The sequence below is a fragment of the Vasconcelosia minhoensis LEGE 07310 genome, assembly GCF_015207255.1.
In the GTDB taxonomy this organism is placed as follows: Bacteria; Cyanobacteriota; Cyanobacteriia; order Phormidesmidales; family Phormidesmidaceae; genus Vasconcelosia; species Vasconcelosia minhoensis.
Genome location: NZ_JADEXG010000008.1, coordinates 1 through 54,817 on the forward strand (window position 1 = coordinate 1; position 54,817 = coordinate 54,817).

Genomic DNA, 54,817 nt, shown 5'->3' on the forward strand with positions numbered 1-54,817 from the left:
CCCCTTCCCTCTTCACCCACTACCCACTACCCACTACCCATCCACCCCTAATACCTACGGCGACGCTTTGCGAACACCCCTACCCTTCGGGAAGCCGCTACCGCGTCTACACCCCATCACAAGATATATTTGAAAAGCGCTAACCCAGGAGACCAAATCCGTTGACCTTTTCCGCCGAAGATTTTGCCAAAGCTCTAGAGCAGCACGACTACCAGTTTCAGCGCGGCAGCACTGTCACCGGTAAGGTAGACAGCCACGAGGATGCCGGGGCCTATATCGATATTGGCGGCAAGTCAGCGGCGTTTCTGCCCCGCCAGGAAGCCGCCCTCGACCCGGAGCTGCCGCTGGAGGAAGCGGTGCCGCTGGGGACGGAGCGGCAGTTCTTGATCGTGCGCGACCAGGACGCCAACGGTCAGGTCGTGCTGTCGATTCGGCAAATGGAGATCCAGGCACTGTGGGAGCAGCTGGCGGAGCGCCAGGCCAAGGATGACGTGATCGAGGTTGAGGTGACCGGGTCGAATAAGGGTGGCGTCACCGCCGACGTCAGCGGGCTGCGGGCCTTTATTCCGCGATCGCACCTGGCCCAAAAGCCCGAAGACCTGAACGAATTGCTCGGTCAAAGGCTGACTGTGGCTTTCCTAGAAGTGAACCCTGAGACGAATAAGCTGGTGCTTTCCGAGCGGATTGCGGCGCGATCGCTGGTGCTGAGCCGCCTCCAGCGCGGTCAGGTCGTGTCGGGCACGGTGGCGTCGATTAAACCTTTTGGCGCCTTTATCGACTTTGACGGGGCCTCGGGGCTGCTGCACATCAAGCAGGTCAGCAAGAGCTATGTCGAGTCGCTGGGCCAGGTGCTCCAGGTGGGACAGCCGATCAAAGCCGTTGTTACCAACATTGACGACGAGCGGGGGCGGATTTCGCTTTCGACCCAGGCGCTGGAAAAATATCCGGGGGAGATGCTGAAGGAGCCTGAAACGGTGATGGCGGAGGCCGAGCAGCGGGCTGAGCAGGTGTCTAAGGTACTAGCAGAGAGCGACCTGTAAGCGATGGCTACCGTTTGGGAACTGGACTTTTACTCACGACCGATTTTAGACGAACGCCAGAAGAAACGCTGGGAAATTCTGATCTGTGAAGGGGCGCAGTCGGTAGACGAGCCGGATCAGCGATTTCGCTACAGCAAGTTTGTTTCCAGCAGCGAGGTCAACTCAATTACGCTGAGAGACGCGATCGCGGATGCCCTGACCCAGGCTCCAACTCCGCCTAGCCGGATTCGCTTCTTTCGCTACGCCATGCAGAATATGATCGTCCGGGCCTGCGAAGAACTGGGACTACCGGCGAAGATCAGCCGCCGCACGCTGGCCCTACAGCAGTGGCTGGAAGTGCGGCAGCAGCAGGTCTATCCCCAGCAGCCGGGCTACCAGCCAGGCGGCAATCCTTCCGTCAGCCGTCCGATTGAGGTGTCTAAGCCGCTGCCTGATGCCCTGCAAGGCCAGCAGTGGGCGCTGGTGACCCTACCAGCCCAGGACTTTGCCGATATGGACGAATGGCCGATTGACTTTGGCGAAGGCTTCCCGCTAGCGCTGGCTGGGATTGATGAGAAAAGGCCCATTCCAGGATTTATTATTTTCTCTCAGCGAGCCGTGCCTCTGGCGGGTTGGATGTCGGGTCTGGAGCTGGCCTACCTGAAGGCGGAAGGGGGCGCGCCGGTCAGCGCTGCTCAGCTGCTGCTGGAGACCGGCGCGACCGACACCTGGATTCTGGCCAATTTGGGCACCGCAGAACTCCAGGCTGAGGGCCAGCGATTTGAGGCAGCTAAGCAGGCGGCGGGAGGGGTGCATTTTCTGGCCGTGCAGCAGCGTCCCGAGGCTGAGCAGTTCGCCGGGTTTTGGCTGATGCAGGAACGGGGGTTTGGCTGATGCCGCGATCGCGACTGGCCCGAACCATTGCTATGTACGGGGTGATGATGGTAATCGCGATCGCGATGCTGCTACCGCTGTTCTGGCTGGTCAGCACCGCTTTCAAGTCGCCGAGTGAAAATATTTTTGAGTTTCCGCCCCGATTCATCCCCCAGCAGCCAACGCTGAATAACTTTGTCTCGGTCTGGCAGACCAATCCCTTTGGCCGCTACTTTTTCAACAGCACGCTGATCGCCGTGATTACGGTAGGGCTGAACCTGGTCTTTTGCTCGCTTGCCGCCTATCCTCTGGCCAGGCTAGCCTTTCGAGGCCGCGAGGTGATCTTTTCGGTGATCGTCTCCACCATTCTGATTCCCTTTCAGATTGTGATGATTCCGCTGTATATCCTCACCGTGCAGTTGGGGCTGCGGAATACCTACCTGGGGGTAATCTTTCCCGCGATCGCCTCTGCCTTTGGCATTTTCCTGATGCGTCAGGCCTTTCAAACTGTGCCCAAAGAGCTGGAGGAGGCGGCCCGGATGGATGGCTGTTCAGAGCTGGGAATCTGGTGGCATGTGATGCTGCCCGCCGTCCGCCCGGCCCTGGTGACGCTGGCCATTTTTGTTTTCATCGGCTCCTGGAGCGATTTTCTCTGGCCGCTGATTGTGCTGGACCGGCCCGAATACTATACGCTGCCGCTGGGGGTGGCGCGGCTGGCGGGCAGCTTCTCCCTCGACTGGCGGCTGATTGCAGCGGGCTCGGTGATTTCTATCGTGCCGATCATTCTATTTTTTGTGGTGGCCCAGCGGTATATCGTGCCTTCAGAAACCGGCAGCGGCGTGAAGGGATAGCCGTCACGGCCTGAGCCGCTCAATTTCGGCAATGCTCAGCCCGGTGGTTTGGCTGATCGTTTCCGGGTCTAGCACGTCGAGGAGGGAACGCGCGATCGCTTCTGCCTGCAGTCGGCGACCCTGCTGCAACCCTTCCTGCAATCCCTGCTGTAGCCCCTGCTGCAGCCCCTGCTGACGTCCTTCTTCCAGACCTTGCTGTACGCCAATCTGTGTCGCTTTGAGAAAGGCATTGCGGTTATCGTGTAGAAACATCTGCTTGCGTTCAAAAATATCGAGCTCTTCGCGGCTCAGGTTGCTCACCTCGGCGATATGAAACGCTTGCTCCATGGAAGGAATACTGCTGAAGGATTCAGGGACGACTTCTAAGCTTTCCGCCTGCTTGATAAAGTAAATCCACTTATCGGTGATGGTTACTAAAGCGTCGAGCGGCTTATTAAATTTGGGCAGCTCCACAAAAACCAGCTCAATATCATCGTTATAGTCGGTCAGCTCTTCCTTTTCCTTCAGGCCAAAGCGAGAAATCACCTTGGAGCTGTCGGGAAACATCTCAAAGTCGGTAATGGTTAGCGCAATCACAGGATTCAGCCGGGCATAGTCTTCCCCGGCGTCGAGCTGAATCGAGAAGGCTTTAGCGGCATTGTAGAGCACTCGCTTTTCAAAGCCCAGCACGTTGAGTACCTGCATCTCGATAATCACCGTCCGATTCCCCGTAATCTGGGCCTTCACATCGAGAAAGCTATCCTTCATTCCCTTCAGCTGGGGGGCCTGGTAGGGGTCTAGAATATCAATATCCTGGATGACGGGCTGGGCTTCGTAGAGGATGGCGTTGAGAAAGCTAATCAAAATGCCTTTGCTCTGGGCAGAAGCAAAGATCTTTTTGAAGGCAAAATCGGTTTTGGGGTTAATAAAACGCATTGGCCTGTCCTAGCAGCAATGGCCGCCCAACGATCGTCCAATGACCGCCTAGAGCGGCCATCAAGAATTTTTGAGTATGCCTTGATGCAGCGCTTTTGGACTGCTGTGTCTAGGCTACTGGATGAAGCCCGAGATCACTAAATAGGCTCCGCAAACGCCCGCCAAAATGGCCAGTACTTTGCCCGCATTCCAGCTGCCTTTCCAGGAATAGTTTTTGTCTGCCATAGATTTTTCATAGAATTCGTTGCCTTCCAGATTAACAAAAGGCGAGAGACAAAGCTTCTATCGGCAGAAAGGCTTCCATCCGTTTTTGGCAGGCTGGTGATCCCAGTACGTTAGGACACAATCGCCGAACTAGGGCGAGCGAAGATCATGCGCCCAGCTGAGGTCTGGAGGGCACCGGTGACCACGACGCTGAGCTCATTGCCGATGTATTCTCGACCTTCCTCAATCACCACCATGGTGCCATCGGTGAGATAGCCCACGCCCTGGGAAGGTTCTTTACCTTCTTTAAGGACCTTGATCTCTATATCGTCGCCAGGTAAGTAGGCTGGACGAATAGCCTGGGTCAGGTCGTTGATATTCAGCACGGTGACCTGCTGGACGTTGGCCACTTTGTTCAGGTTGTAATCCGTCGTCAGCAGCATGGCGTTAAGCTCCTGGGCCAGCCTAACCAGCTTGGCATCGACGGTGGAAATATCCTCATAGTCCACTGCACTAATCACCACCCGGCTGGGGTAGTCTTCCCGAACTCGATTGAGAATATCTAGGCCGCGACGACCGCGCGATCGCTTTTGGTCACTGGACGAATCGGCGACCTGCTGAAGCTCTTGCAGCACAAACTGGGGGATCAGCAGCTGACCTTCCAAAAAGCCGGTTTGCAGCAGTCCTTCAATCCGCCCGTCGATAATGCAGCTGGTATCGAGAATCTTGCTGGCAGAGGGCTTTAGGGTGCCTTCGGCAATTAGGGCCGACTCGTAGCTGTTGGGATTGATGATCCGCAGCAGGGCTCGCCCGTTGGTATCGGCTAGGTTCATGCCGGTCACCGCAAACAGGAGGCTGCCCATCACCGCCGTCAGTGGCTTAATAAAGCTAAACTCATCCGGGATCGGCAGTAGAAATAGCGGTGCTAGGGAGAGGTTGGCAATCAGCAGACCCACGACCAGACCCACGGCGCGGGTCAAAATCCGATCGGGCGGCATTTCCTTAATCTGTCGCTCTAGCCGCCGGTAGCTGGTCTGAACCACCAGCCCCAGGACGCCGCCGAGCAGGGCCCCAAAGCCTGCGGTGACCGAGCTTAGGCCCTCTAGGTTAGTGACCTGCTGGAGGGCCGTCTCAGGCAGAAAATCAATGCTAAAAAAGCCGACTCCCGCGCCTGCTAAAATAAACGAAATGACTATCAGTGCATCAAGCATATCAATTCGCAACCTTGCGGCTGTTGCATCGCTGGGCTTTGCCAACAGCTACCTCAATCGGCTTTTGGCCGGCCCTTGGCTAAACCCTCGGATTAATCCCCCTAGATTAACCCTTTGTACATCGGAATCCTCTAGTTTGGGTTGGCAATAGCCCCATTAAGCAAAAGTACTTAATAAAGTCACCTCTATTTTATAACCTTGACCTCCAGATCGCTGCTTTAGGGTTTACCGTCGCTTTCGTGCCGTTTACTACTTCAGAACACCGCTTATCCCCATCAGCGCTGTCAGCTACGGCTCAAGCCCCTCGGTCTGCCTACGTTCATATTCCCTTCTGCCGTCGGCGCTGCTTTTACTGCGATTTTCCCATTTCGGTCATTGGCCAGCGGCGGCGGGGAGAAACCTCCGGTACGATCGCCCAATACGTCGATGGGTTGGTGCAGGAGATTCGGGCGACGCCCCGGCTGAACGCGGCTCCGCTGCAGACAGTCTTCTTTGGCGGCGGCACACCGTCTTTACTCTCGACTGACCAGCTAGCGCAAATTCTCCAGGCGCTGGACAATCGATTTGGGATTGCTGCCCCGGCTGAGATTTCCATGGAAATGGACCCGGGCACCTTTGACCTGAGCCACATTCAAGGCTATCGGAGGCTTGGCGTCAGCCGCGTCAGCCTGGGTGTGCAGGCCTTTCAAGATGAGCTGTTGGCAGCCTGCGGGCGCTTTCATCGCACTGCCGACGTTTATCAAGCCGTCGAGCTACTAGAACAGGCCAGCGTTCCCAGCGTTAGCCTGGATTTGATTTCGGGGCTACCCCACCAGAGCTGGGCGGACTGGGTGGACTCGTTGGAAAGGGCGATCGCGCTTTCTCCCCAGCACCTCTCTGTCTACGACCTGACGATCGAGCCCCAGACCCCCTTTGGCCGCTCCCTGCAACCTGGCGCTCGGCCCCTACCCACCGAAGCCGCGACGGTGGCGATGTACCGTCAGGCCCAGCGGCAGCTCACCGCTGCGGGCTATAACCATTATGAAATCTCTAACTACGCCCAGCCGGGCCACCGCTGTCAGCATAACCTCACCTACTGGCATAACCAGCCCTTCTACGGCTTTGGCATGGGAGCCGCCAGCTATACCCAGCACCAGCGGCTGAGCCGCCCCCGAACGCTGCGCCTATATCGCGAATGGGTGGCGGCCTACGTCGCCGGTGGAGGAATCCTGGACTGCCCCCCCACACCGCCCTGGGAACAGGTGCTCGACGGCCTGATGGTGGGGCTGCGGCTGGCCGAGGGAATGGGTCTAAGGTCGGTCGCCGCCGTCTATGGCTGGGCCGGGCTGGAGCTGCTCCAGGACTGTCTCAGGCCCTATATCGAAAAAGGCTGGCTGGTGCTTGATAATGCCGGTCAAAACGCAGGCGAGCTCATACCATCAACTCGCTTGCGGCTGACCGATCCCGAAGGTTTCCTCATGTCTAACCAGGTCATCGCTGATATGTTTAACGCCCTAACCCCAGTCGCGCCTACCGTCTAAACCCAGGATATTGGCCTCAAAACGGCTGCGGCTTTGCAGTAGAATGACAGACTGTGAACCCCGTTGCTGAGCCATGCCTAAGGTACTCGTTTCTGACCCCGTCGATCAAGCTGGAATCGACATACTCTCCCAGGTTGCCCAGGTCGATGTGAGAACCAGCCTGCCGCTCGAAGAGCTCGTCAAGGTCGTCCCCGACTACGATGCGCTGATGATCCGTTCCGGCACTAAGGTCACCGCCGAGGTGATCGAAGCTGGTCGCAATCTCAAAATTATTGGCCGAGCGGGGGTTGGCGTCGATAACGTCGATGTTCCGGCTGCAACCCGGCGCGGCATTGTCGTGGTAAATTCGCCCGAGGGCAATACGATCGCAGCGGCTGAGCACGCCCTGGCAATGATGCTGTCGCTGTCACGCTATATTCCGTCGGCAGACCAATCGGTGAAGTCGGGGGAGTGGAATCGCAAGGCCTTTACCGGTGTAGAGGTCTACAAAAAGACGCTGGGCGTCGTCGGGCTGGGAAAAATTGGCTCCCATGTGGCGACCGTAGCCCGGGCCATGGGAATGCGGCTGCTGGCCTTTGACCCCTACATCTCCAGTGAACGGGCCGAGGAGCTGGGCTGTCGGCTGGTGGACCTCGACCTGCTGCTGCAAGAGGCCGACTATATCACCCTGCACATCCCTAAAACGCCCGATACGACTCATCTGATCAATGCCGAAGCGCTGGCCAAGATGAAGCCGACCGCACGGATTGTCAACTGTGCTCGGGGTGGCATCATCGATGAAGCGGCGCTGGCGACGGCGCTGGAGCAGGGCGTGATTGCGGGGGCGGCCCTGGACGTATACGAGCAGGAACCCTTGGCAGAAACGGGACTGCGATCGCTGGGCAAAGCTGCCGTCCTCACACCTCATCTGGGGGCTTCTACTGCCGAGGCTCAAGTTAACGTGGCGATTGACGTAGCTGAGCAAATTCGAGATGTGCTGCTGGGATTGCCAGCCCGGTCCGCGGTCAATATCCCCGGCCTGCGCCCTGATATCTTGGAGCGGCTGCGGCCCTACCTGCAGCTGGCTGAGACGCTGGGTAATTTTGTCGGCCAGCTGGCGGGTGGACGAATTGAGCAGCTCCATATCCGGCTCCAGGGCGACCTAGCCGAGATTGACACCAAGCCGATTGTAATTGCGGCGCTGAAGGGGCTACTGTCCCATGCGCTGCAGGAGCGGGTCAACTACGTCAATGCGTCCCTGGAGGCCAAAGAGCGAGGCATTCACGTGATTGAGACCCGAGATTCTGAAATCAAGGACTACACCGGGTCGCTCTACCTATCGGCCAAAGGCTCCCTGGGCACTCATTCGGTCACGGGCGTACTGCTCGGCGGCACTGAAATTCGCATTACCGATATGGATAACTTCCCCATTAACGTGCCGCCAACCAAGTACATGCTGTTTACGCTACACCGCGATATGCCCGGCATTATTGGCAAGATCGGGTCGCTACTGGGTAGCTTTAACGTCAACATTGCCAGTATGCAGGTTGGTCGCAAGATTGTCCGAGGCGATGCGGTCATGGTCTTAAGCATCGACGATCCGCTGCCTGAAGGAATTCTGGCGGAAATTACCAAAGTTCCGGGGATTCGCGAAGCCTATACGGTCGCGCTTTAACTTTGGCGAACTTCAACTTTGGCAAACTCAGACTGACCGCAAACAACCGTCACTATCAGGCAGCTCAACGTTGGCACATTGGTGGGAAATTCAGGTTCGCTGTCCGCTGGCGCTGGAAGATAGCGTCTATTGGCGATTTGAAACGGTGGACGGACGCGGCACCGTTAGCCAGCAGCAGGGCGAAAATCGGCTAATTAGATCCTATTTTCCCCAGGCTCAGTTTGTCCCATCTGAGCTGGCTGAGCTGGCTGAGCAAATCCAGGCTGACGCTCGGCGGGCGGATATTCCGACCAAGCCTCAGATTGACTGGCAGCTGATTCCCGAAGAGGACTGGGCTCACAGCTGGAAATCCCACTGGCAGCCGCAGCCAATTGGCCGGTTTATGGTCAACCCCGCCTGGCTGTCACCCCCTGCAACGGAGCAAATTGTGCTTCAGCTCGACCCAGGCAGCGCCTTTGGCACCGGGGCTCATGCGACCACTCAGCTCTGTCTAGAAGGACTGTCTCTACAGCCCGGCGTTAAGGGCGCAACCCTTGCCGATATTGGCTGCGGTTCTGGCATTTTGTCGATTGGGGCGGTGCTCTTAGGCGCTAGCCAAATCCATTCGGTAGATGTCGATCCGCTCGCTATTACCGCAACTCGACGTAATTCCGAATTGAATGGGCTCACAGAAGCACAAATTACGGTCGCCCAGGGCAGCATTGAGCAGCTGATTAAAACACTGGAACAGCCGGTGGACGGTATTCTCTGCAATATTCTGGCTGAGGTGATTATCCAGCTGATTCCCCAGTTCAATCGGATTACTCATCCTGACAGCTGGGGGCTTCTGAGCGGTATCTTAGGGGCTCAGGCAGCTAATGTAACCAGGGTGCTCGTCGCTAACGGCTGGCAGGTGACGGGGTCGCGATCGCAGGCCGAATGGTGCTGCCTGGCCATCAGCCGGACGGTCCTATGATGACTGGAACCGTTGGATTTCTACTCAAGGTGTTGCTGCTCTCCGCCGGGGTGAGCCTGCTGATTAAGTATGGTGGACCCCATCTGGCTATTCCGCCAACGGTTGGGGTCAGCCTGGCGCTGATCCTAACGCCGAGTCTGATCGTAGCGGCTGTTTTGATCGTCCAGGCGCAGCGCCGCTCAGCTTAACCCATGCGAACCATTGCCGAGATCAATGACAAAATTTGCCGGGGTCAGGCCGTTGTCTGGACGGTTGAAGAAGCCAAGGCTCAGGCGGCAGAGCGAGGCGTAACGGCAGCGGCTAAGCTCGTAGACGTGGTCACCACCGGCACGTTTGAGCCGATGGAGGCGTCTGGGGCAATCATCAATTTAGGCCATACCGACCCGCCGATTAAAATTCGCGAATGCCGTCTCGACGGGGTGCTCGCCTATGCCGGATTTGGCGCGGTCGATCTCTATCTGGGGGCCAGCCAGGTGGCTGAGGCTGGGCGGCTGGGCGATAGCCTGGAAGGGGATGAATTGCGCGATCGCGGCGGTGGCCATGTGATTGCCGACCTGATCGCGGGTAAGTCCGTCCAGCTCAGGGCGTCGGGCTACGTCACCGACTGCTACCCCCGGGCCGCATTGGAAACGACGATTAGCCGCGAGCGGATTAACCAGTTCTACCTGTTCAATCCGCGCAACCTGTACCAAAACTTCATCGTCGGCGTCAACGGCGGCGATCGGCCCCTGTTTACCTACCTAGGCCCGCTTCAGCCGCGCCTGGGCAACGCCGTCTACTCCAACCTGGGCGAGCTTTCACCCTTGCTCAACGATCCGGACTTGCAGGTGATTGGCATTGGCAGCCGAATCTTCCTGGGGGGCGGCGTCGGCTATATTGCCTGGGAGGGCACCCAGCACTTTCCACTGCAAAAACGCCTGCCCAACCGGACACCGGTAGGGCCGGCCGCGACCGTCGCCCTGATCGGCGATGCCAAGCAGATGGAACCCCGCTGGGTCAGAGGCTGCTACTTCAAAAGCTATGGCCCTTCCCTGATGCTAGGCGTGGGGGTGCCGCTGCCGATTTTAAATGAGGCCGTGCTGGCCTACTGTGCAGTTCGAGATGCTGACCTGGTTGCCCCGGTGGTGGATTTCTCGATTCCCCGGCGGGTGCGGCCCACCTTTGGCCTGGTTAGCTATGCCCAGCTCAAGTCGGGGCAAATTGCGATTGAGGGCCGCCGAGTGCGGACGGCGCCCCTGGCTAGCCAGTATCTTTCAAGGGAAGTCGCGATCGCGCTCAAGCAGAAAATTCTGGCGGGCGGCTTTGAGCTGACGGTGCCGGTTGCGCCCCTGCCAGCCGACCGCAAGTTTATTCCCCAGGACAGCTGGGGAGCTGAAATCGACGTCAGCTAGTCGGCGGACTCTTCGGGCGGCTCCGACTGGCCCCGAGATTGACCCTGAGCTTGGGCCTGAGACTTGAGGGCAGGCTTGGGCGTCGGTTTGGGCGTCTCCGACCGCCCCGAGCGGGACCGATCGGGCGGCTTGCGATCGCTGCGGCTAAAGCGCTGGCGTCCGCCGCCCTGGCTCTTGGGCTTTTTCTTCGGCGGCACGACGGCGATGGACTTGCCTTCCTGGAGCACCAGCTCGCGCCCCTGTCGCTCAACTTTGAGATCCCAGAAGTAGCCAATGGTTTTTCCTTCCAGCCGACCACTGACGGTCAGCCGGAAAGGCCGCTTGGGCTTGTTATCTTTCTTAGCTTTTTGAACGATGTTGACAGTGATCTCTTCTTTGTCTTCGACGTACTTGGTAATTTCACCGCGAATTGAGAAATAGTTAGCTTGCTCATTCTCTGAAGTTGTCGGAGCCTCAGCGGCCGGAGCAGCGACTTGAGTCTCGGCGGGCAGTTTGGCCTGCTCCTGAGCTGAGCCGTCGGCTGTGGCTGAAACCGTCGCTTCGTCCTGATTCTCATTCGTACTCAAGGTTTCAGGTTCCCAGACGCCGACAATCTGTACATGCAGAGCCGGCGTGTCCTCTTCCCGTTGAAAGGTACGTGGGTAAACAACCCAGAGATGGTCGCTGTCCAAGTCAATGTGTTTTTTAATCAGGCTGGTGACGCGACCCAGCAGGACGGCGTCGATCGTAGACTCGTCCTGAGTGAGAATGTCGCCACGATTAAACTGCTCTTCTGAGGGAATGTACCGGCCTCTTAATAGTCCGATTGCCCGATACTGCATGGGCTCACTAGGCGGCGAAATCGGTGACTGTCTGGGCTGTGACTCTAGCGGTTGATCAGGGAACTGGGGCGAGGTATCGGGTTGGGCTGAAAGCGCCTCGTCAGCAGCAGCGGGTTGAACTTGAGCAGGCTCTGGGGGAGGAGCTGGGCGACTGGGGGGAGACATCAGGGTTGGCCGAACCGGCGGCTGACTGAGATCCGCGGCCTGGCGATTGGAATTTTCGGAAGACGGTTCTGGAGAGTTATGGGGGCGACTGGCTGCAGAACTCATAGATGCTCAAACCTCCTCAAGGGGCAAATCTGCCTATACTGAAAGCAAAAGGGAACCGGGGACAGCGGGATATATCGAAAAAGGCTAATTATTTAGAACCAGATTAGCATCCGTTCCCAACCCGGTGGGGTTTCCGGCAAACTATCGCCGGTTCGCCCTGCGGTTAGGCTGCTGGGTAAACGGCTCTTCCTAGAGTTCACCAGCGACCGCCCAATGAAACATTCGACATCTAACATACCTGAGAATCTAAATAGCTCAAATCTTGCCTCTCTTCTGAATCAGATTTTTCGCTTTCCCATTCGCTCAGCGAGCAGATAATGCAGGATCCGTACTTGAGTCAGTTTTAGGTCAGAATTCACTAAGATGGGCAAGGAAAATTTTAAAGGTAATTCCACAGGAGCCATGATTTTGAAACGGGATAGCTGGATAGTCCGCGGCATTTTAATATTGGCAATCGTCGCATTTGTGGGAGGGTCGCTGGCGTTTGTCTTCAGCGGTCCGCGCAACCGGGCCAGCGGCGGCCCCGCCAGTACGGCCCAGACCGCGACGCCGGAGGAGCAGCGAGCCGAGCTCGAAGGCCGGGCTAACGGCTACGCGCTGGTGCTGGAACGGGAGCCCAACAACCAGGCCGCGCTTCTAGGTTTGGTCGAAGCGCGGCTGGCGCTAGAAGATCTGCCGGGCGTCGTAGAGCCGCTGCAAAAGCTAGCCGAGCTCAACCCAGCCCAGCCCGACTATGCGGTTTTACTGGCTCAAACTAAGCAGCAGCTAGGCGATTTAGAGGGCGCGGCCCAGGTTTATCGCAGCGTGCTCACCACCAACCCCGGCAATATGAACGCGCTGGAAGGCATGGTAGCGCTGCTGATTAACCAGCAGCGCCCGCAGGCGGCGGTCGGGCTGCTGCAAGATACGCTGACGACGGCGGAGCAGGCTAACCAAATCCAGCCGGGCAGCATCGATACGACGTCGGTGAAGCTGCTGCTGGGCCAGGTCTATGTCGAGCAGGAGCGGTTTCAGGACGCGATCGCGATCTATGACGAAGCAATCGCCGCTGCGGCAGCCCAAGGCGAGGTCCAGCCCGATTTTCGACCCACGCTAGCCAAGGCGCTGGTGCTCCAGCGGCTGGGCCGGATGGAGGAAGCGCAGCCGCTATTTGACAATGCCCTGACGATGGCCCCGGCCGAGTTTAAAGACAGCATTGAGCAGCTGATGTCAGGGAATGCGGCAGATGCTGATGCGACTACTATCGAGTCAGCCCCGCTTGACGCTGAAGCGCCGGTGACCCCAGCCGCCGAGTCGGAAGCAGAATCGGTCCCGGCAGAGTAGCAGCCGGTTTTCGGCCTTCCAAAAACTGCACAGAGACTGCCCAAAAGCGAAGAGGCGATGACATCATGTCATCGCCTCTTCGCTTGCCCTAATTTTTCAGCAGTTTGGTCTTGCTATACCCCTGCCGTATACCAATCCTACAGAGGGACCCGCCAGCCTAAGCGGCACCCTGGCTGGAAACCGCTACCGAGGTTTGTCCCGACATATTGGGCCGCTTCGCCCTAGCTTCAGCCTCGACATCAACGGCATTAAATTCGATGTGGTTAATCAGCGTCGTGACAAAGGCAAAGAGCAAAAACGGCAGTGAGAGCACCAAGATTAGGCCAACCGTTGCCAGGGCATAGATGGGGCGACTCGCGCCCATCAGTGCCAGGGCCGTTGCTAGACTGATGAAAAGCACAATCAGCCAGACAATAATCTGACCGTAAACATCTCCAAACGTGAGAGTACAGACCATCCGGTACTTTTTAGCGAGATCTTTTGCCATGACGCTTCTGATATTAAAGAGACTGAGTTACCCTTCAGGATACCGATTGGCATAGCAAGATGCACGTTTTTTCTCTAGACTTCAAGTTTTAATAAGTTTTGATAAGTGTAGCTCTAGGCTCATTCCACTCACAGACAAAATTTTGATGTCATCCCGACGCCAAAATTCGGCTGAATAAGCTAAGTTGCTGCCTTAAAACGGGAACAATCCCTGCATTAGACTCTATTTTCTTAAGCCATGCCTGTCTGCGAGCACTGTCAGTTTGAGAATCCCAGCGGTAACAAGTTTTGCCAGCGGTGCGGCGAACCCTTACAGCAATGGCAGGCCTGGCTCATTCCCCACGCTGCTGACGCCAAGCTGCCAGACCTGTGCCCGGGGGATTGCCTGGACTCAGTAGAGCGCTATCAGCTTGCTACGCCTTTAGTCTTTCACCCAACGGCGGCAAGCGCGATCGCGATCGATAGCCAACCGGAGCAACCGACCCTATCAATTGCACCCGATTCGCGGTCAGACGCCGCTGCCTTTGCCGCGGCTGCACCAGCTGAGATTCCGGCAGCGGCCCATCCCTACCTGTTTCTTGCCGATCGGCCAGCCGTACCGACCCTACATGACGCCTGGCAGCAGGCCGACTACACGGTTTTGCTAGTAGAAGACCGTAGCCATCTGCCGCGGCTGGAAGCCGCCTGGCCCGCAGCGCCGACAGCACTCAAAATTCACTGGTGCTACACCATGGTCGAGCTCTGGCCAGCCCTAGCCGAGTGGAACGCTCAGGCCAGCCTGACCGCCCTTGACAACCTGCGGGTGGATGAAGACCAGCTCTGCTGTCTGCAACAGCTCATGGTGCAGGCCCCGGATGGGGTGCTGCCGCTGTCAGCTCTCGGACAGCTATGGCGGTCGCTGCTAAACGGGGAGGGAGATCAACCGGCAGCCCTGGCACTCTTGGCAGATAAAATCGGAGCTGGCCAGCTCGCAAGCCCCGAACCGATCAGACAGGAGCTAGTCAGCCTTGCAGAACAGCTGGAGTCATCGACTGAGCTCACCGAGACCCTCCTCACCACTCCAATGTTGATGGCATTAGAAACTGAAGACGATCCCTTTGAGCTAGGAGAATTCAGCGAATTTGTTCGCGAAGATGACGGGAATCGGGCCGAACCTGACCTATCGACGATGGTGCTGCCGATGAAGCTGACCCATCTTGAAGATACGGGGCAAACCCACGTCGGTCGGCAGCGCGAGCACAATGAGGATACTTTCTTCATTCAAACCGAGGTCAAGAAGCAGAGTAACCTTCAGGGGCAGCGGCTTCAGGCCCGCTGTCTCTATGTACTCTGCGACGGCATGGGCGGCCATGCCGGGGGTGAGGTCGCGAGCCAGCTGGCAGTAGATACCCTGCGAGATTATTTCACAGCGTATTGGCAGACCGAGCGGGGACAAGCCGGCCTACCCGATCAGGACTGCCTATGCGAGGCTATTAGCCAAGCCAACCAGGCCATCTTTGATATTAACCAGGCCGAGGAACGTACCGGCAGCGATCGCATGGGCACAACGCTAGTCCTGCTGCTGCTCCAGGGCAGCCAGGCCGTGGTTGCCCACGTCGGCGATAGCCGACTATACAGCTACTCTCGCCGCCTGGGCCTACAGCAGCTGACGGTAGACCACGAGGTGGGTCAGCGCGAAATTGAAAAGGGGGTAGAGCCTGAGATTGCCTACGGTCGGCCCGATGCCTATCAGCTGACTCAGGCGCTTGGCCCTAGAGATCAGAAGAGAATTATTCCGACGGTCAAGTTCCTCAGCTTCACCGAAGACATGCTGCTGCTGCTGTGCTCAGACGGTTTGAGCGATCATGAACTGCTGGAAAATCATACCCGCAGCCATCTAGACCCGCTGCTGCGGAGCCCCAAAGACTTGGAAGCCGGAATTTCTGAGCTAATCGCCCTGGCCAATGAAAGCAGCGGTCATGACAACATCACCGCTATTGGCATTCGGCTGAAGCTAAAGCCGGACTTAGATCAGCTGCCGCCGCTTCAGTAGGCCTACAGCAATCTGGGTGCTAGCCTGTGAACCTATTCTTCTTCCCAGGTTTCAACCGCTAGCAGATCGGCAATCGGGTCTTGCATGGTGAAGTCGAACTCGGCCAGCTCGTGCTTCCAGTGAGACCAGCGATCGCCGAAGAGAAACGCTATTTTCCAAAGGCTATCCGTGGGTTTCACAGCTTTGGTATCTATGAGTGACTGCACCTGGCGCTGAAATTTGGCCATCGGATGTGCTGCCGACTGGGTCATCGTTGCTTTAGTCATGAATTCAGTTTTGATAAATACTGGATTGAATCGTCTAGTTAGTCGCCTGGCAAATCTTTCAAAGCTTAGCGGTATCAAACTTTGAAGCTTTTTAACCACCGCTTAAGCAGGCTACAGTGATTAAGCATAGCACAGCAAAACCGGCCAGATCTTTGGACTGGCACCTGAGCAGCCGTTTTAGCCGAGTTTCTGCCTTTGGGCAGAGCTGCCGCAGATTCGGTTTACCGACTCACAAATTGGCAGGTTAGCGCTCGGCTAGGGCGCTAAGATAGGGCTTTAGAACATCTAAGCTGGCTCTGACAGCGTATTGTTTACCGCCCACCGGACAGAATTACCAACTTTCTATGGCTGCTTCTCCATCGGCTCCAGCCCCACCCAACCCGAATGCACCGGCCCCAGATGTGCCGGAACGGGTGCATCTGCCCCGGACGAGTGAGTCGGATGCGCTCAAGCGGATTCGTCATACCTTTTCGCACGTCATGGCCATGGCCGTGCAGGAACTCTTCCCCAAGGCCCAGGTGACAATCGGGCCATGGATTGAGAACGGCTTTTACTACGACTTCGATCATCCCGAATCGTTTACTGAGAAAGACCTGAAGGCAATTAAGAAGCAGATGATCAAGATCATCAATAAGGGTCTGCCGGTGGTGAGAGAGGAGGTCAGCCGGGAAGAGGCTAAGCAGCGAATTGAGGCCCTGGGCGAACCCTACAAGTTAGAAATTCTAGAAGATCTGGAAGACCCAATTACGATTTATCACCTGGGGGAAGACTGGTGGGACCTCTGCGCCGGGCCGCACATGGGCACGACGAAGGAACTCAATCCCAAGGCGTTTGAGCTGGAAAGCGTAGCCGGGGCCTACTGGCGTGGAGATGAAAACCGGGCTCAGCTCCAGCGGATCTACGGCACCGCCTGGGAGACGCCAGAGCAGCTGGCGGAGTATCAGCGACGGCGGGAAGAGGCCAAACGACGCGACCATCGCAAGCTGGGCAAAGAGCTGGGACTGTTTGTCTTTTCGGATGCGGTGGGGCCGGGGTTACCGCTGTGGACGCCTAAGGGTACAATCCTCCGCTCGACTCTGGAAACCTTTCTCCAGCAGGAGCAGATTAAGCGCGGCTATCTGCCGGTGGTGACGCCGCACATTGGCCGGGTAGAGCTGTTTAAGCTATCGGGTCACTGGCAAAAGTATCAGGATGACCTCTTCCCAATGATGGGCGAGTCGGAAGCCGAAGGGTTTGTCCTGAAAGCGATGAACTGCCCCTTTCACGTACAGATTTATAAGAGTCAGCTGCGCTCCTACCGAGAGCTGCCCTATCGCCTAGCCGAATTTGGCACCGTTTATCGCTATGAGCAGTCTGGCGAGCTGGGCGGCCTCACCCGAGTGCGTGGCTTTACCCAGGACGATGCCCACCTGTTTATTACTCCAGAGCAGCTGGATGACGAATTCATCAAGGTGGTTGACCTGATTCAGTCCACGCTGCGAGCCCTCCAGCTCGACCAGTCCTTCCGGGCGAGGCTGAGCTTCCGTGACCCCGAGTCCGATAAATACATCGGCTCCGATGACGCCTGGCAGAAGTCTCAGAACGCCATCCGCCGGGCGGTGGAGACGCTCGGCATGGAACACTTTGAGGGCATCGGTGAGGCGGCCTTTTATGGCCCCAAGCTGGACTTTATCGTCCGGGATGCCCTCGATCGCGAATGGCAGCTGGGGACGGTGCAGGTAGACTACACCCTGCCAGAGCGCTTTGACTTGGAATATGTGGCCGAAGACGGCAGCCGCCAGCGACCGGTGATGATTCATCGCGCCCCCTTTGGCTCGCTGGAGCGGCTGATTGGTATCCTGATTGAGCAGTATGCCGGGGACTTTCCCCTCTGGCTCGCGCCGGAGCAGGTGCGGCTGCTGCCCATTACCGAGGAACAGGTGGGCTTTGCCCAGCAGGTCGCCGAGCTGCTGCTGCAAAAGCAGGTGCGGGTGGTCATCGATACCAGCGGCGAGCGGCTGAAGAAGATGATTCGCAATGCTGAGAAAGCCAAGATTCCCGTGATGGCGGTGATTGGCGCAAAGGAAGCTGAAGCGAATACGCTGAGCATGCGGACACGGCAGTCTGGAGAACTGGGCGCGATCGCGGTCCCCGAAGTCATCTCTCGTCTGGAGCAAGCGATTAGCACTCAAGGCGACTTTTAATTCGGCTTAGCGCAACGCTTAGCAGGCGATCTCAGCTGGTCGCTGCTGGTTAGGAGCGATCGGGCATGGTAACGGTGACTATCAGAGCTATTGAAGTGAATGATTGGGAAGGGCTAGCGGCGCTGCAGCAATTTCCCAAAGTCCGTCGAGGTACGTTACAGATGCCCTACCAGTCGCCAGCGGTCATCCGGCGGCGGCTAGAAAACCAGCCTGAGAATATCTATCAGCTCGCGGCTATAGAACCCGAGTCCGAGCAGCTAGTCGGAACTATCAGCCTTCATCAACAAACCCGCGGTCGTCAGCATGTAGGCTGTATCGGCATGGCCGTCCGAGACGATTTTCACGGTCAGGGAATTGGGTCTGAGCTCCTGAAGGAGGTTGTTGAAATCGCGGACGGCTGGCTGAATCTCAAGCGGCTAGAGCTGACAGTATATGTCGATAACGCACCGGCAATACATCTGTATCAGAAGTTTGGCTTTTTAATCGAAGGAACGCTTAAAAAGTATGCCTTTCGGGAAGGTCGCTTCGTAGACGCCTTTACAATGGCAAGAATCATTTAGCTTGCTTCAACCAGGGGTTTTCTCGTGTCTCCATCCGCTACGGTTACGGTGCCTGCCACAACTGCCAATATCGGTCCCGGGTTTGACTGTCTGGGCGCGGCGCTGACGCTCTACAACCGGTTCGAGTTTGCGCCGATTGAGGCTTCAGGCTTCAAGATTTCAGTCACCGGCCTGGAGGCAAATCGGGTCGCTACCGGGACGAAAAACCTAGCCTATCGAGCCTTTCTAGCCCTGTTTGAAAAAATTGGTCAATCCGCTCCGGCAATCCATTTGAAGATTGAGCTGGGCGTACCGCTGGCGCGGGGGCTGGGCAGTTCGTCAACCGCGATTGTAGGCGGCTTAGTCGGGGCAAATCTGCTCGCCGGTTCGCCACTCGACCTCCAGGCGTTAGGCACCTTGGCCACTGAGCTGGAAGGCCATCCCGATAATGTCGTCCCGGCCCTGCTAGGCGGCTGCCGACTGGCGGTTGCCGATGCCGGACTGCCCTGGCAGACCTGCGAGCTGCCCTGGCACGAGTCGATTGTGCCGATTGTGGCGATTCCTCATTTTGAATTATCCACCGCGGCGGCGCGGCGGGTGCTGCCCCGGACCTATAGCCGGGCCGAGGCGATTTACAACATGGCGCATTTGGGGCTGCTGCTGCGCGGTTTAGCGACGGGGAATGGGGAATGGCTGCAAAGGGGGCTGCGCGATCGCATCCACCAGCCGTACCGAAAATCGCTGATTCCCGACTATGACGCCGTCCACACCGCCGCTCTGAAAGCGGGAGCCTGGGGCTTGGTGATTAGCGGCGCGGGGCCAACGCTGCTTGCCCTCACGGCGGCAGAGTTGGCTGACCAAGTTCAAACGGCGATGCTAGAAGCCTGGAGCCAGCAGTCCTTCAAGGTCACTACCCACCGGCTTAGCTTAGACAGTCGAGGGGCCGTCGGCCAAACGAGATAAAGCCGGTCTAAATTAGCCGCCCGGGTCAGCGGACTGACGCCGCTCGGACAGCTTTAAGGCAATTTCTGCATAGACAGCCCGGGTAATCGGGTAAAAATAGGCCAGCACCAGACCACAGAGCAGCGCAACTAAAGGCACCGGTCCCATAAAAAAGCGGATCGCTAGCAGAGCCGATTCAGGCTGTTGAACGGTCTCTGCGGCAGCCTGCCCGGCAGACTCTTCAATAAAACCTGAGGCTTCTAATCCCACCCCAACCAGATAGATGCCGACGGCCAGACCCAGCTTTTGCAGCAGCGTCATAAACGCATAGAAGACGCCTTCCCGGCGTTTGCCGGTGTTCAGCTCGTCTAGCTCAATCACATCCGGCAGGATAGACCAGGGCACCACGTAGGCCGCTGCCGCTACGCCAAAGCCCGCGATCGCGCAGAGCACATACATCCAGGTCGTCTGTCCCGGCTGGAGGCTAAACAGGGCAATCTGCACCAAAATCCAAACGCCAGAGCCGAGAAAATACAGCCCCTTTTTACCCATCCGCTGGCTCAGCCAGCTGCAGACAAACATCATCGGAATGGCGACACCCTGAACCAGCAGCGCCGCTAAAAACCAGTTGGATTCGCCCATCCAAAACTGAACGTAAAAGGGCAGAACCGCCGCCGTCATCTGCAGGGCCAGCCAGGAGAACAGGTAAATGCCAATGACAAAGAGAAAGGGGCGGTTGCTGAAGACGATTTGCAGCTGCCTGGGAAAAGGCATATCTGGCGTCGCCAATGTATCACCCGTGAGCTTTTGAGCCTGGGCATGCTGCTGGGTATATTTGAAGGTGCCAAAAATGCACCAGTAAATGCAGACAATCGAAATCACTCCGCCAAGGGCACCCAGCACGGCAAATCTCCGGGCCGGGTCGGGGATCCACTGGCTGACAACTAAGCCCAGAGCTAGGATAGAAACCGCACCCGCCAGCGAAAACGCCAGCCGAAAAGAGGTCAGCTCGGTGCGTTCGTCATAGTCCTGGGTCATTTCGGCGGTCATTGTCGTGTAGGGCAGGTTCGTTGTAGTGTAGAAAATTTGAAAGACAATCGAAATGATCACGTAGTACCAAAACTTGGCGGTCGAGCTCTCAAAGCCTGGCACAATCCAGGTGAGGTAAAAGGCAATACCGAAGGGAATGCCGGAGAGAAACATCCAGGGATAGCGACGACCCCAGCGGGTCTGGGTGCGATCGCTCAAAAATCCCACAATCGGATCGTTCACCGCGTCCCAGATTTTGCCAATCAGCAGTACTAGGGACGCCGCCGAAGGCGTCAGCCCAGCCACGCTAATTAGAAAGTATAGAAATGAAAAGGCCAGCAGGTTAGCCGTGAGCCCAGATCCAGCATCGCCAGCCCCGTAGGCCAGCTTGACCGGCAGGGTAAGCCGGGGAGACCGCGTAGCTGCGCCAGTCGAGTCGAATTCAGAGTTTGCCATGGACAGAGGCGGTATAAATAATAGGTATAACTAACGGGAAGTGAACCCATTATTGCCCCATTCGGGCTGTCCTTAGCGCTCTGGTAAAAACGGCTATGTCAGATCTCCATGTTTCCTGGACGGACTACCATCACAAAATTGAGCAGCTGGCGCTGAAAATCTATGATTCTGGCTGGGAGTTTAACCAGATTGTTTGCTTGGCAAAAGGCGGCCTGCGGATTGGCGATATTCTCTGTCGGCTGTCTGACCAACCGCTGGCCATCCTCTCCACCTCGTCCTACGGCGGCGCGGGCAATCGGCTGCGTGGCTCCATCACCTTTTCCCACGACCTCAGCATGACTACAGCCAACCTGGGCAACCGTGTCCTGCTGGTCGATGACCTGGTCGATTCGGGCCAGAGCCTCAAGCGCAGCATCTCTTGGCTAGAGCACAAATATGGCTTCTACATCGACGAAATCCGCACGGCGGCCCTCTGGCGTAAGGAATGCTCTATCATCGAGCCGGACTACTATGTGGACTACCTGGCCGACAATCCCTGGATTCACCAGCCCTTCGAGAAGTATGAGGACATGACCCTGGCCGACCTGGCCAAGCAGCATCAGACAGAGGCCGTTTTGGAGCATTAGGGAGCATTAGAGCTGCGATCGCGACTTTGCTCAACCGCAGCAGCACAGTGAGGACAAATCGGAGCAGATATGGGAACCGGCTGACCGCAGTCCCGACACAGCTGATAGGAGCCAGGCTCAAGCCGATGCCCAACCGCTACGCGCTGGTCAAAGACAAAGCATTCTCCTTGCCAAAGACTATCTGACTCGGGCACTTCAGCTAAATAATTGAGAATGCCGCCCTGAAGCTGGTAGACCGTGTCAAATCCCTGGCTGAGCAGATAGGCAGAGGCCTTTTCACAGCGGATGCCGCCGGTACAAAACATCGCGATCTGTTTGTGCTGAACCGGGTCAAGCTGCCGAGCATACTCTACAAAGTCCTGAAAGGAAGCGGTTTTTGGGTTCTGCGCGCCCTTAAAGCTGCCGACTGCTACCTCAAAATCATTGCGCGTATCAATCACCGTCACCGCTGGATCAGAAATCAGCTGATTCCACTGTTGGGGCGGAACTGCAGTTCCAGTCCGCTGGCTGGGGTCAACTGTCGGCTGCCCAAAGCTGACAATCTCTCGTCGCAGCTTTACCTTCATTTGCCCAAAGGGCGGTTCGCTGGCAAAGGATTCCCGGGTTTCGAGATCGGCCAGTCGCGGATCAAGACGTAGCGTCTTCAGAACCTGGTCTATCGCAGCTCGGTGGCCCGCCAGGGTGGCATTGATGCCTTCTGGGGCGAGCAAAATGGTTCCCTTCAGTGCCTCGGCCTCGCACAGCGCCTGCAGCGGAGCCTGGAGCTGGCGATAGTCGTCAAGCGGCGTAAATTTATAAAAGGTTGTGACCAGAGTTGACATAAATAGGGCTGTTAGAGTCTGTACTGCTGATAGACCTGAGCCGCCGCCCGATGGAGCAGGCTGTGACGGACAATCAGCGAATTCAGATCGCTGCCGTAGCCGCCACCGATAACACAGGCCGCTGGGACACCCGCCGCTAAACAGGTGCTGAGGACATCGCGATCGCGATTAAACAGTCCCTCATCCGTCAGCGCCAGCTTACCCAGTCGGTCCTGCCGGTGGGGGTCTACCCCAGCATCGTAGAGCACTAGGTCGGGACGAACCTGACTGAGCAGGTCTGGCAGATGCTGATTTAAAATTTTAAGATAAACGTCGTCCTCGGTGCCAGCAGGCAGCGGCAGGTCAAGGTCACTCGCCTGCTTGCGACTGGGGAAATTCTCTGTGCAGTGCATCGAAAAGGTAAATACCGTTGGGTCGGCGCGAAAGATCCAGGCCGTGCCGTCCCCCTGATGGACGTCCAGATCGACAATCAGCACCGTTTTGACCAGTTCCTGCTGCTGCAAGACGCGGGCCGCGATCGCCAAGTCATTAAAAATGCAGAACCCGGCCCCGTAGTCGGGAAAGGCGTGGTGCGTGCCGCCGGCGGTATTGCAGGCCAGCCCGTGCTGTAGGGCCAGCTTGGCGGTGAGCAGGGTGCCACCAACGGCAGTGCAGGTGCGTCTGACCAGGCCAGGACTCCAGGGCAGGCCAATCCGCCGCTGCGATCGCGCATCTAGGGTGCCACTACAGTAGGCCTCCACATAGCCAGGCGTATGCACCAGCTCTAGCCAGGTCCGGGGCGGGGCGCCCGGCCGGTAAAATTGAGCCTCAGTCGCCAGTCCTGAGCGCAGCAGCCAGTCCCGCAGTAGGCCAAACTTGGCCATCGGAAAGCGGTGGCCCGCCGGTAGCGGCATCACATAGTCGGGATGGTAAACCAGCGGTGGGGACAGCAAGCAGTCGAGCTTAGAGAAAAGAAGAGAGCGATCGCTTTACCCGGACATCGAGCTGATGGGCTAGACTCCCCTCCGGCCAGTCCAGCTGATGAGATTCACTCGCGGGAACGACGCTAATCACCGGCTGCGGCCCTAAGTTTTTGGAAGCGTTTGCCTGGGTTCGACGCGGCGGCGGCTGAGCAGTGCCCCGAGCTCGGATTGATAGCGCCCCCCGCCGGCGTCTTTCTGCCCGCCGCCGCGCTCTTTGACCCGGCGATTTTCCCGGCTTTGAGCGCGCTATCGAGTCTGACTGGTGCGATAGCTGAATAACCCGCGACTGAGCGAGGGGCAAGGAGGGTGCGGGAACGGCGGCTGACGATGGACTTGTCGACCGCACCAAAATGCGAGCTGAGCGCGATCTCCGGGTCCGCGGCGCAGTTCTCGCCAGCCGCCGCCATTGCGATAGCATCACGCAGCCCACGGCACAGGCCCCTACCATAGCGCTCAAAGACCAGACGGGAACGCCTGCCTGCCGCGATGAATCTGAGCCAGCGACAGGCGCTTCGGCCGTAGGTTGGCCCGAAGCGGTAAAGGGCGAAGCGGTCGGCCCAGCTCCGTCCACCGTTCGTCCCGACGCTATTCTTCCCGACTCTATGCCAGTAGTGAGCAGTGGCTTGGGCTTGACAATTCCCTCCAGCGCAAAAACGCCTACCAAAATCGAGACCAGCCAGAAACCCACAACTAAGAGCCAGGGTCGCACCAGCAAAAGCTGAAACCAAAATCGGGAGCCCCAAAGGCGATCGGCCGCCGTCGGCAAAGCGGGCTGCTCAGTCCCGGGCTTGTCTAGCTGAGTCATGGTAGAGATATCCTTAAATAAATAAGCTCCACATCCACGATTTAACGGAATTGTAGGCGTATATCGCTAAGAGCGCCAGACCCCACCGGGAGATCTCCACAGAATCTCTACAGACTTTTCATCCCTCTGCAGCGGTTCTAGCGCAGTTCCAGAGCGGGCAGGTACTGTCCAGGATTGCGAGCGACCCAGCCCTGGGCAGAATTCGTCCGGACCTCAAAGTATAGAAAAGACGGACCAGCGCGATCGCTTCCGCCTACTTTACCCACCGCGTTTCCCGATGTAACAGGCTGCCCAACGGTCAGCGAAATATCGTCCAGGTTTGCATACCGGGTTTGCAGCCCTTGGGCATGGTTAATCACGACCAGTCCGGCCTCATCCTGCCTGCTGGCAAAGGCAACGACGCCATCGCCGACGGCTCGCACCTCTGTGCCCGGCAATGCCGCAAACGCGATGCCGTTGTTGAAAACCATTTCGTCACGGCTGGGGTGGGGCTGCCAGCCATAGCTGGTGAGGATAGTCGCCTCATCAGGTAGCGGATAGCCCGGTAGAATCTGATCATCGGCTGCGATCTCGACCGATTCGGCTGACTCGGGAGCTTGCCCCGGCAGCCAGTTGCGCCCTGGAATAAAAACCTGCTGGGGCACCTCGGCCTGACAGCCATTGACCTCGAACAAAATGTCGGCCCGGGTCCCATAGGCCTCAGCTACCGCTGACCAAGTTTGCCCCGGCGCTACGGTGACCTGAATGCCGTTAAACGGTGGAAGCAGCAGTTCTGAGCCCACCGGCAGCGGTCCGCCGGGGCTGAGACGGGGGTTCATCCCCAAAACCGTCGTTGGCAGTAAGCTGTATTGGGAGGCAATACTGTCGAGGGTATCGCTGGCGGTAACCTGGTGCCGAACTAGCGCTGAGAGCACAGGATTCGAACAGAGCTGCTCTGGCTCGCCCGCCTGCTCTGGCTGGGCCAATGCCTGAGGTATCTCGAACGCTGCTGCCGCCAGGGCCAAGAGCAGCCATATCACCTGCCACCCCTGCACCCGCAGAAAGCAGTGATTAACCATTGATTTAGATATAATGTAATCTTTGCATCTCTAAATTCTAGCCAATCGTTTAGCTTGCTTGGGTAATCTTCATTGAGGACAACCGGGCGATTGCAGTAGAATCTGAGATAACTCTGAGATAACTAAGAGACACTTGTCTCCTTCCTGTTCCGGGACTGCCTAAATAGGCCTTCAACGCCCCTGAACAGCTTATACGCTTGCCTGCCAGCACAAGGACGAAGATTGACATGGGGGTTTCTCCTAAACAGATAGGACTTTACGGCACCCTTTTGCTGTTAGGCATGGGAGCTGGGTGGGGTGGCCATACCTATTTCAAGACTGCGGCCAAAGAGACCCCTACCGCTCCAGAGCTGGCAGTCGTGCCAACCTCGCTCCAGTCGCCCACCGAGCAAGCCCAGCTTTCACCTGACTACGGCAATTCGTTCCAGCTAGACCCCAACTTTATTGCCACTGCGGTCGATCGAGTTGGGGCAGCCGTGGTCAGAATAGACGCTTCACGGTCGGTAAAAGGAATGCCCGAGGCCTTTGAGCATCCGCTGTTCAAACGTTTTTTTGGCGACGAGGTGCCGGAGCAGCCCGACCTGCCCGACCGGGTCGAGCAGGGGACGGGTTCCGGCTTTATTCTCAGCGCCGATGGTCGTTTGATTACCAATGCTCACGTGGTCGAAGGTGCAGACGTGGTGATGGTGACGCTTAAGGATGGTCGCAGCTTTGAAGGCGAGGTGATTGGGGCCGACCCGATTACCGATGTCGCTGTGGTCAAAATCGCAGCAGGTGATCTGCCGGTTGCCCCCCTCGGCCGCACGGATGACCTGGCACCAGGGCAGTGGGCAATCGCGATTGGCAATCCGCTTGGGCTTGATAACACCGTCACTGCTGGCATCATTAGCGCTCTGGGTCGAACCAGTTCTCAGGTGGGCATTTCAGACAAGCGGGTACAGTTCATTCAAACTGACGCCGCGATTAATCCAGGTAACTCTGGCGGACCGCTGTTAAATGCTGAAGGCGATGTGATCGGCATGAATACGGCTATTCGGGCAAATGCCCAGGGACTGGGATTTGCGATTCCGATTGAAACCGCTAAGCGGATTTCAGATCAGCTCTTTGAGACCGGCGAGGTGCAGCATCCCTACCTGGGCATCCAAATGGTCAATCTGACGCCTGAAATGCGCGAACGGATTAACCAGGACGAAGAAATTGGGATTGCCATTGAGGCAGAAGAGGGCGTTGTCATTGTCCGGGTGATGGAAAACACGCCGGCTCAGGCTGCAGGGCTAAAGCGCGGCGATATTATCGTTAAAGTCAATGAAATGCCAGTCGCCGATGCAGCCGATGTTCAGGCTCAGGTTGAGCGTGGGGGGCTTGAAAAATCTCTGACGGTTGAAATTAGCCGCAGCGGCCAGAACCAGGTCTTTAAGATTAAGCCGACCGCCCTGCCAGCAGAACTGCCTTAGAGATAGGCAGGCAAGGAGATAGGCAGGCAAGGCAAAATCGGATTTGGGTGGGCTGCCCTAAAGCGAATGGAATCTATGCTGCTAGCCATTGGCTTCACCGTCGTCCAGGTCGAGTGAATCAGTCCCAGATAGGTTCACTTCTAACTCCATCCGCTGCTCCATCTGACGCAAAAAGTATCCTGTCATCATGGCCGAAGCTAGCAGCCCTGCCAGATTTTCTCGGTCCGTCGTCACCTGTACGTTGAAGCCTTCAGCGGGCAAGACCCCAACCAGGCCTTGAACATTTTGCGAGATAATTTGTTTGATTTCTCCGCTCGCAGCCTGGGCAACTCGCGTGAGCACCTCGGGGGGCTGATGCTGTAAGTACTTTAAGAGCTGATTGGCTTGGACAGTCTCTGCATTCAAGCTCATAAAGTCTGCATTTTCAGGATTGAAAGCCATAAAAAATTCGGATTATCCAACCTCACCTTACCTCAATTCATCACAGCCTGCCAAACCTGCATCAGCAGTGAGGTTAAATTCGCGCCTGCTACAGAGTCAGACATCTCGTGAAATAGAATGAATCGAGTCAGACGCATTCAGCTGTGTTGGGGTAGTCGTGAGTACGCTGGCTTTCCAGCCCTCTCTGAGTAAAAATAGGCCGATAAAGGTCAATAAACTAGCCAGTATCACACCCACCCAGAGCGGAATACCCGCTATCGGCAGGAACCACCACCACACTGCTACGATCCGGAGCAGCTCGGCCGTTAAAAACTGGCCTGGAGGGGGTGGCGCGCCGACCTGGGCAAAGACATCCTGAACTGGGGTTGAAAAAGCGTCCTGGAGCTGTCGCAGCGTTGCCCCCCAGACATTGAAAATAGGTGCATTGCTCGGATCACCCCATAGGGCGAGGGCCTGTCGAATCTGGCCAGCATCGGCGGCTTCTGCATAGTATCTCTGGTAAAACGCAACCAGGGTTGGCGCGTTGACTAAAAAACCAAGAATAATCAGTCCGATTAAAAAGCCTCGCCAGCGTCGTCCCGTCAGCCCGGCTAAAGCCATCAGGCTGGGTAGGACGGGAACCAGGAAGCGAGGCCCCCAGTTCCAGCCGCCGAATTCCCAAAAACTATGAAGAATGAGGAAACCTGCAAACAGACCCGCGATCGCAACTCCCTCAGTTTTTTGCCGTCGCCACAGCATCCACAGCCCGACAATCGCGAGAAGCGTCGGCGGACAGTACCAAAACAATCCGCCCCCCGCGCCGGGACTCACCAGTAATCCGACAAACCGCCCCAAGAAACCCTCGGCCCCAAACCGCGAGGTGTTTTGGCCAGAGCTAAAAAAGCTGCCAAATCGCATCGCATTATAGGACATGTAAAGCATTGCACCTAGGCAGGTGCCAAGAGACGGAGCAATCACCTTTGGCCAAGCTTCGCGCTTAACCAGGAAGTAAAGAGACAGGGCTGGCCCAACCACAATTCCAGACGGCTTAGCGGTGACGACCAAAGCCGAGAGCAGGCTGGTCCCTAAGGGGATACGGCTTGGTTTGCTGCATAGGGCCATGTAGAGGGCCACAGTGGTGAGCAGCGACAGCAGCGGCTCGGCAAAAAACTCGCGAGCATAGACTAGCGCGGTCGTCCCGAAGGCAAACCCAACTGCGGCTAGATAAGCCCCTGCCCGAGTCCCCCCCAGGCGCAGCGTCAGCAAAACAACGAAACCCGCAGTGCCAGCCGTCAGCAGCGCAGACAGAAAGATGCCACAGGCCGCTGCCGTATAGTGGGTCGGCAGATTGAGCACATTCCCCAGCAGCAGCCCAATGGCAACAAACGGCACAGCAACGATGGGCAAGAGCGGATATCGAGCCGAGTAATACTGCCCATCCGGTCCCAAAATGCCGCCCGTGCCTGGGGGCACCGTAAAGTCTCCCCTGAGGACCAAGGACTTAGACACGCTGAGCATATCATTGCCGTCGATTCCCCAGATTCCCGGCTTCAGAAAGGCTAGATAGATCAGGGTAATCCCGGCAAACAGAGGCAGAATAGTAGCGCCAACCTGAGTCAGCCCAACCGGGATAAGCCATCTCGAAAACAGCCTCGAAGGTGGATGAGTCTCAATCCTATTTGCCATACTTTGCGCCGATCTCAGGAAGACTTCGTTTTGGTTTCAATGTTCCCTGGCCTGTTTAGACAGTAACAAAGCCCTAGCCTTGGATTTGTCAAGATTCCGAGAAGGAATGGGGGCTTCATGATGTAGATTTAGCGCTTCAGGCTAGGCTCAATCGCGTCCTATCGGCCTACTCTTCTGGTAAAGCGGGTCCAATCGCTGAGGCATCGGCAGTATCTGGCTGATCTATGGGTGGGAGCTCGGTAGGGCCAGGCTTTGGGAGCGCCACCTGGGGAAGCTGATCGATTTTAAAGTGCTGATAAAACTTTTCAGTTACCTGGAGCCAGTAAGAGCGCCCGTCGGCCTGCCGCCGTTTTTTGACGAACCCCTGCTGCACCAAGTCGGGGACATGCTGGTAGGCGCCCGAACCGCGCAGGTCAACCAGGTCAGTTTGAGAAATTGGCCCCCGCAGCGCGATCGCGGCTAGCGTCCGTAGCGCCCCTAGCCCGATGTCCAACGGTACTAGCCGATCGACCATAGGCTGATACAGCTGTCGCAGCTGTAGCGAATAGCCCGCTTCGGTCTCGGCAATCTCTAGCGCCCCATCCCGGTGAGCATAGTCATTCATCAGCTCGATTAGCCCGGCCTCGGCGGTTTGGCGATCGCACTGGGCATAGTCGGCAATCTGCGCAATCGTCAGCGGCTGCGCTTTCAAATACAGAATCGCTTCGATCGTGTTGGCGAGACGAGGCATAGCAGTCAACTCGTAAAGCCCGGAGTAGGCGGTTAGAGATTCCTCCCGGTAAGCTCGACAAAGATGTCCTCCAAATTCGAAGGTCGGGTCATCATCCCGGTTTTATCGGGCTGCTCGTCGAGGTACTGGTTCGCCGCCTGGAGGGTGGGAAAGAACAGATACTCCCACCGATCCCCCTTTTGTTTCATCACAATTCCTTCACCGTGGCGGTGCCGCAGTTCCGCTAGGGTACCGAGTTCGATCAGCTGACCCTGGTCGAGAATGCCAATGCGATCGCAGAGATATTCAACCTCTTCCATATAATGGGTCGTCAGCAACATCGTCATCCTCTGCTGCTGATTTAGCTCGCGGATCATTTCCCAGAGCCGCCGCCGAGTTTGGGGATCGAGCCCTACCGTTGGCTCATCAAGAAAAAGAATTTTAGGCTGATGCAGCAGCGCCCGAGCAATTTGCAGGCGACGCTTGAGGCCACCCGAAAGCTGCTTGGCCTTCTCAGCGCGACGCTGGCTGAGTTCGACATAGTCCAGCCAGCGGTCGATTTCCTGCTGACGCTGGGGACTGGGAATATGGTGCATCCGTCCGTGGAATTCCATATTTTCCCAAACCGAGAGGTCGCCATCGACGCTCGTCTGCTGAAGGACAACGCCAATCTGCCGCCGCACCTGAGCGGGCTGACGGCTGACGTCATAGCCGGCCACCACAATATCACCCTGGGTCTGCTGAGTCAGAGTTGTCAGCATCCGTACCGTAGTTGATTTGCCAGCCCCATTCGGTCCCAGCAGGCCAAAGATCTCTCCGGTTTGAATCGTTAGAGACAGGTCATTGACGACGCAGGAATTGTTATAGACTTTGTGAACATTCTGTAGCGAAACCGCAGCAACCATAGGGGGCCGTTTATCGGGCAACTCTATTCAGAGTATCTCAATCCTGACGTCCTGTATCGATGGCGACTGCCGATGCGAGCTAGAATCGACTCCCCCGTTCTTTTCCTCACCTATGACGACGTGCCGCCGTACAAAAAGCAGGGGTCGATGGTCAGAAATAGCTACTTCTGGGCGCTGCGCTCAATTGCAGACCGATCGCCCTTTGGCAAAGACTGGGAATTTGAGGAGCGGGTTTGGCTGGCCCTGACGCGGATGCTGACTGCCTTTGCCGAGTCGGGCTATCTGGGCTACCGAGAGACCGTGCTGGAGTTTCCGCCAGACGACCCCATTCCGCCAGTGCTAAAGCCGGTCGCAACCTGGCGGGCCGAAGCCCCAGAGGACGAATCGCTTTAGAGTAAAAAAGGCAGGTCTGGCCTGCCCTGAGAACGCTTATTTGACTTGACCCCGGGGTCACAGCCGTCGGAACTAACTACATGAGCCCCAGCTGGGATAAAATCCCTTTGCCGGTGACATACTCGGTAATCAATCCGGCGACAAACCCGATCATTGCCAGTCGCCCGTTCCAGTTTTCGGCAAACTGGGTGAAGCCAAATTTAGCCTGCTGCTCTTCCATGGTAAAACCTCGCTGTACGTTAGATAGTGGGTCGATTGTTAAGGAACTTAAAGCCCTACGCCAGAATGTTAACTAATGTAAATTGGTTTTGCAACTGCTTTGTCAGCGCGTCAGGCACCCCGCTGCCCGCCGCGCCGCAGAACGGCGATACTCATCTCAGTCGCCCGGGCATCAACTGAGGCGACGGCGTTGCCCGTTCCGATGAATGGGCTGGAGCAAGACTGGCCCTATAGCGGCAAGCAGGCCGCGCTCAGACTGAAGGTAAATAGCGCGATCGCAAAAACGGTCCAGAATCGCAGCTGCTCATCGGGGTTCAAAGCTCTGATGGGACAAATTGAGCTTTAGTTTTGCAGGGCCTGCTGATCTGCGATCGCTGGGGTCTCAGCAGACTGCTCCTGAGCGAGCCGCCGCTTGCGGGCATAGAGCTGAATAGAGATCACGAAAGACAGCACCAGCCCAGCAATCAGCCAGGTTGTGGCATTCGTTGGCAGATTATTCTTGAAAATGACCAGCATCACAATCGTCACCAGCAGCAGCGTCGGCGCTTCATTCAAAGCCCGCAGCTGCCGGCTACCCCAGCGGCATTCACCCCTTTCGAGCTGCTTCCTCAGCCGAGCGCAATACATGTGATAAGCCAACAGCACCACCACCAGCCCAAGCTTGGCATGCATCCAGCCCGCCCTCAACACGTCTGGCATCTGCACCACTAAGCCAACGGCCATAGCTAGCGTCAGCAGCATTCCCGGCGTAGTAATAATCCGCAAGAGGCGCTTTTCCATTAGCCCATACTGCTGCTTGAGAATACTGCGAGCCGGTTCTGGCTCTGCCTCTGCCTCGACGTGGTAGATAAACAGCCGAACCAGGTAGAACAGTCCGGCGAACCAAACCACCACGCCAATAATGTGAAAAGATTTGAACCAGTAGTAAGCCATTGTTTGGATTGTTTGGATTGATTGCATAGACCCTATCTATTCTCTAGCAGTCGGTCCACTTTCGTCAGAAAGGCGTCTGCTTCTTAATTTTTGGTAGCGTAGCGAATGATCCACTGAACTCAAGGAACGGTCCCAAGCGATGCAAGCTGACTGGCAAACTGTGAAGTCCTATGACGACATTCTCTACTTCAAAGCGGACGGCATAGCCAAAATCGTGCTCAACCGACCCCATAAGCGCAATGCCTTTCGTCCCAAAACCGTGTTTGAACTCTACGATGCCTTCAGCAACGCTCGGGAGGATCGGCGCATCGGCGTCGTTTTGCTGACCGGCGCTGGCCCGCATACCGACGGCAAATATGCCTTTTGCTCCGGTGGAGATCAGACCGTCCGTGGGTCGGCGGGCTATATGGACGACAGCGGTGTGCCCCGGCTCAACGTCCTGGATTTGCAGCGGCTAATTCGCTCCATGCCAAAGGTCGTGATTGCGCTGGTGGCCGGCTATGCAATCGGCGGCGGACAGGTGCTTCATCTGGTCTGTGACCTGACCATCGCCGCCGACAATGCCATTTTTGGCCAGACCGGACCCAAGGTCGGCAGCTTTGACGGCGGCTTTGGATCCAGCTATCTGGCTCGCGTCGTCGGCCAGAAGAAGGCGCGCGAGATTTGGTTCCTCTGCCGTCAGTATGATGCTCAGCAGGCCTTAACGATGGGCTTGGTCAATACCGTTGTGCCCATAGCGCAGCTGGAGGCAGAGGGGGTGCAGTGGGCTACGGAAATTTTACAGAAAAGCCCGATCGCCATCCGCTGTCTCAAGTCAGCCTTTAACGCCGACTGTGACGGCCAGGCCGGCCTGCAAGAACTCGCCGGTAACGCCACCCTGCTCTACTATCTGACTGAAGAGGGAACTGAGGGCAAACAGGCGTTCTTGGAAAAGCGCCCACCCAATTTTCGGCAGTATCCGTGGCTGCCTTAAAACATAGGCTCAGCCCAATCTGGGTTGGGCCGGGCCTAGATAGAAGTTCTTGACAGTTTGGGGATCAAAAGCAGGCTGACCGAGGAATAGCAAGCTTCTTGTTTTGAGAGGTTAGTTCCTTTGCCTTAAGCGCCATACTACTGGGACAGACACTCTAGCGAAAGGGGTGGCGAAAGGGGTAGCTGAGCGACTGGCTCTGTCTGTGCCGATAGCACGTTCAGCGCTGAATGCGCCAATCCTGCAGTAGACCAGATCGATTTTCCGATAGGGGTGGGATCGCTGCTCCTAAAAGGCGAAATGGATAGGCAACAGGCTTTCCAAGCCGCCTTCACAGGCGCGTTTAGCTGCTCACAATGGCCCCCTCGACGACCGGTTGGCGTATAGAAACGGCAGTAGCCACAGCTCGAAGCACCACATTTCGCTGTTTTCATGTCAAGTTTCCAAAAAGGCTTTGTTTGCTATTGTGAATTATTTTTGAAGCTAGTTTAAATTGATTGGAAAGGGCTAATGGCTGACTGCACAAGCCGCCCAAGCGGCTGACTCAGCAATTTTGCTTTAAGACTTTCTTCAGCTTTTGTTTAGGAACCGATACAAGGGCTGGGAGCAGCGGCTACCGCCCTAGAATGAGCGCAATCGGGCCAGGGATCAGCTGGGCTAAAACCACGCAGTCCTGTTCTAAAGCCCTATTTCCACTGCTTGACAGCGCAGAGCGCACAGACTGACCAGCGCTGAATTTCGCCCGGGGGGCAGGGATAGCAGCAGGTTGGGCAGCGGATTTGACGCTGCTGCTGCTGCTGTACAGCCTTAGCCCAGCGTTCAAAAGACTGCTTAGGGGTTGAAGGCAGACTCGCTAAGGGGGGCTGGGAGTGGGCTGGCGGGGTATAGCAGGGGTGCGATCGCAGCTGTCCTTCGACCCTCAGCCGAGGATTATGGTCTGCCGACTGAGTCCACTGAGCGGGAGAAAAGCGGATATCTCGTAGCGGCTGAGCTAGATAGGGATTGAGCTGGCGGAGGATATTCAGCCGCTCAAAGGCCAGAGTTTGGGCCCAGGCGGCACTAGCAGTCGCGACATACAGTACCGAACGCCGCACCCCAACCGGACGAGACTGACGGGCAACCGCCGAGCCTACAGACTTAGGCCAGTGGTCTAAAATCTGCCGCATCTGCCGCCGCATCTGCCAGCTTTCTTGCGCCTCCAGACCCTGGAGCAGCTGATGCAGTTTCTCAAGCGCCACATTCCTATCCTCGCCCTGTCATAAAAAGTTGATGATTTTGCCCTGATGTGCTTAGCTAGGGCTAAAAAATAATCCTATACCGTCGCTATACCATTCCAAGGTTTCGGCCCAAGGTTTGGCTTCAGGCTCTGGGCAAGATTCAGAGGGAACTATCAGAGGGAACTATTAGACAGTTTGGCAATTTTAGGCAGTTAGGACTCTCAGCGACAGCTCAGACCAATCGGGTTAAAAGACAAGACTAATCTTTGGCAGAACAGGCTATGGCAGGACAGGACTTAACCTATCAAGATGCGCTCAATTCCCGAGCTGAGGATCTTCAGCCGCGGCTGCGTCAGGTCCTCAGCAGCGTCGATGTCCATCTTGAAGCCGAGCTGACGCGCTACCGCCGTCAAAAGCAGGGACAGCCCCAAGCATCGGCGACGCCTAGACGACGGCAGCCGTCTCCAGAGCTGATTTCCCTTTCGGCGGAGCCGGTTCCCAATAGCGAGCCAGACCTTCGTCCCAATGGGACTGAATCACCTGTCCAAGAGCGTTTACAGCCCGGGGCTTCACCCGTCCCTCAATCTTTCCAAGCGCATCCTGACAGTCCGACTAACCCCGCTGTGGGTACGGCAGGCTATTCGGCCCCAGAGAGCTCGCCGTTAGAGGAGTCACAGGAGTCACCCCCCGAAGACTATCTGGCCTCCTCCGAAGAATTGCTCAGAAGTCTCGAGGGACCTCCTCCAGCGCCGGCGACAGCGCATCAAACCTGGCGTCAAAAGGCCCGCCAGACTGCGGATAGCTGGCGAACTCACCCACTCGTCCAGCGACTCCCTCAGCAGATTTGGCAGCGGGCCGGCCAGCGCCTCCAGCCACTGCCCAGGGCTTTCTCAGAATCATTTTCTAGTTCGGTACCTGCTGCTGTCGCTCGCCGTTGGCAAACCCACTCGCCTCAGCTGGCAACGCCAATAGGTCTGAGCCTGCTACTGCTATTGGCTATGGGTAGCATGGGCATAGCCTACCTGTTAACCAATCCTAGAACCGTCCAATTCCTCAGTCAGCGGCCAGCGGGTGAGTCGATTGCTGACTTACCCACTGAGGCCCAGGGCGTCACTGCCAAAAGCTATAGCCCGCCGGGGCCAGACCTTTCAGCCAGAGAGTTTGTCAATCTCGATTTAGAAAGCCTAAGTACGCTCAATCCGCGTCCTGCATCCTCGTCGAGCTACCGGCCGAGACCTGGGGCGACGGCGAGCGAACCCGCCCTGCCGCCACTCCCAACCGGCAACCCCTTGCCTGAACCCGCTCCTACGCCTGTCGAAGGAAATAATTACTATGTCACGCTCGAATTTACCGGTGAGCAGGGCCTGTTCGATGCTCGACAGTACATCAGCGAGGCCTTCGTCCGTAATTTTTCGGACGGCAATCGGATCCAGCTCGGGGCATTCGAAAACCAAGTCTCAGCCCAGCAGTGGGCTGAGCAGCTTCAGCAGAGCGGCCTCTCAGCTCAGGTGTACGGGCCAACGGTGGAATAGGTTCGGCGTCTATGGCACGACCTAGAGCCGGGCTGCTATGCTGCTAAGCATAGAAATGAGCCCGTACCAGACGCCATGGGACTGCTAGATCGCTTCTTTCGCACCGCCCGCGCTCAGCTCAATAGTCTCGTCAGCGGCGCTGAGGATCCTGAAAAGGTTCTGCAGCAGACCGTGACTGACATGCAAAACGACCTGATTCAGCTGCGTCAGGCAGTCGCTCAAGCGATCGCGACCCAGAAGCGAACCGAGCGCCAGTGCGACCAGGCCCGCTCGACCGCAGAAGAATGGTACCGTCGGGCTGAGCTGGCTCTGCAAAAGGGCGATGAGACCGCCGCCCGCGAGGCGCTGACCCGCCGTCAGGCCTATGCTGGTCAGGCCAACGCGATGGATCAGCAGATGCAGGAACAGACCCGTGTCGTCACTGAGCTGAAGCAAAATATGAGATCGCTCGAAGCCAAGATCGCTGAAACTCGAACTAAAAAAGACATGTACATTGCTCGAGCTCGCTCTGCTCAGGCCAGCCAGCGAATCAACGAAATGATCGGACAGGTTGGAACCCAGGGTGCGATGGGTGCATTCGAACAGATGGAAGAGCGGATTCTAGAGCTAGAGGCGCAGTCCGAGGCCGTCGCCGAGCTGGCCGCTGGCGACCCGCTCGAAGCTAAATTCGCCGAACTCGAAGGCCAGCCCAGCTCGATCGACAGCCAGCTGGCCGAGCTCAAATCCCAGATCCTGACCGGCGACCAGTCCCAACCCGAGGAACTGCCACCCGCCTAAGCCGCCGCCTAAACCAGACGCTTCCCTACCCACTACCCTCTACCCTCTACCGCCGATAGACCGGTAGCGTAAAGTGAAAGCAGCTTCCACGATTGGGAGCAGAATCTACCCAAATCTGGCCGTAATGAGCACGAACAATGCGCTGGCATAGAGCCAAACCAAAGCCATGGCCATCCTGGTCGCGATCGCGCTGAAGCCGAAAACTTTCTTCGAAAATTCGCTGCTGCTTGTCCGTGGGGATGCCCGGACCGGTATCCCGAACGCTGACCTGAACCTTTTGAGACGTCCGGTGGAGCGCCGAGATATCAATCTTACCAGTCTCTGGCGTGTATTTGATAGCATTTTCCATCAGGTTGACGATGACCCGGCGGATCTGGACTGGGTCGGCATGAACCAAGGGTAGATCCTGGGGCAGATCTGCTGATACGGCCTGCCGTTTGGCCTTGAGTTTACGCTTCAGGGATTCGATCACCTCTACACAGACCGATTCCAAACTTAAGGACTGGGGCCGAATCTGTAGCTCTGCGCTAGAGCTGCGGGCGGCCTGGAGAATATCCGTAATCATCCGATCGATGGTCTGAATCTGAGACTTGGCACTCCGCAGCAGCTGAGCAATCAGCTCGGGTTTGAGCTGGGCCGCAGCCTGCTCTCGGGGATCAAATACCAGCTCCATTGTCTCAATGGCAATCGAGGCTGCCGTTAGCGGATTGCGCAGATCGTGGGCCATCATTGCGATGATGCGATCTTTGAACTCGAGCTGGAGCGCTAGCGCCGCCTGAGCCTGATTCAGCTGAAAGATTTGGTCTGAAAGCTGCAAAATTTGACTCGACTGAGCCACCGCATTGAAGCTCTGATCGGGCTGCTCTTCACGCTCGGAGTGCAGCTGAGCTTCCTGTAGCCAGCGCGGCCACCAGTGGCTCAGCTGCGGAATCAGGTTGCGACCGGCCAGGGTCTGATGCCCCTCAGCAGCAACTTTGACCAGAGCCGGCGTGGCTACAAGCTTAAAATGTTCGGCCAGATAGGGATGCTCAGTGACGTCGATAGTCTCTAATGCGGCTACACAAAAGGCCGTACTGGCCTGGAGCTGCTCTAGATGCTGTCGAATCTGATAGGCCTGCTGAGCTGCACTGGGTTGCCTATCAATAAACAGTAAAAGCTTGAAAGGAGCTTCAGCTTGCGGCATTAGAACAGAAGCGAGCCTTGATTCAGACTCCTAAATGCTGCTAATTGGAATCTTTAGAATACTCCTTTATGGCCTGGAGACGCCATGACCAGTTCTCAAAGCGGGCTACTCTGTGCGAAATGGGATAGCCCAGCTCTGTATAAATTAAAGGGATGAAAATAAATTAAAGGGATGAAAGCTGAAAATACAGGATAAATACAGCGTAGAACTTTTTCCAACTAACAGCCTCAGGTAAGCTTCACGATATCTGTAAAAAGAGATATTAAGGGGTCGGGTGAAAGTTAGGTATAGATAGGCTTTCTGGCTTACATTGAAAGATATCAAGGATAAGGTCTCCACCCCATAGTCTCCACCCCATAGTCTCCACAAAGAACCCCCATAGATGAACTATTCAAAAACAGTATTGCTAGGTAGGACGAAGCGGTTCCTGGGCATAGGGCTATGGCTGCTGCTAGCGGGGATTTTATCTCAGCCGGCTCAGGCTGAAACCCCATCAGCCCTAAATCGGCTGCCAGATCGGTTGCCAGATCGGCTGCCAGATCGGCTCTCGGAGACCGCAGTCCAAGATTTTTTCGCGTCATCGCCGCTGCTGGCCCAATCGACTCAGCTGCCCAGCCTACCCGCAGATGGGATCTATCTCTTCGGCCAGCAGCCCCAGCCCGATCGGTTAGAAACGACCTATTTAGTTTTTGAGGCGCTGGCTGGCCAGGTAACAGGCGCGTTCTATATGCCCTATTCCTCCTTTGACTGCGTCCAAGGCCGTCTGCAAGCAACGCAGCTAGCCCTGACCATTACCGACAGCTACTCTCAGGAAACCTTTGCCTATGCGCTTGGGCTAGAACGTGATACCGCGATCGCGAGCACCAGCGGCGCCGCTGCCGTGAGCATCGAAGGATTCTACCCACTGCCGGTAGCAGAAAACGACCTCAACATTCTCGGGACTTGCAAAGCCTACTATGATGGAGAAATTTAGGGACGGCGAGATCTAACGACGGCGAGACTTGGACATCTGCTAAACTGCCGAAAAGTCAACTTGCTGACAGCCCTCCAAACCCAGCATAGGGTTTTGAACATAGGCAGGCTGAGGCTGCCAGATACTGACTTCAAACCGACTATTGATGTAATACAAGTAGGCCACGTCGGCGTAGTAGTTTAGGTCGGCCCTGAGGTTCGAAAAGTCATCTTCGAAGTTCTCAAACCCAAATCTAACGATCATCTGGGCCACCAGACAGGCTGGCGTATGCTTGAACTCACCCGCTGTTTCTCGCTCCTCAGCAAACGTAGCTAGAAACTTGCTCAGCTTCGGCATAACCTTGTCGGGTGCACCATTGCGGCTGGCATAGACAATAATCGGGTTATTTTCGACGAGTAGATGACAGGCAAGCGTCATAGCAGGCATTCCTATAGGCCGAAGCGTTTATTTTTATATCCCTCATTCTGTCAAAATATCATGTCCGAATGTCCGTCAGGCGGTTATCCATTTGTCGGTGCGGTCGTTCGATCTGCCTTAGCGTTAAGATTGAGCCAGTTTCTTCAACGGTATCGTGTGAACGCAGCAGAGCAGGCACGCAGTATTGAATTTGCCAGCAAAATTGCCGCGGCTGTAAGCCTATTCAAGACCCGGTTTCCCGATCTGCGGGCCGATCTCAAGCCCTGGGCAGGCGATCCTGAAACTCAGGACCTGATCGATCCGGAGTCAATTGATATTGGCTTCCACTTTCCTGGCGTCAGCCGCTCGTTTCACTGCCGCAGCCTGCTCGTTCAGATCCGCTTTCATCGCGAAATTGAAACCGAACCGCCCCGGGTGATTGGCCTAGAGGTGGCTGGGTTTGATCACCACGGTCAGCAATGGCAGCTGTCTACCATTGGCACCTGGCATTACGAAGGCGAAGCGGTCCCAGAAACGCCGCTCAGCCAGGCGCTGAAGGACTGCTGTCGTCAGGTACTGGAGCTGTTTAACCGCTCGTGCTAGCCAAAGGTTCTGCCGTTCCAGCCCCACATTTCGCCTTCCGCATCGACAAATTCGATATAGGTGCGCTCTGTTGGCACGCCTAGGGTGGCCTGCACTTGGGCGCAGAAGTCCTGACTCATCGTTTGAGTCTTTTGTCCGCCCATCGTACCAACGCTCTTAACTTGGATAAAGCAGGCCGGCGCCGTCGTCCCCGCAAAGGTCATTGGGGTTCCCGGCTCAAACGCAGTCATCACGTACTTTTCAGGCTTACCCAGATGTTTGGACAGGCTAGCCGAGAGCCGCTTAAGCATATCCTCGACAGCAGACTGGGCCGGTGACTCGGCAGACGTTTGGACCTTAATTAGGGGCATGGTTCATCCTCCGTAGTTCCAGCCGGTATCCTCGAGCAGCAGCGGTTCACCCGCTTTGTGAATCCCTGCACCAATCACTTCGCCGACAAAGACCGTGTGATCGCCATACTCAACGCTGCCGACGACCCGGCACTCGACATAGCCGAGGGCGTCTTTGATCACCGGACAGCCGGTTTCTGGTCCCGGATAAAACTCGATATCTTCGAACTTGTTGCCAACGCGCCGCAGCGGCTTGAAGAAGTTTTGGGCGATTTCTTTCTGCCCGGCCTCTAACACGCTCAGGGCGAAGACGCCGCTGGCCTTGAGCATGGTATGGGAGGTAGAATCTGCCTTGACGCAGTTGGTCACCAGCGGCGGCTGAAAGGACGCCTGCATAATCCAGCTGGCGGTAAACCCGTTCAGGTCTTCCCCATCTTTCACGCCGCACACATAGATCCCATGGGGAATCTTGCGCAGCATCGTTTTTTTAGCCTGTTCGTCTAACACAGTTCCGCTTACTTTACGCTCTACATGGGTCAGTGTATCGCAAGACAGGGGGCTCAGACCTGTCCTCACCATCCCTAAATGTCGCCTCACTGGCGGGCCACACCGGCTTCCCGAGCGGCGGCCTGGACGGCAGCGGCGACGGCAGGCGCGACCCGGGGGTCAAATACCGAAGGAATAATTTGATCAGGGCGGAGTTCGCTAGCGGGAATCAGGCTGGCGATCGCAACCGCCGCCTGCAAAAACATCGACTCGGTGATCGACTCCGCCCGGCAGTCGATTGCTCCCCGCAGCAGCCCAGGAAAGGCCAGCACGTTGTTAATCTGGTTGGCATAGTCGCTGCGGCCCGTAGCCATCACCGCCACTATTCCCCGCACCTGCTCTGGCTGAATTTCGGGCACGGGGTTGGCCATGGCAAAGACAATCGGGTCTGACGCCATCGCTTTGACCATGTCTGGGGTAACCACGCCCGGGGCGCTAACCCCCATAAACACATCGGCGTGGGCTAGGGCATCGGCCAGGGTGCCTGCCATTTCAACCGCAAAGGCCTGCTTGGCCGAGCTGAGGTCGGTCCGCTGACGGCTGACGATACCCTTCGAGTCGCACAGGGTCACCTGCTGCACGCCCGCCTTCTGAAACAGCCGCGCCATGGCTAGCCCCGCCGCCCCGGCGCCGTTGATCACCAGCCGAATGTCGGCGATGGACTTGCCCACCAGCTTCAGGGCGTTGGTCAGCGCGGCCAGGCTAACGATCGCTGTACCATGCTGGTCATCGTGAAAAATCGGGATATCCAGTGCTTCCTGGAGCCGGGCTTCGATCTCAAAGCAGCGGGGAGCGCTGATGTCCTCTAGATTGACCGCGCCAAAGACCGGGGCAATCCGCCGCACCGTTTCGACAATTTCATCGGTATCCTGCGTATCCAGACAGATCGGAAAGGCGTCGAGGCCGGCAAATTCTTTGAACAGCATAGCCTTGCCCTCCATCACCGGCAGCGCCCCGGCTGGTCCCAGGTTGCCCAGACCCAGCACGGCGCTGCCGTCGGTGACGATGGCGACCGTGTTGGCTTTAATGGTCAGGTCGTAGACCCGCTCGGGATGTTGGGCAATCTCCATACAGATCCGCCCGACGCCGGGCGTATAGGCCATCGCCAGATCATCCTGGCTGCGCAGTGGAATCTTAGCTTCGACCCGCAACTTGCCGCCCTGGTGCAGCTGAAACGTGCGATCGCGCACCTCCAGCACGTCAATCGCATCGATCTCCCGGATGGCGCTGACGACCTGCTCGGCATGTTCGGTACTGGCCGCATCGATAGCAATATTGCGGACGACGCTTAGCCTCGATCGCTCCACCATGTCAATCGCATCGAGGTTGCCACCGGCTTGGGCCACAGCTTGAATCACCTTGGCGAGCATCCCGGCTCGATTAGGCAGCCTGAGGCGAACGGTTACGCTAAAGCTGGGGTTAGGCGTCAGGTTGACCATAGACGAGTCCGGAGCGAGGTTTGAACAAGGGCTAAAATCAGATTAAGCTTTTATTGGTTCAGCCCAACAGTCAGCCCCAATAGTAAGCTTAAGATGGCCTCTATGCTGCGTTCAAGGCTGTGTTCAAGTCGGCCCGCGATCTCGCTTTGCCGCGTTCAAGCCATTCCTGAGTCATCCCCAGCCGCCACTGACCGATGCCCAGCCTCTACGCCGAAATTGAAATTAACGCCCCGCTGGAAGCTGTTTGGCAGGCGCTGATTCGCAAAGCAGAGTGGCGCTACTGGAATACCTTTCTCTACGACTGTGACGCGACCCGAGAGCTGGCCCCAGGACAGGAAGTCTTTCTGTCGATGCAGCGGTTAGAGGGGGATGAGGAAACGGAGTTTCAGCCCGTCGTGACGGTGTTCAAGCCGAATCAATGCCTCCGCTGGACGTCAAAGATTCCTGGCCTGCGCAGCGAACACAGCTTTGAACTCCAGGAAATCACGCCGGGCCGTACCCGCTATCTGCATCGAGCTCATTTCTCGGGCTGGCTGACAAAGGTTTTTCTCCCCTTCATCCGTCAGGATGAACGCCAGGGCATTCGCCGCATGGCTCACCAGCTCAAACGCTATGTCGAGCGTCAGGCCTACAGCCCGCACCGACAGCCGCGCCGACAGCCCTGGCCCCATCCGCGGCCCGATCGGTACTAAGCCAGGTCTAAATCCCTTAACAAGCGCTGAATTAGCATCATAAAACCGGGAAGTCAGCAATGCTCACCGCCCGGTTTCTGCTCGTTTATCTCAGGGAAAAGTTCCTCAATTCAAGCCTTAATTCAAGTTAGCTCAGCGCCGGTTGCCGGGCTGACGAGTCTGAGCTCGCTCGTCCACAATGATGACGTCGGGATCACCGTGGGTGTTGGGCTCAGCTGCCACCCGCTTTTGGGTATTGGCCTGAGTTGCCGCTGCGGTCGAGCGGTCGGTCGGCTGGGCAATCGTATTGCCCAGGTCGGTGGCGTCGTAGATTTCAAATTCTTCAATGCCGTGATCGCGCAGGACCGGCTCGGCCTGACGCACCTCATTTTCAAGACCGCTGACCATCACCAGATAGCTGCCGCCTTTCACCCGGTCGCTATACATCTTGGCCCGATCTTCTGGTATACCCAGGCCGACTAGAGCGCCAATGATGCCGCCCGCGATCGCGCCGGTGACCCCACCCGCCAGCAGACCTGTCAGCGCAGAAATCTCGGCCCCAACAAAGACGATGGGCCCAATACCAGGGATTGCCAGCGTCCCTAAACCGGCGAGTAAGCCAGTGATTCCGCCGAGGACGCCGCCGCTAACGGCACCTGCAGTCGCGCCTTCACCCGCAGCGTTACCTTCTTCGACCGCGCCGGCTGTATCGATCTGAACGGCATTGCGTGCGATTAGCGAAACTCGATCCATGTTGAAGCTGGCATCTTTTAATGCCCGTAGCGCCTGTTCGGCTTCGTCGCGGCTGTAAAAAAGGCCAACGGCGCGCTTGTATTGATGGGTGGTGGTGGGAACTACCATACTGTTCGCCTCCTAAAGGAATCTACGCTACCGTTATCTCGCTTTTTCTGGTCAGCAGCATCTGCACATAGGAGAACTCTCTTTTGCTCAGAGGAAAGAGCAGTGGTCCGCTATCCTGACGTTTCGATTGGCCAACTCTGCCTTAAGACGCCGCCGCTTCTGTCCTTTGGAATAGCAGCTGATAGCGGTACAGGGCTACCGACTGGAATAGCAGCTGATAGCGGTACAGGGCTATCGGCCGAGCTCGGGCTTTAAAGTAGTCACGGGCTGCGGCAAGAACTGTCGATTGCCGTCAAATCCCGGCGTCACTACCGTCGGTGCCAGCGGCGCTGCCATGTCTACTAGCGTCGTCGTCATCTGCCAGGTGGCCACCATCCAGTCTGGATAGATTAAATCGCCCGCAGCCGTGGCCACCGGAGGCTTGGTCTGCCAGTTGGAGAACTTCGCCAGCCGCTCACTCAACGCACCGGCCTGAGCCTGGCCGCTACAGGTTAGCCAGACGAACAGCAGTAGCGCTATCCAGAGCAGGTTACGGCGTATCCGCCGCCAGAGGAGTGGATTCATCTCAGCTTCACATACAATAAATCGATTCAAATCAGCCGGCGACGACCGGGAAGTCAGTCCGCCTTGATTTTAGAGCCTTCGACGATCGCAGCTAAGCCAGCTTGCCGATCGGCTGCGACCGCGCTATTTTGCCAACAGATTAGCGCATCGATCGCACCATATTAAGTACACCGGCGGTCAGGCAAGCCAGTATCAAAAACCATAAAACAATTCCTGGAATAAAGGCCAGGATGCCAATTCCACGGAGCACCCATACGCCCAGCGTCAGACCTAGCAGGGCCAGAAATAGCTGAGTGCCGGGTTGAAGTCGAGAGCGGCGCGTCATCTTAAAGCTTCCATCAATCACAATCAGCCTTGCCACCGGGAACGGTATCGCCCCTGAACCCGTCAGCATGGGAAAGAATATTAAGAAAATATTAGCAATCAGCCGGAAAGTTCACTGAAAGTTTACGGGGAGCAGCCGCAAGCCGGATGCGACACCCGGGGGATTAGGTAATAATGGCACCAAATTCATCTGTACCCCCTGTAGATATGACGAGACAAACCGCTACGCTTCAGCCGCTTCCAGGTCAGCAACCGTCAGTTACACGGACATTTAACCCCAAGGACGAACTCGCCCTCCTCCAGGGCGAAGTGTTAATTTCGACACAGTCTCATACCGCCAACGGCGCCGCCGTCACCGCTCAGATGTATGTGCCGCTGGTGCGCTCTCAGACCTGGCATCTGCTCACCGACTACAGCCGCTGGGTACAGTTCTTTCCCGACATTGTCCACAGCCAGGTGCTAGAAGTTAAAGAAGCGCTCAAGAATTCTAACCAGGTTACCCGTCGGCTCTACCAGGTAGGCCGCAAAGCCTTTCTGATGTTCTCGGCCCAGGTAGAAATCTATCTCCAGGTTTTTGAAACCCTTAATCAGCAAATTCAGTTCCGGTTTGAGCAGGGCACTTTTGCCGACTTTGCCGCCGATCTGACGCTTGAAGACTACGGTGCGGGTACCTTGCTAACTTATTCGGTCAAGGCAACGCCGCTGATCCCCATCCCTAGCTTTTTAGTTGAGAAAGCCATGCAGCATGACCTGCCCGGCAACCTCCGGACCATGCGCCAGGTGCTGTGTGCATAGCACATTTCCCTATTCTTGAATTAGTTAAGAACTTGTTAAAAGTCCATCCGTTGTAGCCAGATACCGATACGCTTGTAGGTCAAGATACCTCCTAACTGCGTCTTCAGCCCTGCTGAGTCCTCCCCGTGAAGCCTCAGTAGGGCTATTACTTGGCTATTTTTCAGGGACTGGAGCCGATACCGGCATCAAAAATTAATCGATTGTTCAGCGTAAACTTGCACAATTCGACTAGAATTCAAAGCCAATGCTGCAAATACCAACCCCCGGCAAACCGTTTCCATTCGCCGGGTAAACAAAGGAGCAATGGCGGTTCAACTTAAGCGTTTGTCCAAAAAACTGGTTGATCGGCCGGGGTTTCACGCAGGGCTGCTGCTGCTCTGGTGTGGGCTGGGCCTAGCGCTGCGGCTGCTGAACCTGACCGCGAAGCCGCCTTGGATGGATGAGGTCTCTACGGTCGTCTTTAGCCTGGGGAACAGCACGCGGCTGATCCCCCTGAACCAGGTGATTGGGTTAGACGAGCTGCTAAGACCCATTCAGCTCCAGCCTGACGCCTCAATTAGGTCAGTCATCCATTTTCTGCTGGAGGAGAACAATCATCCACCGGCTTACTTTGTGCTGGCCCATAGCTGGATGCGCTGGTTGATTCAGCCGGATGGCTATGCCTCTCTGTGGGCGGCGAGATCGCTACCCGCCTTTTTTGGGGCGCTCGCTGTGCCAGCCACTTTTGGCCTGGCCTGGGCCGCATTTCGCTCTCGGCTCGTCGCCCATCTCTGCGCAGCTCTGATGATGGCGTCGCCGTTCGCGGTCTTTTTAGCTCAGGAGGCGCGACACTATACCCTGGCCATTTTTTGGGTGACGCTTTCGCTGGGCTGCCTGGCGATCGCGGTGCGGGCGATACACCGGCGCCAGCCTCTGCCGCTGAGCATTACCGGACTGTGGGTTGGGGCAAATGGACTGGCAATTGCGACCCATTATTTCTCTGGCCTCACGCTGCTGGCTGAGGGGCTGGTTTTGCTGGGCATGGCCTGGCAGCAGCGACGCTCCTGGCACGACTGGGCCGCCGCCCGCCGCCGAATTTATCTGGTCGCGATCGGAACGCTGGTCGGTGGAGTCGTTTGGCTGCCCGTCTGGATGAATTTTTACGGCAGTCCCCAATCTAGCTTTCTCAAGGGTGAGCCACATGAGCTGGGCTACTGGCTGAATCCGGTTGCCCAATCCCTGGCCGGGTGGATCTATGCGATTCTGACGCCGATGACTGTGGGCTATCGCTGGTGGGGCTTAGCTGCGGTGATTATCTCCATCCTGGTCTCGCTGGCGTATCTGTGCTGGCTGATGGCTCAGCTCATCCCCAGCCTGCGCCATCAGCTTTGGCAGCCCGATCGCCAAATCGGGTTAGCGGCCGTCGGTGGCTTTTTTCTAGCAGCGAATGGCCTATTTTTTGCCATTTGCTACCTAGCGGGTCAGGATATCACCCGGGGGCATCGCTACAGCTTTGTCTTTTTCTCTGCCCTGATTGTTCTCGTCGGGGCTGGCCTAGCCCCCTTTTGGGAGGGCAAAGCGCCTCGGTTTACGAAAGTGAGGCTGCCCTTAATCCAGCGCGCCATCGGCGGTCGGCAGTTTGTCGTACTCGCGATTTGCTGTAGCCTGATCGGCAGCCTGTTCGTGGTGTTTAACCTGAGCTTTCAAAAATACTATCGGGCCGATCGGCTGATCCCGCTCATGCAGGCGACTTCAGCCCATCCGGTGATTATCGGTACGCCTACCCTAGTGACTGCCCAACCGACGGCGATCGGGATTGAGATGATGAGCCTAGCCTGGGAAATCAAGCGCCACTTTAACCCTGCAACCGATCCAAACTGGCAGGCCATCCCAAAATTTATGGTGCTCGAGCAAAATACGGTGACCGGGCTTGAACCGACGGGCACCTTGATTCAGCTGCTGACAGCCCAGACCCGACCGCTCGACCTCTGGCTGTTCAACTATGGCCCCGACCTCACTGCTCAGGGATGCCATATCCCCTCTGGGGGATATGGCCATAAGGGTTCGTTCAGCTACAACCACTATGTTTGTGGAGCGGATTAAAGAGCCTATACAGCAGATAACCGCCCTGCTAATAACCAACCCGCGCCGAACAGGCCTCAGCGGCAGTGCCTTCGGTCTTACAGCGCTCCCAGCCGATCCGCTGGGCTACGCGCCGGGGCAGCTGAGCCTGATATTGAAGGGCTTGGTCAAACAGCGCTAGACTCTGGTGAGGGGTCCCCTGTCGTCGCAGCAGCTGAGCCTTGAGATACATCAGCTCAGGATTTTCGGGCGCGGCTTGGAGGGCGCGGTCAACAGCAGTCAGCGCGTTATCAACCTGATCGAGGTCGCGATAGCCCAGGGCAATGCCACGCTGGGCCAGATAGACCGGCGCGCCATGCTCGCTCAGGCGGGTGATGGCCTGCTCAGGATTGGAAAAGGGCAGGTTTACAGCCAGCATTAGGTCCATGTAGCCTTTGATTAGACTCAGTTCGGGGTCGTTAGGGTCGATCGCTGCGGCCCGGTCAAGATGGCTAAAGACCTGCTGTAGCATCGTCAGAACCCTGGGCGTACCGCGCGCCACGCCCACGTCCTTAAGAACGTAAGCTCCGTTCATAAAAATTCCCACCGCCGTATAAAGATGACCCCGCAGCGGATCACTTTGAGTCAGCTGCTCAGCTGTCGCTTTAGTCAGCGCGGCCCGCTGTTCGAGCGCTTCCCAGTCTTCTTCGATATAGGCCAGGGAAGCGAGCATGGCGTGGAGTAGCGGCTCGTCAGCTTCGGTCTGCTCAGCTGCGGCCAGGTAAACCTCGGTCTCGACGTAGTTGCCTTCCTTAAAAAGGGCGATGAAGGCTGCTTCGGTCTGGTCGCCAATGGCGTGGGGTGATTCGGTGCGGAAGGGATCGGCGGCAAAAGCTGGGGTAGCCAGGCCGATGGCAATCGCGGCGGCCCCAGTGGCTAATGTCCCCAGGCGAGACCAGCCTGAACGGCGAGAATAAAAAGCCATAGTGTCTCAAAAAGCAGTGACGAAAGATACGGATCGATTTCTGCCTACGAGTATATCGGCTGAATCGGCAATCGCCCAGGTCTATGGACCAGATCAGCCGAGCATCGCGGCGCGCTGGCGAACAATTTCTACTGCCACCTGACCGCTAAAGTGGGGCACCGGCGGCGACAGCTTGGTCGCCCTGACCCGGACCTGCTCAATTCGGCAATCGCTCCCCAGGGCTTTATCCGCGATCGCGGCAGCGAGCCGCTCAATCAGGCTGAACTTTTCCGTCTCAATCAGCCGCTGCGCTGCCTGAATAATCTGAGCGTAGTCATAGGTGTCGGCTAGCTGGTCGGTCTGCCCAGCCAAAGCCAGATCTATCCACAGGGTGACATCGACTTCATACCACTGGCCCAGCGCGTTTTCCTCGGGCAGCGCGCCCGTGTAGCCATAGGCGCGAATACCGCTGATCTCGAGGGTATCCATTCCACCAGCCTCAATGCAGGTCGCGGTGCAGAAAGGGGCGGGCCGACTCACCAGAATACGTGGCAACCACATGGCCCTGGCCGACCAGCTGATATTTGTAAGTGACCAATCCTTCCAGCCCGACTGGCCCCCGTGGCGGCAGTTTCTGGGTACTGATCCCCACCTCCGCCCCGAAGCCGTAGCGAAAGCCATCGGCAAAGCGAGTCGAGCAGTTGTGAAAGACGCCGGCGGCATCGACCTGGGCCATGAAGGCAGCGGCAGCGGCGTCATCTGTAGTCGCGATCGCTTCAGTATGGCGCGAGCCGTAGGCGGTGATGTGGGCGATCGCGGTCTCCAATGAATCGACCACGCGGATAGCTAAAATCAGGTCGCTATATTCAGTAGACCAGTCAGCCGCCGGAGACAGACCCGGCAGGATTTGCCGAGTATCCCCATCGCCACGCAGCTCTACCCCGGCGGCTTGGAGCGTCTGAGCTAGCTTTGGAAGAAACTCAGCCGCGATCGCGCGATGCACCAGCAGCGTCTCAATCGCGTTGCAGGCGGAGGGATAGCCCACTTTGGCATCGAGCGCCAGGTCAACCGCCTGCTGGAGGTCTGCCGCCCGATCGACGTAGAGATGGCAGATGCCCTCGGCGTGCCCCAGCACCGGGATCCGCGTGTTGTCTTGAACATAGCGAACAAAGGCGTTAGAGCCCCGAGGAATAATTAAATTGACATCGTCATCCAGAGAGAGCAGGGCCTGGGTCTCGGCCCGAGTCGTCAGCAGCTGCACCGCCTCGGGATTGAGCCCAGCCTGGGTTAGCCCCTGGCGAATTGCCTGCACCAGCGCCTGACAGGAGCGGGTCGCCTCTCTACCGCCCTTGAGGATGACGCCATTGCCCGACTTCACGGCCAGCGTCGCAATCTGCACCACCGCATCGGGCCGCGATTCAAAAATGACGCCCAGCACCCCCAGGGGACAGGTCACTCGCTTCAGCACCAGGCCGTCGTCGAGCTGCCGGTGGATCTGTACCATACCCAGCGGATCGGCTAGCGCCGCCACATCACGCACCCCCGCGATCGCGCCCCTAAGCTTCACCGCGTCCAGCTTCAGCCGACCGTAGAGCGGCTTAGCCAGATTGTCGGCCAGGGCCGCTTCACAGTCGAGCTGATTGGCCGTCGTAATGTCAGCCGCCGCCGATTCCAGGGCCTGGGCAATAGACTCAATCGCCCGGTTGCGGTCGGTTCCAGAGCTGAGTGCGAGCTCCTGGGCGGCCTGTCGGGCCTGCTGCGCGATCGCGGTGGTGGACCGGGCTGACTGCGCAACTGCTGAGGAGACATTCATGGAATTTACCGACTGAGATAACGCTGAAAGTCAACTATTAGTCTATCAAAAATGATTTGTCAGATTCGGCCCGGCAGCTCAGCGGTTCTCGGATTCTGCGATGATAGCCTGCTTAGCCTTTTGCCAGAGGGCTTCTAGCTCTTCAGGGCGGTGCTCCACCAAAGGTCGCTCGGCAGCGGCTTCGAGGCGTTCAAACCGCTGAATGAACCGACGATTGGTCCCCTGTAGGGCCGCTACCGGGTCGAGACCACGCCAGCGAGCCACCTTCAGCAGGGTAAAGAGCAGGTCGCCCAGCTCCGCTTCCTGGTTTTCAATCGGCTCGTGGTCGAGGGCCTGGTGCAGCTCGCCCAGCTCTTCGTCAAACTTTTCCCATACGCCCGCCAGCGTTTCCCACTCAAACCCGGCTTTGGCAGCCTTTTGAGAAATTTTCATCGCAGCGGTAAGTGGCGGCAGGGTGCGGGCATAGCGCCGCAGCTTGGGCGTTAGCAGGTTAGGATCTTCGGTCGCGGCCTTTTCAGCCACCTTAATCTGCTCCCAGTTGGCATGAACCTGGTCAGGCGTATCGGCTTTAGTATCGCCGAACACGTGGGGATGGCGACGGATCATTTTTGCGGTGATGCCCCGAGCGACGTCGCCCAGGTCAAAGTCGCCGCTTTCGCTGAAGATCTGCGACTGGAGGACGACCTGGAGCAGCAGGTCGCCCAGCTCCTCGGCAATGTCCTGACGGCTGCCGGACTGGAGCGCGTCCACCACCTCGTACGCCTCTTCTAACACGTAGGGCGCTAGCGTCTGCGGGGTCTGAGCCAGATCCCAGGGGCAGCCGCCGTCGGGATTGCGGAGCTGGGCGATGACGGCTATGAACCGCTGTAGGGCCTCTAGAGTAGCAGGTGGAGTAGAAGAGGTGAAGGAAGACGGGGTTGGCGTCATTGGGCTGACTGGGAGAGAACACCTGGATAGTAGCGAAGATTTAGCGGCTGGTAGAGGCTAACACCAGCCGAAACCCAAATAGAATATGCCGCGACCCAATTGGCCGATCGTGGCGATAGGCGGCTCGGCAGAAGCCGGGCGAGTCGTCCCAGCCGCAGCCTTTCATGATCACCTCGCCGTCGTCATCCAAGCTGGTGAATTCAAATACGTTGCCCGCCATGTCCTCCAGGCCGTAGATGCTGCGGCTGAGCGGATAGGTCGCGATCGCGCTGACGCCTTCAGCCACCGTATCGCCCGCCCAGTTCGTCGCGTCGGGCTGCCATTGGCTGCCCCAGGGAAAGTACCGGCCATCGGTGCCGCGCGCCGCCTTTTCCCATTCCGCCGCCGTCGGCAGTCGGTACATGACGCCGTCCTGCTCACCCCGCCAGTCGGCATAGGCGACCGCGTCCCCATAGGAAACCAGCACCACCGGCTGATTAGCCGTTCCCTCGGGATAGCGATCATCCTGCCAGCGGTAGGGTTGGACCGTTTCGAAGGAGTGGACTAAAAACCCCTGGGCCTGGTAGTCTTGGCGGGAGATGTCGGGGATGGGGTGACCCGTCGCCTGAACGAAAGCCTCATATTCAGCATTCGTAATGAGATTGCGACCCATGCAAAAGGCCGGTAGCGACTGGGTCTGACGCTCGGGTTCAAAATCAAACCAGCGGCGATCGCGCAGCTGTGCCAGTTCGGTAGCGACCTCCTCCGGCGTCTCGGCCTGGGCCTCAGCCGAAATCTGGTAGGCATAGTCCCGCTCGGCGGTGTCACTGCCCGCAAGGTAAGCACCGGCTGCAACGAAGGCAAATGAGGCGTGATGCTCACAGTCTGCCAGAGAGACGGCCAGAGAGACGGCCTGAATTAGGCTCTGGCAGCCTGCTGCTGAACTAATCAGACTTAATCCCAGCCCTAAATCGAACCATCGTGCCCGCGCCATTCTACTCTCGTGCGTCCAGCTCTATCATTCTGTCATGGGAAAGTCGTGGCAAAATAAGAGCAAGATCAGAGATCCTGTCCTCCCTGCTAACCCAATGCACTGATGCTACAAAACTGGCTAGTAACCGATGATGGTCGTTGTCGGCCCCTGGTGACGGCTGAGATTGCTGAGCCTGAGCGAACTTACCGACTCTATCGATTTCTGACCGAGCTAGAAGACATTCTTGACCAGCACACCGAAGAGGTCGAGCGGATTGCCGCGATCGTGCCCCGGGTGCGCCAGCTCCTGACCAGCTCCTACTGGCTGCAAATGGAGTTTAAGCCACCGACCGAGCAAGGCTGGGCGGTCAACTTTCTCTACCGCGAGCATCAGTTTCCGCTGACGGTGCAGATGGTCACCTGGGCGCCCGGCAGCCGCTCTCAAATCCACAATCACGCCACCTGGGGAATTATCGCCATGGTCGGGGGGCAGGAAAAAAATACGCTGTGGCGGCGAGACCCCGATCGGCCTGAACAGATTCAGCCTGCGGGCGAACTGATTCTAGCCCCCGGCGACATCATTGGCCTGACTGCTGACGCGATTCACTGCGTCGAGCCGCTGGCGGACGAGCCTACGGTTTCCTTTAACCTGTACGGTATTACCGACCGCAGTCGGCGCTATCAGTTCGACCCAGATGCTCAGACCGCTGCAAAATTTTGATTTCTCCCCAAGCTCATGCCTTTACAAACGGCGCTCAAAGAATGGTCTGTTGCCGTCAGGGCCTTAGCCGCGGGTGAAACCCTGCTGCTGCTGCGGAAGGGCGGCATCCGCGAGGCCGGTGGCCGGTTTACGGTCGCCAGTGACCGGGTGCTGCTCTACCCTACCTTTGAGCATCAGCAGCCCCATCTGCTCAAGTCGCCCTATCAAAGGGATGTCCAGCCCGTTAAGGCGGGCTGGCATCCGCAGACCATAACGCTCTTGGCCTGGGCACAGATCACCCATATTTTTCAAATCACCACAGCGGCCCAGGTAGAACGGCTGCGGCCCTTTCACATCTGGAGTCCGGAGATGATTACTGAACGGCTGCAATGGAAGCCGCAGCAGCCCCTGTACGGGCTGGCCCTCCAGACCTATCGGCTGCCAGCCGCGGTCGAGATTGACTGGCGGCCGGAGTACGGCGGCTGCCGCTCCTGGATTGAGCTGGCTGAGGCAGTGGAGGTGAGTGATGCGGTGTCCGCGATCGCGCCTGACCCATACCGCCAGCAAGTCGAGGCGATCGAGCAGGCGCTACGATGCCCTTAATCCCTCAGCTGCCAGTCCACCAGCGCCACTGGGCTATCGCTCATACCGTTCCCTACAGTTCAGAACTGCCGATCAGGGCCTGCGATTCTGAGGCCCCTGAAGGACTCTCTGGCTCTAGCCGGTGAGCGTCAGCCGTTCGAATGGGCAACCGAATGATGACCGTGGTGCCCTGGCCAACCCCTTCGCTCCACAGCTCAATGTCGCCCTGCATCAGCTGCATCAGATTTCTCGAGATCGCCAGACCCAAGCCGGTGCCCTCATAGGCCCGGGTGTAGGATCCATCTACCATCACAAAGGGTTGAAACAGCTTGTGCTGCTGTTCTGGGGCAATTCCAATACCGGTGTCACGAATGATGATTTTGACCTGTGGGAGCGTGAGTAAGGTGAGCCCGTCGGCGGCTTCAGGATCTGTCGAGGTAGCGGCCGCAGCCGTCGATTCGACCAGGACTGAAATGCTGCCCTGATCGGTAAATTTAATCGCATTGTTGACGACATTGAGCAGCACCTGCCGAAATCTGGAGCGATCAACTTTGACCATAATCGGCTCGGGCAGCTCTGGCCGAACCAGATTCAGACCTTTCTGCTGGATTTGAAGCGTTTGCATATCCAAGACATCCTGCAGCAGCCGGCGCAAATCAATCAGCTCAAAATGTAAATGGACCGTACCTGCCTCAATTTTGCCAACGTCTAGAATATCCCGAATAATTTCCAGCAGGTGCCGCGCCGCACTATCGGCCTTTTCTAAAAACTCCATCTCTTCATCGTGGCTGTCACAGTAGCCATCGCGCACGATTTGAATGGAGCCAATGATGGCATTGAGCGGAGTGCGCAGCTCGTGGGACGTGTTGGCTAGGAATTCGTTCTTGAGCTGGCTGGCGAGCTTAGCATCTTGCCAAGCCTGACGGAGCTGAACCAAGTTGGTCTTCAGGCGCTCCAACATTTGCTCAATCATATCTCCCAAATAGTCAAGCTCCCAGATTTCGTGGCTGCGGGGAGCCGGCTTGACCTCGCTCGTGTCGTCCACCGCTTGGGCATAGCGAATCAGCCGTTCGATCGGCAGCGACAGGCCGCGCGCAATATAGATTGCCAGCAGGGCATTGGCGCTGAGCAGCCCCAGCGTCAGCAAAATTAAGACGTCACGGATGTCCTTGAGGCCATACAGCGCCTGGTTCAGCGGGGTGACCGCGAGGACTGTCCAGGTGCTCTGCCGATCGGGCCGGATGGGAATATTGGCCCCGGCATAGCCGGCTAACCATTCCCCCTGCTCAGGCAAAAACCGAAACAGGTGAACCGTTTTGCTATTGCCAGCCCGAACACTGCCGATAACGCTTTCTAGGCGCTCCACGTCTCTGACCTGGAAAATCTTTTGACCCACCTGATTCTGATCAGGATGGGTAATGATGAACCCATCGGAGTCAATCACTACCGTGTTTCCCACCAGCGATCGCGGATCGGTATCTTCTCGCTGGGCTAAACTCACCTGAGCAATTAAGTGATAGCGTAGGTCTCCAGCCTCGTTGTAGACCGGACTCGCCACGGTGAAGTGAATCAGGGCTTCGCGACGATCGGACTCAAACTGCTGATTCTGAAGCAGCTGAGCGTCTGCCCCGGGTGAAAAAATGGCAAAGTCAGGCGGTGCTTCGGTGGGATCAGGACTCGACCAGGGCAGTTTTTCGGTCTCCAAAGCTAGGCCGCGATCGCAGGTGCG

At 57.2% G+C, this 54,817-nt stretch carries 58 protein-coding genes (1 of these 58 cut by a window edge); 27 read left to right on the forward strand and 31 right to left on the reverse strand.

Annotated features, from left to right (window positions below; genetic code table 11):
- Positions 1–161: 161 nt before the first annotated feature.
- From IQ241_RS04920 to IQ241_RS04930, 3 genes are read left to right on the forward strand one after another with little or no spacing between them, the layout of a single operon-like run.
- Complete coding sequence (locus IQ241_RS04920) at positions 162–1,040, forward strand: S1 RNA-binding domain-containing protein (RefSeq protein ID WP_193905308.1); 879 nt, start codon at positions 162–164, stop codon at positions 1,038–1,040.
- Positions 1,041–1,043: 3 nt separating this feature from the next.
- Complete coding sequence (locus IQ241_RS04925; RefSeq protein ID WP_193905309.1) at positions 1,044–1,913, forward strand: Tab2/Atab2 family RNA-binding protein; 870 nt, start codon at positions 1,044–1,046, stop codon at positions 1,911–1,913.
- The gene (locus IQ241_RS04930; protein WP_193905310.1) at positions 1,913–2,743 is read left to right on the forward strand and encodes a carbohydrate ABC transporter permease; all 831 of its coding nucleotides are present in this window, start codon (positions 1,913–1,915) and stop codon (positions 2,741–2,743) included. The genes IQ241_RS04925 and IQ241_RS04930 overlap by 1 nt, the downstream gene beginning before the upstream one ends.
- A gap of 3 nt (positions 2,744–2,746) precedes the next feature.
- On the opposite strand, the gene IQ241_RS04935 is transcribed toward IQ241_RS04930, so the two are convergent.
- Together IQ241_RS04935 and IQ241_RS04940 are read right to left on the reverse strand one after the other, a co-directional pair.
- Entirely contained in the window at positions 2,747–3,658 is a 912-nt protein-coding gene (locus IQ241_RS04935) for an Rpn family recombination-promoting nuclease/putative transposase (RefSeq protein ID WP_193905311.1), read from the reverse strand.
- A gap of 335 nt (positions 3,659–3,993) precedes the next feature.
- A complete protein-coding gene (locus IQ241_RS04940; RefSeq protein ID WP_193905312.1) occupies positions 3,994–5,073 on the reverse strand; it encodes a PIN/TRAM domain-containing protein in 1,080 nt (359 codons plus the stop codon).
- A gap of 239 nt (positions 5,074–5,312) precedes the next feature.
- Between IQ241_RS04940 and hemW the strand changes: the two genes are divergently transcribed.
- From hemW to IQ241_RS04965, 5 genes are all read left to right on the forward strand, one after another.
- Complete coding sequence (hemW, locus tag IQ241_RS04945) at positions 5,313–6,593, forward strand: radical SAM family heme chaperone HemW (RefSeq protein WP_322743580.1); 1,281 nt, start codon at positions 5,313–5,315, stop codon at positions 6,591–6,593.
- A 73-nt stretch (positions 6,594–6,666) separates the two neighbouring features.
- The gene (serA, locus tag IQ241_RS04950) at positions 6,667–8,247 is read left to right on the forward strand and encodes a phosphoglycerate dehydrogenase (RefSeq protein WP_193905313.1); all 1,581 of its coding nucleotides are present in this window, start codon (positions 6,667–6,669) and stop codon (positions 8,245–8,247) included.
- 70 nt (positions 8,248–8,317) lie between these two features.
- Positions 8,318–9,202: a 50S ribosomal protein L11 methyltransferase gene (prmA, locus tag IQ241_RS04955; RefSeq protein ID WP_193905314.1), complete on the forward strand. Its 885-nt coding sequence runs from the start codon at positions 8,318–8,320 to the stop codon at positions 9,200–9,202.
- Positions 9,199–9,390, forward strand: a complete 192-nt coding sequence (locus IQ241_RS04960; RefSeq protein WP_228021394.1) for a hypothetical protein — start codon at positions 9,199–9,201, stop codon at positions 9,388–9,390. Before prmA ends, IQ241_RS04960 begins: the two co-directional genes overlap by 4 nt.
- A gap of 3 nt (positions 9,391–9,393) precedes the next feature.
- Positions 9,394–10,593 carry a homocysteine biosynthesis protein gene (locus IQ241_RS04965; protein ID WP_193905316.1) on the forward strand — a complete coding sequence of 400 codons (1,200 nt, stop codon included), beginning with the start codon at positions 9,394–9,396 and terminating at the stop codon, positions 10,591–10,593.
- Here IQ241_RS04965 and IQ241_RS04970 read toward each other — a convergent pair.
- Positions 10,590–11,684 (reverse strand): hypothetical protein, encoded by a 1,095-nt coding sequence (locus IQ241_RS04970; protein ID WP_193905317.1) that lies wholly within the window; start codon positions 11,682–11,684, stop codon positions 10,590–10,592. The genes IQ241_RS04965 and IQ241_RS04970 overlap by 4 nt on opposite strands.
- A gap of 402 nt (positions 11,685–12,086) precedes the next feature.
- Between IQ241_RS04970 and IQ241_RS04975 the strand changes: the two genes are divergently transcribed.
- Positions 12,087–13,007 carry a tetratricopeptide repeat protein gene (locus IQ241_RS04975; RefSeq protein ID WP_193905318.1) on the forward strand — a complete coding sequence of 307 codons (921 nt, stop codon included), beginning with the start codon at positions 12,087–12,089 and terminating at the stop codon, positions 13,005–13,007.
- A gap of 157 nt (positions 13,008–13,164) precedes the next feature.
- Here IQ241_RS04975 and IQ241_RS04980 read toward each other — a convergent pair whose 3' ends face one another.
- Positions 13,165–13,494, reverse strand: a complete 330-nt coding sequence (locus tag IQ241_RS04980; RefSeq protein WP_228021395.1) for a hypothetical protein — start codon at positions 13,492–13,494, stop codon at positions 13,165–13,167.
- 237 nt (positions 13,495–13,731) lie between these two features.
- Here IQ241_RS04980 and IQ241_RS04985 point away from each other — a divergent pair, with 237 nt between their 5' ends.
- Positions 13,732–15,525 carry a serine/threonine phosphatase gene (locus tag IQ241_RS04985; RefSeq protein WP_193905319.1) on the forward strand — a complete coding sequence of 598 codons (1,794 nt, stop codon included), beginning with the start codon at positions 13,732–13,734 and terminating at the stop codon, positions 15,523–15,525.
- A gap of 32 nt (positions 15,526–15,557) precedes the next feature.
- On the opposite strand, the gene IQ241_RS04990 is transcribed toward IQ241_RS04985, so the two are convergent.
- A complete protein-coding gene (locus IQ241_RS04990; RefSeq protein WP_193905404.1) occupies positions 15,558–15,776 on the reverse strand; it encodes a DUF4327 family protein in 219 nt (72 codons plus the stop codon).
- 359 nt (positions 15,777–16,135) lie between these two features.
- On the opposite strand from IQ241_RS04990, the gene thrS reads away from it, so the two are divergent.
- The 3 genes from thrS (at position 16,136) to thrB (ending at position 19,476) form a co-directional block, all read left to right on the forward strand.
- Positions 16,136–17,974, forward strand: coding sequence for a threonine--tRNA ligase (gene thrS, locus IQ241_RS04995; protein ID WP_193905320.1), 1,839 nt, complete (start codon positions 16,136–16,138; stop codon positions 17,972–17,974).
- Between the two features lie 65 nt (positions 17,975–18,039).
- Positions 18,040–18,534, forward strand: a complete 495-nt coding sequence (locus IQ241_RS05000; RefSeq protein WP_193905321.1) for a GNAT family N-acetyltransferase — start codon at positions 18,040–18,042, stop codon at positions 18,532–18,534.
- A gap of 24 nt (positions 18,535–18,558) precedes the next feature.
- Positions 18,559–19,476 carry a homoserine kinase gene (thrB, locus tag IQ241_RS05005; RefSeq protein WP_193905322.1) on the forward strand — a complete coding sequence of 306 codons (918 nt, stop codon included), beginning with the start codon at positions 18,559–18,561 and terminating at the stop codon, positions 19,474–19,476.
- Between the two features lie 12 nt (positions 19,477–19,488).
- Here the strand turns inward: thrB and IQ241_RS05010 are convergent, their stop codons facing one another.
- The gene (locus tag IQ241_RS05010; protein WP_193905323.1) at positions 19,489–20,940 is read right to left on the reverse strand and encodes an MFS transporter; all 1,452 of its coding nucleotides are present in this window, start codon (positions 20,938–20,940) and stop codon (positions 19,489–19,491) included.
- A gap of 95 nt (positions 20,941–21,035) precedes the next feature.
- On the opposite strand from IQ241_RS05010, the gene IQ241_RS05015 reads away from it, so the two are divergent.
- A complete protein-coding gene (locus IQ241_RS05015) occupies positions 21,036–21,566 on the forward strand; it encodes a phosphoribosyltransferase (protein WP_193905324.1) in 531 nt (176 codons plus the stop codon).
- On the opposite strand, the gene trhO is transcribed toward IQ241_RS05015, so the two are convergent.
- From trhO to IQ241_RS05035, 4 genes are all read right to left on the reverse strand, one after another.
- Positions 21,563–22,387, reverse strand: a complete 825-nt coding sequence (gene trhO, locus IQ241_RS05020) for an oxygen-dependent tRNA uridine(34) hydroxylase TrhO (RefSeq protein ID WP_193905325.1) — start codon at positions 22,385–22,387, stop codon at positions 21,563–21,565. The genes IQ241_RS05015 and trhO overlap by 4 nt on opposite strands.
- Positions 22,388–22,398: 11 nt before the next feature.
- The gene (locus IQ241_RS05025) at positions 22,399–23,316 is read right to left on the reverse strand and encodes a histone deacetylase family protein (RefSeq protein WP_193905405.1); all 918 of its coding nucleotides are present in this window, start codon (positions 23,314–23,316) and stop codon (positions 22,399–22,401) included.
- Positions 23,317–23,329: 13 nt separating this feature from the next.
- Positions 23,330–24,154, reverse strand: a complete 825-nt coding sequence (locus IQ241_RS05030) for a hypothetical protein (RefSeq protein WP_193905326.1) — start codon at positions 24,152–24,154, stop codon at positions 23,330–23,332.
- 137 nt (positions 24,155–24,291) lie between these two features.
- A complete protein-coding gene (locus IQ241_RS05035) occupies positions 24,292–25,212 on the reverse strand; it encodes a M23 family metallopeptidase (protein WP_193905327.1) in 921 nt (306 codons plus the stop codon).
- A gap of 227 nt (positions 25,213–25,439) precedes the next feature.
- On the opposite strand from IQ241_RS05035, the gene IQ241_RS05040 reads away from it, so the two are divergent.
- A complete protein-coding gene (locus IQ241_RS05040; protein WP_193905328.1) occupies positions 25,440–26,666 on the forward strand; it encodes an HhoA/HhoB/HtrA family serine endopeptidase in 1,227 nt (408 codons plus the stop codon).
- 81 nt (positions 26,667–26,747) lie between these two features.
- On the opposite strand, the gene IQ241_RS05045 is transcribed toward IQ241_RS05040, so the two are convergent.
- From IQ241_RS05045 to IQ241_RS05060, 4 genes are all read right to left on the reverse strand, one after another.
- Positions 26,748–27,107 carry a DUF760 domain-containing protein gene (locus IQ241_RS05045; RefSeq protein WP_193905329.1) on the reverse strand — a complete coding sequence of 120 codons (360 nt, stop codon included), beginning with the start codon at positions 27,105–27,107 and terminating at the stop codon, positions 26,748–26,750.
- A 96-nt stretch (positions 27,108–27,203) separates the two neighbouring features.
- The gene (locus IQ241_RS05050) at positions 27,204–28,772 is read right to left on the reverse strand and encodes a hypothetical protein (protein WP_193905330.1); all 1,569 of its coding nucleotides are present in this window, start codon (positions 28,770–28,772) and stop codon (positions 27,204–27,206) included.
- A 166-nt stretch (positions 28,773–28,938) separates the two neighbouring features.
- Positions 28,939–29,502 carry an SMC-Scp complex subunit ScpB gene (gene scpB / locus IQ241_RS05055; RefSeq protein WP_193905331.1) on the reverse strand — a complete coding sequence of 188 codons (564 nt, stop codon included), beginning with the start codon at positions 29,500–29,502 and terminating at the stop codon, positions 28,939–28,941.
- Between the two features lie 32 nt (positions 29,503–29,534).
- A complete protein-coding gene (locus IQ241_RS05060; RefSeq protein ID WP_193905332.1) occupies positions 29,535–30,386 on the reverse strand; it encodes an ABC transporter ATP-binding protein in 852 nt (283 codons plus the stop codon).
- A gap of 72 nt (positions 30,387–30,458) precedes the next feature.
- On the opposite strand from IQ241_RS05060, the gene IQ241_RS05065 reads away from it, so the two are divergent.
- Positions 30,459–30,779 carry a hypothetical protein gene (locus IQ241_RS05065; RefSeq protein WP_193905333.1) on the forward strand — a complete coding sequence of 107 codons (321 nt, stop codon included), beginning with the start codon at positions 30,459–30,461 and terminating at the stop codon, positions 30,777–30,779.
- 76 nt (positions 30,780–30,855) lie between these two features.
- Here IQ241_RS05065 and IQ241_RS05070 read toward each other — a convergent pair whose 3' ends face one another.
- Entirely contained in the window at positions 30,856–30,999 is a 144-nt protein-coding gene (locus tag IQ241_RS05070) for a chlorophyll a/b-binding protein (protein WP_193905334.1), read from the reverse strand.
- 99 nt (positions 31,000–31,098) lie between these two features.
- Between IQ241_RS05070 and IQ241_RS05075 the strand changes: the two genes are divergently transcribed.
- Positions 31,099–31,344 carry a hypothetical protein gene (locus IQ241_RS05075; protein ID WP_193905335.1) on the forward strand — a complete coding sequence of 82 codons (246 nt, stop codon included), beginning with the start codon at positions 31,099–31,101 and terminating at the stop codon, positions 31,342–31,344.
- Here IQ241_RS05075 and hemJ read toward each other — a convergent pair.
- Complete coding sequence (gene hemJ / locus IQ241_RS05080; RefSeq protein WP_193905406.1) at positions 31,341–31,931, reverse strand: protoporphyrinogen oxidase HemJ; 591 nt, start codon at positions 31,929–31,931, stop codon at positions 31,341–31,343. The genes IQ241_RS05075 and hemJ overlap by 4 nt on opposite strands.
- Positions 31,932–32,070: 139 nt before the next feature.
- Here hemJ and menB point away from each other — a divergent pair, with 139 nt between their 5' ends.
- Positions 32,071–32,904: a 1,4-dihydroxy-2-naphthoyl-CoA synthase gene (gene menB, locus IQ241_RS05085; RefSeq protein ID WP_193905336.1), complete on the forward strand. Its 834-nt coding sequence runs from the start codon at positions 32,071–32,073 to the stop codon at positions 32,902–32,904.
- A 683-nt stretch (positions 32,905–33,587) separates the two neighbouring features.
- Here menB and IQ241_RS05090 read toward each other — a convergent pair.
- Positions 33,588–34,139, reverse strand: a complete 552-nt coding sequence (locus tag IQ241_RS05090; protein WP_193905337.1) for a DciA family protein — start codon at positions 34,137–34,139, stop codon at positions 33,588–33,590.
- A 260-nt stretch (positions 34,140–34,399) separates the two neighbouring features.
- On the opposite strand from IQ241_RS05090, the gene IQ241_RS05095 reads away from it, so the two are divergent.
- A complete protein-coding gene (locus IQ241_RS05095; protein ID WP_193905338.1) occupies positions 34,400–35,650 on the forward strand; it encodes a hypothetical protein in 1,251 nt (416 codons plus the stop codon).
- 75 nt (positions 35,651–35,725) lie between these two features.
- Positions 35,726–36,427 (forward strand): PspA/IM30 family protein, encoded by a 702-nt coding sequence (locus tag IQ241_RS05100; protein ID WP_193905339.1) that lies wholly within the window; start codon positions 35,726–35,728, stop codon positions 36,425–36,427.
- 46 nt (positions 36,428–36,473) lie between these two features.
- Here the strand turns inward: IQ241_RS05100 and IQ241_RS05105 are convergent, their stop codons facing one another.
- The gene (locus tag IQ241_RS05105) at positions 36,474–37,610 is read right to left on the reverse strand and encodes a histidine kinase (protein ID WP_193905340.1); all 1,137 of its coding nucleotides are present in this window, start codon (positions 37,608–37,610) and stop codon (positions 36,474–36,476) included.
- A 382-nt stretch (positions 37,611–37,992) separates the two neighbouring features.
- Between IQ241_RS05105 and IQ241_RS05110 the strand changes: the two genes are divergently transcribed.
- Entirely contained in the window at positions 37,993–38,583 is a 591-nt protein-coding gene (locus IQ241_RS05110) for a hypothetical protein (protein WP_193905341.1), read from the forward strand.
- Positions 38,584–38,622: 39 nt separating this feature from the next.
- On the opposite strand, the gene IQ241_RS05115 is transcribed toward IQ241_RS05110, so the two are convergent.
- Positions 38,623–39,000: a histidine kinase gene (locus IQ241_RS05115; RefSeq protein ID WP_193905342.1), complete on the reverse strand. Its 378-nt coding sequence runs from the start codon at positions 38,998–39,000 to the stop codon at positions 38,623–38,625.
- Positions 39,001–39,156: 156 nt separating this feature from the next.
- Between IQ241_RS05115 and IQ241_RS05120 the strand changes: the two genes are divergently transcribed.
- Positions 39,157–39,582 carry a hypothetical protein gene (locus tag IQ241_RS05120; protein ID WP_193905343.1) on the forward strand — a complete coding sequence of 142 codons (426 nt, stop codon included), beginning with the start codon at positions 39,157–39,159 and terminating at the stop codon, positions 39,580–39,582.
- Here the strand turns inward: IQ241_RS05120 and IQ241_RS05125 are convergent.
- From IQ241_RS05125 to IQ241_RS05135, 3 genes are all read right to left on the reverse strand, one after another.
- The gene (locus tag IQ241_RS05125; RefSeq protein WP_193905344.1) at positions 39,579–39,932 is read right to left on the reverse strand and encodes a phenylpyruvate tautomerase MIF-related protein; all 354 of its coding nucleotides are present in this window, start codon (positions 39,930–39,932) and stop codon (positions 39,579–39,581) included. The genes IQ241_RS05120 and IQ241_RS05125 overlap by 4 nt on opposite strands.
- 3 nt (positions 39,933–39,935) lie before the next feature.
- Positions 39,936–40,418: a flavin reductase family protein gene (locus tag IQ241_RS05130; RefSeq protein ID WP_193905345.1), complete on the reverse strand. Its 483-nt coding sequence runs from the start codon at positions 40,416–40,418 to the stop codon at positions 39,936–39,938.
- A gap of 86 nt (positions 40,419–40,504) precedes the next feature.
- The gene (locus IQ241_RS05135; protein WP_193905346.1) at positions 40,505–41,896 is read right to left on the reverse strand and encodes an NAD-dependent malic enzyme; all 1,392 of its coding nucleotides are present in this window, start codon (positions 41,894–41,896) and stop codon (positions 40,505–40,507) included.
- Between the two features lie 194 nt (positions 41,897–42,090).
- Here IQ241_RS05135 and IQ241_RS05140 point away from each other — a divergent pair, with 194 nt between their 5' ends.
- On the forward strand, positions 42,091–42,588 hold the full coding sequence (locus IQ241_RS05140) for an SRPBCC domain-containing protein (RefSeq protein WP_193905347.1): 498 nt from the start codon (positions 42,091–42,093) through the stop codon (positions 42,586–42,588).
- 132 nt (positions 42,589–42,720) lie between these two features.
- On the opposite strand, the gene IQ241_RS05145 is transcribed toward IQ241_RS05140, so the two are convergent.
- The 3 genes from IQ241_RS05145 to IQ241_RS05155 form a co-directional block, all read right to left on the reverse strand.
- A complete protein-coding gene (locus IQ241_RS05145) occupies positions 42,721–43,428 on the reverse strand; it encodes a signal transduction histidine kinase (STHK), LytS (RefSeq protein WP_193905348.1) in 708 nt (235 codons plus the stop codon).
- 231 nt (positions 43,429–43,659) lie between these two features.
- On the reverse strand, positions 43,660–43,992 hold the full coding sequence (locus tag IQ241_RS05150; RefSeq protein WP_193905349.1) for a DUF6816 family protein: 333 nt from the start codon (positions 43,990–43,992) through the stop codon (positions 43,660–43,662).
- A gap of 139 nt (positions 43,993–44,131) precedes the next feature.
- A complete protein-coding gene (locus IQ241_RS05155) occupies positions 44,132–44,386 on the reverse strand; it encodes a hypothetical protein (protein WP_228021399.1) in 255 nt (84 codons plus the stop codon).
- A 137-nt stretch (positions 44,387–44,523) separates the two neighbouring features.
- Between IQ241_RS05155 and IQ241_RS05160 the strand changes: the two genes are divergently transcribed.
- Positions 44,524–45,111 carry an SRPBCC family protein gene (locus tag IQ241_RS05160; RefSeq protein ID WP_193905350.1) on the forward strand — a complete coding sequence of 196 codons (588 nt, stop codon included), beginning with the start codon at positions 44,524–44,526 and terminating at the stop codon, positions 45,109–45,111.
- Between the two features lie 303 nt (positions 45,112–45,414).
- The gene (locus IQ241_RS05165; protein ID WP_193905351.1) at positions 45,415–47,193 is read left to right on the forward strand and encodes a glycosyltransferase family 39 protein; all 1,779 of its coding nucleotides are present in this window, start codon (positions 45,415–45,417) and stop codon (positions 47,191–47,193) included.
- Between the two features lie 28 nt (positions 47,194–47,221).
- Here the strand turns inward: IQ241_RS05165 and IQ241_RS05170 are convergent, their stop codons facing one another.
- From IQ241_RS05170 to IQ241_RS05190, 5 genes are all read right to left on the reverse strand, one after another.
- A complete protein-coding gene (locus tag IQ241_RS05170; protein ID WP_228021400.1) occupies positions 47,222–48,136 on the reverse strand; it encodes a Sll0314/Alr1548 family TPR repeat-containing protein in 915 nt (304 codons plus the stop codon).
- A 93-nt stretch (positions 48,137–48,229) separates the two neighbouring features.
- A complete protein-coding gene (gene folB / locus IQ241_RS05175) occupies positions 48,230–48,604 on the reverse strand; it encodes a dihydroneopterin aldolase (protein WP_193905352.1) in 375 nt (124 codons plus the stop codon).
- Positions 48,605–48,614: 10 nt separating this feature from the next.
- The gene (locus IQ241_RS05180; RefSeq protein WP_193905353.1) at positions 48,615–49,928 is read right to left on the reverse strand and encodes a glutamate-5-semialdehyde dehydrogenase; all 1,314 of its coding nucleotides are present in this window, start codon (positions 49,926–49,928) and stop codon (positions 48,615–48,617) included.
- A 78-nt stretch (positions 49,929–50,006) separates the two neighbouring features.
- Positions 50,007–50,855, reverse strand: coding sequence for a nucleoside triphosphate pyrophosphohydrolase (gene mazG / locus IQ241_RS05185; RefSeq protein WP_193905354.1), 849 nt, complete (start codon positions 50,853–50,855; stop codon positions 50,007–50,009).
- A gap of 40 nt (positions 50,856–50,895) precedes the next feature.
- Entirely contained in the window at positions 50,896–51,828 is a 933-nt protein-coding gene (locus tag IQ241_RS05190) for a formylglycine-generating enzyme family protein (protein ID WP_193905355.1), read from the reverse strand.
- 102 nt (positions 51,829–51,930) lie between these two features.
- Here IQ241_RS05190 and IQ241_RS05195 point away from each other — a divergent pair, with 102 nt between their 5' ends.
- The gene (locus IQ241_RS05195) at positions 51,931–52,527 is read left to right on the forward strand and encodes a cysteine dioxygenase family protein (RefSeq protein ID WP_228021401.1); all 597 of its coding nucleotides are present in this window, start codon (positions 51,931–51,933) and stop codon (positions 52,525–52,527) included.
- A 15-nt stretch (positions 52,528–52,542) separates the two neighbouring features.
- Positions 52,543–53,109, forward strand: coding sequence for a DUF1802 family protein (locus IQ241_RS05200; protein ID WP_193905356.1), 567 nt, complete (start codon positions 52,543–52,545; stop codon positions 53,107–53,109).
- A 52-nt stretch (positions 53,110–53,161) separates the two neighbouring features.
- On the opposite strand, the gene IQ241_RS05205 is transcribed toward IQ241_RS05200, so the two are convergent.
- Positions 53,162–54,817: the 3' portion of an ATP-binding protein gene (locus IQ241_RS05205; protein ID WP_193905357.1), read on the reverse strand. It continues 351 nt past the right edge of the window; the window shows 1,656 of its 2,007 coding nt (coding positions 352–2,007); the start codon falls outside the window, past its right edge; its stop codon occupies positions 53,162–53,164.

Excerpts from the sequence above, each read along its gene's own strand:
- thrS (WP_193905320.1), top strand. The coding sequence starts at position 16,136 with ATGGCTGCTTCTCCATCGGCTCCAGCCCCACCCAACCCGAATGCACCG.
- IQ241_RS05200 (WP_193905356.1), top strand. The coding sequence starts at position 52,543 with ATGCCTTTACAAACGGCGCTCAAAGAATGGTCTGTTGCCGTCAGGGCC.
- IQ241_RS05190 (WP_193905355.1), bottom strand. The coding sequence starts at position 51,828 with ATGGCGCGGGCACGATGGTTCGATTTAGGGCTGGGATTAAGTCTGATT.
- IQ241_RS05195 (WP_228021401.1), top strand. The coding sequence starts at position 51,931 with ATGCTACAAAACTGGCTAGTAACCGATGATGGTCGTTGTCGGCCCCTG.
- IQ241_RS05045 (WP_193905329.1), bottom strand. The coding sequence starts at position 27,107 with ATGGCTTTCAATCCTGAAAATGCAGACTTTATGAGCTTGAATGCAGAG.
- IQ241_RS04930 (WP_193905310.1), top strand. The coding sequence starts at position 1,913 with ATGCCGCGATCGCGACTGGCCCGAACCATTGCTATGTACGGGGTGATG.
- IQ241_RS04965 (WP_193905316.1), top strand. The coding sequence starts at position 9,394 with ATGCGAACCATTGCCGAGATCAATGACAAAATTTGCCGGGGTCAGGCC.
- IQ241_RS05070 (WP_193905334.1), bottom strand. The coding sequence starts at position 30,999 with ATGGAAGAGCAGCAGGCTAAATTTGGCTTCACCCAGTTTGCCGAAAAC.
- IQ241_RS05125 (WP_193905344.1), bottom strand. The coding sequence starts at position 39,932 with ATGCCCCTAATTAAGGTCCAAACGTCTGCCGAGTCACCGGCCCAGTCT.
- IQ241_RS04990 (WP_193905404.1), bottom strand. The coding sequence starts at position 15,776 with ATGACCCAGTCGGCAGCACATCCGATGGCCAAATTTCAGCGCCAGGTG.
- trhO (WP_193905325.1), bottom strand. The coding sequence starts at position 22,387 with ATGTCAACTCTGGTCACAACCTTTTATAAATTTACGCCGCTTGACGAC.
- IQ241_RS05000 (WP_193905321.1), top strand. The coding sequence starts at position 18,040 with ATGGTAACGGTGACTATCAGAGCTATTGAAGTGAATGATTGGGAAGGG.
- serA (WP_193905313.1), top strand. The coding sequence starts at position 6,667 with ATGCCTAAGGTACTCGTTTCTGACCCCGTCGATCAAGCTGGAATCGAC.
- IQ241_RS05145 (WP_193905348.1), bottom strand. The coding sequence starts at position 43,428 with ATGGTAGTTCCCACCACCACCCATCAATACAAGCGCGCCGTTGGCCTT.
- folB (WP_193905352.1), bottom strand. The coding sequence starts at position 48,604 with ATGGATACCCTCGAGATCAGCGGTATTCGCGCCTATGGCTACACGGGC.
- IQ241_RS04925 (WP_193905309.1), top strand. The coding sequence starts at position 1,044 with ATGGCTACCGTTTGGGAACTGGACTTTTACTCACGACCGATTTTAGAC.
- hemJ (WP_193905406.1), bottom strand. The coding sequence starts at position 31,931 with ATGGCTTACTACTGGTTCAAATCTTTTCACATTATTGGCGTGGTGGTT.
- IQ241_RS05170 (WP_228021400.1), bottom strand. The coding sequence starts at position 48,136 with ATGGCTTTTTATTCTCGCCGTTCAGGCTGGTCTCGCCTGGGGACATTA.
- IQ241_RS05065 (WP_193905333.1), top strand. The coding sequence starts at position 30,459 with ATGCGAGCTAGAATCGACTCCCCCGTTCTTTTCCTCACCTATGACGAC.
- IQ241_RS05010 (WP_193905323.1), bottom strand. The coding sequence starts at position 20,940 with ATGGCAAACTCTGAATTCGACTCGACTGGCGCAGCTACGCGGTCTCCC.
- IQ241_RS05155 (WP_228021399.1), bottom strand. The coding sequence starts at position 44,386 with ATGCTGACGGGTTCAGGGGCGATACCGTTCCCGGTGGCAAGGCTGATT.
- IQ241_RS05100 (WP_193905339.1), top strand. The coding sequence starts at position 35,726 with ATGGGACTGCTAGATCGCTTCTTTCGCACCGCCCGCGCTCAGCTCAAT.
- IQ241_RS05095 (WP_193905338.1), top strand. The coding sequence starts at position 34,400 with ATGGCAGGACAGGACTTAACCTATCAAGATGCGCTCAATTCCCGAGCT.
- IQ241_RS05150 (WP_193905349.1), bottom strand. The coding sequence starts at position 43,992 with ATGAATCCACTCCTCTGGCGGCGGATACGCCGTAACCTGCTCTGGATA.
- IQ241_RS05015 (WP_193905324.1), top strand. The coding sequence starts at position 21,036 with ATGTCAGATCTCCATGTTTCCTGGACGGACTACCATCACAAAATTGAG.
- menB (WP_193905336.1), top strand. The coding sequence starts at position 32,071 with ATGCAAGCTGACTGGCAAACTGTGAAGTCCTATGACGACATTCTCTAC.
- IQ241_RS04980 (WP_228021395.1), bottom strand. The coding sequence starts at position 13,494 with ATGGCAAAAGATCTCGCTAAAAAGTACCGGATGGTCTGTACTCTCACG.
- IQ241_RS05115 (WP_193905342.1), bottom strand. The coding sequence starts at position 39,000 with ATGACGCTTGCCTGTCATCTACTCGTCGAAAATAACCCGATTATTGTC.
- IQ241_RS04960 (WP_228021394.1), top strand. The coding sequence starts at position 9,199 with ATGATGACTGGAACCGTTGGATTTCTACTCAAGGTGTTGCTGCTCTCC.
- IQ241_RS05180 (WP_193905353.1), bottom strand. The coding sequence starts at position 49,928 with ATGAATGTCTCCTCAGCAGTTGCGCAGTCAGCCCGGTCCACCACCGCG.
- IQ241_RS05140 (WP_193905347.1), top strand. The coding sequence starts at position 42,091 with ATGCCCAGCCTCTACGCCGAAATTGAAATTAACGCCCCGCTGGAAGCT.
- IQ241_RS05030 (WP_193905326.1), bottom strand. The coding sequence starts at position 24,154 with ATGACTCAGCTAGACAAGCCCGGGACTGAGCAGCCCGCTTTGCCGACG.
- scpB (WP_193905331.1), bottom strand. The coding sequence starts at position 29,502 with ATGCCTCGTCTCGCCAACACGATCGAAGCGATTCTGTATTTGAAAGCG.
- IQ241_RS04940 (WP_193905312.1), bottom strand. The coding sequence starts at position 5,073 with ATGCTTGATGCACTGATAGTCATTTCGTTTATTTTAGCAGGCGCGGGA.
- IQ241_RS05165 (WP_193905351.1), top strand. The coding sequence starts at position 45,415 with ATGGCGGTTCAACTTAAGCGTTTGTCCAAAAAACTGGTTGATCGGCCG.
- IQ241_RS05160 (WP_193905350.1), top strand. The coding sequence starts at position 44,524 with ATGACGAGACAAACCGCTACGCTTCAGCCGCTTCCAGGTCAGCAACCG.
- IQ241_RS05110 (WP_193905341.1), top strand. The coding sequence starts at position 37,993 with ATGAACTATTCAAAAACAGTATTGCTAGGTAGGACGAAGCGGTTCCTG.
- IQ241_RS05135 (WP_193905346.1), bottom strand. The coding sequence starts at position 41,896 with ATGGTCAACCTGACGCCTAACCCCAGCTTTAGCGTAACCGTTCGCCTC.
- IQ241_RS04985 (WP_193905319.1), top strand. The coding sequence starts at position 13,732 with ATGCCTGTCTGCGAGCACTGTCAGTTTGAGAATCCCAGCGGTAACAAG.
- IQ241_RS05050 (WP_193905330.1), bottom strand. The coding sequence starts at position 28,772 with ATGGCAAATAGGATTGAGACTCATCCACCTTCGAGGCTGTTTTCGAGA.
- mazG (WP_193905354.1), bottom strand. The coding sequence starts at position 50,855 with ATGACGCCAACCCCGTCTTCCTTCACCTCTTCTACTCCACCTGCTACT.
- IQ241_RS04975 (WP_193905318.1), top strand. The coding sequence starts at position 12,087 with ATGATTTTGAAACGGGATAGCTGGATAGTCCGCGGCATTTTAATATTG.
- IQ241_RS04970 (WP_193905317.1), bottom strand. The coding sequence starts at position 11,684 with ATGAGTTCTGCAGCCAGTCGCCCCCATAACTCTCCAGAACCGTCTTCC.
- IQ241_RS05040 (WP_193905328.1), top strand. The coding sequence starts at position 25,440 with ATGGGGGTTTCTCCTAAACAGATAGGACTTTACGGCACCCTTTTGCTG.
- IQ241_RS05035 (WP_193905327.1), bottom strand. The coding sequence starts at position 25,212 with ATGGTTAATCACTGCTTTCTGCGGGTGCAGGGGTGGCAGGTGATATGG.
- IQ241_RS05105 (WP_193905340.1), bottom strand. The coding sequence starts at position 37,610 with ATGCCGCAAGCTGAAGCTCCTTTCAAGCTTTTACTGTTTATTGATAGG.
- IQ241_RS04935 (WP_193905311.1), bottom strand. The coding sequence starts at position 3,658 with ATGCGTTTTATTAACCCCAAAACCGATTTTGCCTTCAAAAAGATCTTT.
- IQ241_RS05060 (WP_193905332.1), bottom strand. The coding sequence starts at position 30,386 with ATGGTTGCTGCGGTTTCGCTACAGAATGTTCACAAAGTCTATAACAAT.